We start from the raw sequence: 49,306 nt of genomic DNA, 5'->3' as shown, positions 1-49,306 counted from the left end.
CCTTATCAGCAGATTGATGATACAGGTGCAAGAGTCAATGGTGTCAATTATTATACTCAAATTCTTTGTAATCCTTATTATACTGCTTATTTTACAGTTCCCAATAAAAATAGAGAAAATGTTTTAGACGTGCTTTTATGTGGAAAAGAAAAAACATACTGCTTTACTGATGAAGCATATAATCTGATGAAAACGTTTAATGTTTCCCAAAGTTGGATGGAAAAACTCTCGTCTTTTAAAAACAAAATATTCAGTGACGAAGAAATGCGTCGAAAACTGGATTGTGTTTTCTCACTTAATGGATATAAAACTACTAAGAAGAAAGTCCTTGAAGCCTGTGCAATTGCGGCCTATCATCAAAGTAAAGACATACCTGTGGTTACCACACTTTTAAGTGATGATGCACGTCAGTTCAGGCAAATTGCATATCACCATGCTCTTTGTTGGATTCATGACGGTAGAAACTACAAGAAATTAAGGCCAATAGTTCCGTATCATAAAGAAAAGCTGAAAGCTTTTCTGAACAGTTACTGGAACTTTTATGGTGAGCTTTCTAAGTTTAGAATAAAACCAGATTCAGAGGTAGCGGAGCAATTATCCGTTAAGTTTGATCAGTTGTTTTCTACCAAAACAGGATATGAAAAGCTGGATGAAAGAATCGCTAAGACAAAAGAGAACAAGGAACAGCTGTTAAAGGTTCTGGTCTTGCCAGAGGTTCCGCTGCATAACAATGCAGCGGAACTGGCAGCAAGAGCAAAGGTCAGAAAAAGAGATGTCAGCCTTCAAACTATAACAGAGGAAGGAACAAAGGCAAACGACACATTTATGACGATTGTTCAGACAGCAAAGAAACTGGATGTAAGTGCATATCAGTACATATGTGATAGAGTCAGCAGTATATTTGAGATGCCATCTTTAGCTCAACTAATCAGAGAAAGAAGTTCAGTGAGTGGAAAGTGAGAGATTTCCACTCAATTTGAAGAGGATACCGAATTTTAAATAATCAATAATATAAACATACCTTTTAGAATCTGTTCCTTTACGAATATGTTCTAAATTCAGGTAAAGCTAAATTGTGTATAAAACGAAAAAAGAAAAGAAAAGAAAAAAATTAAAAATGGAGGTTATAATTAGATATTGAGCCCGTTTTTGGAGGCCTGGAAGACAGGCAATAAAAATGAGTCAAAGCAGTAAAATCAACTAAATTTGCTTTGACAATCAAATATTGTACCATGGATTATATAAAGATATCTGTTTGTCTCTTCGAGAGGAACAATTAGCTGGGAAAATCATATACAAGAAAAGAATTACTTAGCGGAATAAATTAATAAAAAATTGTTTAAAGGAATAAAAATTGATAAAATAATCAAAGTTGCGCTGGCGCACCCCGCTGCAAGCAACGGGGTATGTTCGCGCCACCGCTCAAAATTCCGTTAAAGGAAATAATAACCCTAAACAATTTAGTGTGAGCAGAAGTTAGTAATCGAAAATGGAATTGAGAAATTTTATTATTATCAACGGTTACCGGGGAAGTTTCCATCCCCGCAGCAAGCTAGCGGGGTATTCGACTGAAATAAATTAGGTCTATCTAGAAAAGCCTGAATCAATTGCTAAAAAAAACTGTTAGATAAGCAATAGCAAAATAACGCCCGAATTTCCCAAGAAAAACCAGGACCGAAAAGTATCGGAAAGGAAGCTGCATAAGTCCGGCAACCATGGTAATTGCGTCTCCAATACCTGGAACCCAGGTAAAAAGAAGAGTATAAAGACCATATTTTTTAAAGAGCTTCTCGCTTTTCTCAAGCTTCTCAGGAGAAGGAGAAAGAAACTTCTCAAGTACCGGACGCCCTTTTAGCCCGAGATAGTACGTTGTACACGATCCGAGATAATTACCTGAAGTCGCCACCAGAACGACAGCAAAGGGATTAAAGCCCTTATAAATGAGAGCTACTACCAGTGCTTCTGATCCTAGAGGCAAAACCGTGGAAGCCAGAAAGCTAAGGATAAAGAGGTTCAGGTACCCGTAATTGGCAATAAAAGCGCTTAAAGCTTCAAGCATTCTATTCAACAATTGTAGTTCAGTATTTTAAGCTGTCGTCTCGAACATCAAATAAGAGAAAAAAGTGGAGAGCCGGAAATCCTGAACGTAATTTCCAGCTTCTGCCGCAGCACAGGTATTAAAGTTATATTAAACCGACCGGTTTTCAGTTTAAACCCTTACAGCTTAATATAAGCTTTAATACGAAAGTTAAAAATGTTAATTAAGCTTTAGTACGAAAGTCAGAAGCGTTAATTAGTTTATTAGCTTCTTCTCTTCCGCAGAATAACAAACGCTATGGCAAGTATTCCAAGCGTAGCCATCCCACTGAAGAAAGGAGTTTTTTCTGTCACCTCATAATTTTCGCTCAGGCCTCCTACTTCAACAGTATACGTCCCTGGATTATCCTCAGTGTGTGAGAATTCAACTGATTTGTTCTCACCCGGGTTGAGGGTTACATTCTCGGAATCGACCGATTCGTTATTAACCAGCAATTCCACATTGGATTCTCCTGTGACGCTTCCATTGTTCATAGCATTCACACTGATATTTACCGGGGTTCCGGCTTCAACTGAAGCAAGCTGTATCTTGAGGTTTGAGAAAGAGAACTGTGAGGCTTTTTCCGTCACCTCGACATGGGTTTCTCCTTCTTCATAACCGGTCTTTGTGGCGTTTACCACATACGTACCTGGAGTCGTAACCCAATAAGATGTGATACCTTTTTCATCTGTCTGTGCGTCAGTTTTCTGCCCGCCGAAGAAAACATCCGCCCCTGCAACAGGCTTGTTATCCACAGAGTCCGTGACACTTATTTTGATCTGGTCTCCTTCCCGGACAGTTTCGGGAGAAACCGAAACCAGGAGTTTCTGGACACCCTGTGCAAGGACATCCACACGCTTAGTTCCGGAAACGTAACCATCCCGATTCGCAGTTACAGTGAATCTACCTTCCTTACCCGGGGTGAAAGTGAGATTTCCGTTATCTCCGGTAGTACCTATGCTGTCGTTTCCAACAGAAACTTCAACACCGCCGACCGAAACATTTCTAGCAGTTACCAGGATTTCGGTTGGCTTCCCGACTACAAGCGCCTCAGGAATCTCGAGATTCAGTTGATCTCCTGCTTCGGTCTTGACCTCGACAAAAGGATAAAAGCGCAGGACTGAAGCATCGGCAACTTTGAATTTGACATTGCCCATAAGGTCTATGACATCACCCCTTGAAAGGGAGACTGAGTCCTCATTTTTCATTGTGATGCCTGAATCGGAAATCGAAGTTATTTTCATTTCACCGAAAGAATCTCCCCCAGAAATTTCCAGGTAATCATCCGAAATCTGGAAGATTCCCTCCACAAACACTGCATCTGTTTCTGTGGAACGGAAGACCGTACTTACATGGACCGCAATCATAGGAATATTTTCAGCTCCTCCTATATCGGCTTCGTAAATATAGTCCCCACCCTGAGGAACTATTCCCGAGTCAAGAAGCTTTCCATTCCTGTAAAGTTCGAAGAGTACACTTTTCCCGTTAACATCTACCTCGGCTGCCTTAAGGGAGTAGCCGTTCTCCAGGGCTAAAGAAGAACCAGTAAACAGGGACTTTTTGTCATTGTCGTCAATCAAAACTTTTGAAAGGACACTATCCGAAAGCACACTTATGCCTTTTGAGTTGCCAAGAGTGTTTTCAGGATATCCTGCAAAATATTTCTCTGCCATGAAACCGACAACTTCATAACTTCCCCAACCCTCGTGCTCAAATTTGACATTTTTAGGCTTCGTAGAATAAACGAGTGCTTCATCCTCAATTGTTCTGCCATCGAACCCTTCAATGACAAGGCTCTCAGTGGAAATATTTTCGTCGATGTTATAATAGAAACCCTCGAAGTTAAAAGGCGTCCAGACCATAGTATTAAACTTATCATCGTGTACCGTTCCCCTTAATTCGTAGGTTCCGGGCCTGGAGGTTTCAACTATTGGAGCAAAACGAAGTTCATTGGCATCGGCCACGACAAAACTAAGTTTACCCATGATGTCAATAGTGTCACCCTTGCTAAGAGAGATCGAGTCACTATTTCTCATTTTTATGCCTGAACTTGAGGTGGAACTTACCTCCATCTTCCCAAACTTATCTCCATTCTGGATTTTCACATACTGATCCGAGATCTGGAAAATTCCGTCAACGAAAACCGCGTTGGTTTCTGTGCCGCTGAAGATCTGAGCAAAATGGACTGCAATTATGGGTACATCTTCGGTACTCCCGAGGTCGGCTTTGTATACATAGTCGCTATTGGAGGATAGGAAAGCTTCATCGACTACTTTGCCGTCCTTTTCAAGCTGTACCCAGACTGTATTTCCATTAACATCAACCTCAACCATATTAAGGGAGTATCCTTCTTCAAGAACAAGAGCGGAACCCGTGTACATGGATTTCCTGTCATCAGTGTCCATCAGGACTTTTGAAAGCTGCCCACCCGAGATAACGCTAATCTCTTTATTTGCAAAGCTTGAGTTTGCGGTGTACCCTGCAAAGTAGCGCTCTGCCATAAACCCTATAACCTCATAAGAACCCCACTTTCCATACTCAAAATCGGTCTGTATGGGTACTGTTTCGTACTGCAGGTTTTCCTTTTCAATTGTCCGGCTGCCCTTACTGAGCTGGACTGTTAGATTCTCGGAACCTTCTCCGGTATCCAGATCATAATAAAAGCCCGAGTAAGTCTGAGGCGTCCATGTATAGTTAAGGCTCTCATTTGCGTTTTCATCCCATATACGGTTGCCTGTCGAATCTGAAGCCTGGGCAGCTGCACTTAGACACAGTAACCCACATGCCAGAAGTAAGCATAAAATCTTGATATAATTTTTAATCCCCAAATTAAACCTCCTTTATACTGTATTAACCGAGAGCGTTACTTTTAGGCCTCCGAAAAGAAGAATAGGAAAATAGTTTCCTGAACATTCGGAATACACCCAACAGGATACCCCCGCATACCTGAGTAATATCAAACGTATTCAACTATAAGCATTTTCTAATATCTCAGGCATTAAATAAAAATTTTTGGGTATTATGCGAAATATTTTTTACAATTCGGGAATAAAAAAAATAAATATGCCAAAGACGGAATCGGAGGCCTTAAAAACCTTAAAGTTGCTTTCAATCGTCTTTTTAACACTAGAGTAAGTTTCAGGTAGTTACTATCAGGAAGACAATTAGGAAAACTCAGAAAATATTTTTACCACAGCTAGTTTTTACTTAGAGTTACGTTTATATTAGAGGTGACTTTTTATCAGAACCAAAATAATCCAAAAGAGATTTTTTATCAGAACCAAAATGATCCAAAAGAGATTTTTTATCAGAACCAAACCGATCCAAAAGAGGCTTTTTATTCATGTTTAGATAAAGATTTGAAAACAAATTCAAAAACTCTTTTTTCCCTTAAGAGTCAATTTGATATACACAAATTATAAGTTTGAAGAAGCGATTTCTGACACTTATAAGCAAAATCAGCGTAATCGGATTCATAAAATCCATTACGAGATTTATAAGATCCGTTACAAGATTCGTAAGACTCATTCTGCAGAGTAAGACAGAGTAAAAAATATGGAGCCGTCCCTGGCATGGAAACGTATACAGGCATTCCCGAAGAATTAAAGTTTTTAGTCCTTAAGAGAATAAAACCAACTGAACCTGAAAGAGAAAAACTCCTTGTGATCCAGGAAGAGCTCGCCTCGCAAGTTAAAGCCGCAGCAAAAAAACTTGATGTACCAGGCGTGCTTGTAAAAATGGTGGGCTCTGCTGCCAGAGGTACCTGGCTTTCAGGCACTCACGATATTGATATTTTTATAAGCTTTCCTGAAGAAACCTCCAGAAAGGAACTGGAAACCCTGGGTATAGCGGTTGCAAGAGATGTGGCAAAACACGCTGAACATGTCGAAGACCGCCATGCTGAGCACCCTTACCTGAATATTACATACAAAGGTTTTGACGTAGACCTTGTCCCCTGCTTCAGGGTTGCTTCGGCTTCCCAGATCAAATCTGCAGTTGACAGAACACCTTTTCATAACGATTTTGTCAAACCTCGCATAAAAGGGCACGAAGATGAGGTCCTGCTTTTGAAGCAGTTTATGCGCGGCGGTGGAGTCTATGGCTCGGAACTCAAGACCCAGGGTTTTTCAGGTTACCTGACCGAGATCCTGATAATCTACTATGGCTCCTTCGAAAACACTGTATGTGCCGCTTGCACCTGGAAACCAGGTGAGAAAATCGATATAATGCATCATTCGGAAATAGAGCACGAAGAGCCTCTTGTAGTGGTCGACCCAACCGACCCCAGGCGGAATGTGGCAGCTGCTCTTTCCCTTGACAAATTCTGCATGTTTATAGACCACTGCAGGGAATTCCTGAAAACCCCCGAGCTCAGTTTCTTTTTCCCAGCTTCTCTCTTACCCCTGGGGGATACCGAAATCCTGGAAAAGCTTGAAAGCCGAAAAAGTACCCAGCTTGCAATAGTTTTCAAAACTCCGGACGTTGTAGAGGATATCCTCTTTCCACAGCTGTATAAAATGGAGCAGGCAGTTGCTGCCCTTCTGAAAGAATATGATTTTACAGTGATAAAGACCGGCGTATGGTCAGGCAAAACCGAAACTGCAGTTATGCTGGAACTTATATCAGGCGTTCTCCCCAACGTGAAAAAGCACGTTGGCCCTCCGGTTTGGGTTAAAGTACACGCTGAGAAATTTAAGGAAAAATATCAGGTGGCTGCTGGCGTTTTCGGAGGTTATATAGAAAATGGAAAATACATCTTCGAAATCCGGCGCAAGTACCCGATGGCAAAAGGGCTTCTCGAAGACCGGCTCATGACCTGCTCTCTTGGAAAACAAGTTCAGCAGAGCGTTAGCGAAGGCTTTAAGATTATAGAAAATGCCGGGATTTGCAGATTAAAAGATCCGGATTTCAGGATTTATTTGAGGAAATGGATGTAAAAGAAATTCTTATGTGAACAAAGTAGTGACCAATTAACTGATTTTACACAAAGCGGAATTCTTCCGCAAAAATTTTTTGATGGGTTTTTTCAATTGACCAATAATAAGTATGCAGTTGTTTCGCCCATGGTTGTTGCCATATTTTAAATGATCCATTCAAAACATAGCCACATTTGGATAAATAATTACAAATAATATATTGATTCTGGTATATCACTCGAATATTAGTACAGTAAAAGAATTGGCAGAAATAAGCCTACTGTTAAGAAAGGACTTCATCTGAAGTTTTTATTTTATGTGAGCATTATTAATAACATGGCATAGATTTCAAATACTTCATTGCGGTATGACAGATTATTTTGTAGATATAAAGAACCAATAAAATCATCCAAAGAACCAATAAAATCATCCAAAGAACCAATAAAATCATCCAAAGGACCAATAAAATCATCCAAAACAGCCAGAAGTCTATTTTTTATGGAGCGTATCCCAAAACTTGATTTTTAATGTTTAATCTAATGTACTCCGTTTAATGTATTGCGTTGAAGGAGGTAACTGAAGTCCATGTTGACCGAACCTGAACAAATAATCCAACTCGTATCGAGTCTATTAGCGTTAATCCTTTTTGTTATTTCCTATCTTGCATATCGTCGAGAGCGTAGAAAGAAATTTTTTATTTTATCTTCAGCATTTTTTTTCTATTCAACAATGAATTTCCTGGATGCAGCAGATATTTTTTTCCCTCAAGCGGGTGAGTACCCCGAAATTTGGGGAAGTTTACTTAATTTTGTCGTCCTTGCATTGTTTTTCCTTTCTATGATCACAAAAGAGTAGAGTAAAATGGAATTTGAACTCGAGACACGAAGAAAAATTTATGAACAAATAAAAAAATCTCCCGGGATTCACTTCCGGGAACTTGAGCGGAGGCTGCAGATGGTAGTTGGCAACCTGCAGTACCACCTTCAGTGCCTGGAAAAGAAAAATTTGATAAGAGCCTCGAATGATGGAGATTACGTACGTTATTTCGTAAAAGACAGGAGCTTAAGCGAAACCGAAAGAAAAATAATGTCTTTTTTAAGAAGATCAGGTTGCAGGCACATCCTTCTTCAGCTTCTCAATAATCCGGACCTGAATAACAAAGAACTCTCTCAGGTTGTTGGCCTCTCTCCTTCAACTGTTTCCTGGAACCTGAACAAGCTTGTAAAAGCCGGAATAATTGAAAAGGAAAAAAACGGCAGAATAAGTAAATTCACAATCGTTGACCCGCACGCGATTGCAGAGCTCCTTGTATGCTACAAAGAAAGCTTTCTTGATACTCTGGTTGACGGTTTTATCGAAATGTGGGAATTCAAGAACTCTAAATGATTTGATTATTTATCGTTTATTAATATTTGATTATTTACCGTTTGCTGATATTTGATTATTTACCGTTTGCTGATATTTGATTATTTATCATTTGTTGATATTTGACGATTTATCGTTTATTGATATTTGACGATTTATCGTTTATTGATATTTGACGATTTAATCGTTTATTGATATTTGACGATTTGTTGTTTGTTGATATTCAAGTATAATCGAAATACAGCTTCTAGTATTTTTTTCGATAAATTCAGCTTTTTTAAAGAAACTTTCAATATGGCATTAAACGGAATCACAAGTCATGTTACAGGTAACGTGAGGAAAATATCAGTCAGATATTGCTGGAAGATCAAAGTTTTTGGGTTAGGCTTGTTATCTGAGTCCTGATTACCTGGTTTTGAACTCTATTGAGACATCCTGGTTAGTTAATGTGGATGACCTATACACCAGATTCAAAGTATGCTTGCGAGAAAATATTGAATTGTGAGCTCAAATTTCATTAAGATGTCAGCTAAAATATATGTTCTTAAGAATCAACCGGATAAAAACGGACGAAAACTTTTACGCTTAACAAAAGTTAAAATTATTTATCGTGGCGGGAAACATGGAAGAAACTTGGAAAACCCGCCACATTCTCCTATGGAAGAAAGTTCCGCCACATTCTCCTAGGGAGGAAGGTTCGAAATATTTTGCAGTGTTGATCCCGATCATTCACCACAATAACCTTCGGTTTTCAGTCTTCGTTAGACATAATAACGATTCTGGTACATTATTCGAAGATTAGTACAATTGTCGAACATTAGTACAATATTCGAATTATTAATATTCGGTGTTGTTGACAAATTAAATCTTTAAATTACGTCGGAGCTTATTGGAAATTACAAATAACCCACAGATTGATCAAATCTTGAACCAAAAGAGATTTATAAGACACCATTTTATAAAACGCTGTAAACCAATTTTCGGGATGAGGAGAAACGAAACTATCTTCGACAATAGACGTAATAAATAGCTCAGATTGATGAAGAATGGTGAACCCCCTTAAATTATTGATCCCGACAATTCTTCTTACACATAATTGGTCTTAACAAATATGGAGGAAACAACAAAATGAAGAGATTTGTAGCCAGTGCACTGGCGGCTCTCATGCTTCTGACTGTATTTGCATCCGCCGCAATGGCTGATGATAATAATACAACCTCAGCAGCAAGTACAGTTGAGATCCGCGGCCCTGTGTACAATGGCTCAAGTTTAACCGACATCCTTGCAAATACTGCATACGGTAACGGTACAGCTATTACAATGGATGCTAACAAATTTGCAGCATTCTATTACGATATTGACGATAACGTAACAACCGAGTCTCTTTCCATTAAGAACGTTGCCGGTACTTCTGGCAGGACTATAGGAGAGCACGGTTTAGTGTATACAACAACAATCGGAAAAGCCGAATACGAGAACAAAGATGTCGACTGGGGCAACTACAGCGTGATTGGCTTCTTCGCAGACAAGTATATTCCACTGAAGTCCAACGGTGCTGACAAGCTCGCCAAACTCGTTGTTGACAGTGATGACAAGCAAACTCTCAAGACCGGCGACACTCTTGACCTCGGTGATGGATACTCTCTCCAGGCCAAGCAGGTAGACGTTGACGGTGATAAGGTCTGGCTTGAATTCGACAAGGACGGACAGTATGTGGATGACCAGATCGTCTCAACTGACTCTGGCGATCATACATGGACTTGCACAGTTGATGACGTACAGGGCGAAGACGATGTTCCTGTCTTGAAGGTACATGTTAATCAGGTCTTCCAGGGCGCAGTTGACAGCGTTGCACAGATTGATGCTATCTGGCTCATTGACTACGCAAACGCAATAAAGATCGACTCTGACGACGAGTTCGGCAAACTCAACGATGTTTCTATCAACGGTCCGACCATCACCATCAGCAACGATGATACATTCAGCCTGACTAGAGACTCTGATCAGGAAATCGGACAGGGATTATACTTCAAGGTTGCTGACTCCGATGCTCTCAGGTTCTATGCCTATAAGCAGCAAACAACTTCTGGAACCTATGATGTAAGAGGAACCGTTGTTTCCGGCACGCAGCCTTACACCTGGACTCCAGACAACTTTGCTGGATTCTTCTACGACCTGAAGAAAAACGTTGGAACCGAAACTTTGAATGTTTCTGGTGTTGACGGAAGAACTATTCCTGAAAACGGCCTCAAGTACAGCACCACTATAAGCAAGGTTGATTATGATGCCGATGATGCATTCAATGGAACGTACCCTGTTCTCGGTTTCTTTGCACAGAAGTATGTCCCGCTGAAATCTAACGACGCTAGCAAACTCGCCAAGCTCGTTGTTGACAGTGATGACAAGCAAACTCTCAAGACCGGCGACACTCTTGACCTCGGTGACGGATACTCTCTCCAGGCCAAGCAGGTAGATGTTGACGGTGATAAGGTCTGGCTTGAATTCGACAAGGACGGACAGTATGTGGATGACCAGATCGTCTCAACTGACTCTGGCGATCATACATGGACTTGCGAAGTTGACGACGTGCAGGGTGAAGACAATGTTCCTGTCTTGAAGGTACATGTCAATCAGGTCTTCCAGGGCGCAGTTGACAGCATTGCACAGATTGATGCTATCTGGCTCATTGACTACGCAAACGCAATAAAGATCGACTCTGATGATGAATTCGGTAAACTCAACGATGTTTCTATCAACGGTCCGACCATCACCATCAGCAACGATGATACATTCAGCCTGACTAAAGACTCTGATCAGGAAATAGGACAGGGAATGTACTTCAAGGTCGCTGACTCCAGTGAGCTCAGATACTACCCATATGTTCAGCAGACCCTTGGTAATGAAACAACTACAACCACCTCGAGTAACATAACCAGCATCGATAACACAACAAGTATCGATAACACAAGTGTTACTCCAACTCCAGTTGAGAACAGCACTGAAGAAACTCAAGATGTAAATGCGAGCACTCCTACAGAGACCCCGGTTACATCAACTTCAGATACATCAGCTGCTGCAAACAACACCACCGAAACAAAGAACAATACTCCTGGCTTTGAGATTGTTCCGGCAATCTTCGGACTGCTGTCAGTCTTCTACATCGTCAGGAAGAACAGATAAATTATCTGAATGAAGGATTTTCTTAATCCTTCTTTTTTTAATTTTTACTAAAATCCCAATTACTGCTGTACACGGATTTTGCATTTTTAGACACATAAATGTCTCTTGATATTTATGTTGATATCAATGTATGCGCTTAAACTTAAGCACATGCCTGTAAATTTTAGAATCGTGATCTATTAGTTTTATATTTTCATTATGCATATGTGCGCTTATATTTGGGATTAGAAAGTGTAACTTTTCCCACAATTTTCTCCACAATTAATATATAGTTGTTTTATTCTATGGAAAAAACCTAATAAACCGAATAACAGTGAAAGTTATTCCAAAATTATCTCTATCTTCGGATTAATTTATTCAAACACTGAGGCGCACATTAAATGATATCCTCAAATAAACTAGACTTTATGATAATGCTGTCTCTGATATTTTCAGTGCCAGTAGGTTATTATATTTTTGTGCCGGAAACCCTTCGGCCCAAATATTATTATAGAAACCTTGAGTCCTCTGGAATTTTAGATATTTTACCTTATGCAGCTTCGGCGACACTTATCTTTATACTTATGGATTCACAAAGATACATTTCAAATTTCCTGGGTCTCAGTCCCTCTCTTAATTATGATAAATATATGTTGATGCTGGAAGGCACTAAAGTGAGTATTTTCCAGAGCCTGGCCAGTCCAACGCTGACATATTTTTGTGGAGTAGTTTATCTGCTCGGGTTTCCTTTCCTTTTAATCTTTACATTTATACTATTCCTGTTTAGCCAGAATGATGAGACTCTTAAAGAATATGCAATTACTTTTACGCTTATATATTTGATAGCTTACGTTTTTTACATATTTTTCCCGGTAGATGTAACCGGGCATGTGTTGCCAGGTGTGGCCCCTTTGCTATATCAACTGAATCCGGCCATCCTGGGAATAGTAACCATCTGCAGTCCCGGTCTTAATAATTGCTTCCCAAGCCTGCATGCAGCACTTTCGGTAATGGCAACCATGTTTATACTTTTCAAGACAGATCTCAGGCGTTACAAGGTTTTTGCGGTAGGAACAACCATTTTCATTCTTTTTTCAATACTGTATCTTGGTATACACTGGATCACGGATATGATTGGCGGAATTATACTCGCTCTTATTTCTTATCTTGTAGCTACTCGAATTTTTAAAAAGAGGTTCAAAAATGAAAGTACTCATTTTTATATGCGGTGAAGGGTTAGGTCATACAAGCCGCTGTATCGCATTGGGTAGGGAGTTGTTGGCTGCAGGCCACGAAGTTTATTTAGGAGCATATGGTTATTCAAAGGAGTTTATCGAGAGAAAAGGATATAAGACCGTTGAAATACCCCCGGAAATAAAACTTGTAGGTGAGTCCGGTTCCCTGAATCTGAAAAGATCAATTATATCTACCCTGAAAAACGGGAATATTTTTGCAGTTTTTAAGGTTCTGAGCTTATTAAAAGAAAAGAAACCTGATATTGTAGTTTCAGATAGTTATTTTACAGGAATAGTTGCCTCTAAAGTCAGAGGAATTCCTGTTTACCTTATAGTAAATCAGTCAAATATGGAAACTTTCTTTAAAGAAGGAGGCATTGCCCTAAGAACAATGGGCGGAGTAATTAAGCAGTTTTATAACTGCATTTTCAGAAGAGTTGACAGGATAATAATACCGGATTTCCCAATGCCTTATACCGTATGCAGGCTGAATCTTGCTTTTGAAGAAAAGGTTTCCAAAAATTTGTTTTTCAGCGGGCCTCTTACCCTTGAGAAATTTAGTGATGTAAAAGCTGAAGTCTTACAAAAACCCCATGTATTATCTTTAATAGGAGGGTTTGGGTATCGAGAACCCATATTCAGAAAAGTCATCGAAGTTGCGAAACTCGACAAAAATATAAATTACACTCTCCTTTCAGGACCGAATCTAAATCCTGAAATCTTCTCAAACCTTCCGGAAAATGTTACAATTGAGCATTTTATTAATGACCAGTTTCCTTATCTCAAGGCTTCTGATCTTGTGATCGCTCCAGGAGGACATAGCACTATAATGGAAGCTCTTACTTTCGGGGTTCCAGTGCTTTCATTTCCGGATATGAACCATAGTGAGCAGGAAAGTAACGCTACTGTGATAGAGCTTGAAGGTTATGGCAGACGTCTGGATTACAACGCGTCTCCGGAAGAGATCCTTCGGTCGATAAGAGAGCTTTTAAAGAATGAAAAGATCCACCAGAAGGTTGAAACTATGAAAAACTTATCTAAAGACCTCAATGCTACCGCAACATTCAAAGAACTCCTTGAATCAAATAGTAAGATAAGTCAAAAAATATAATTAGGGTATTATAATGATGAACCCCACTTTCCGCAGATGTACACAAAAATGCCACTTATTATCTCAATACGGCAATAAGCTAAAAACTTAAAATCGGATTTGATGAGATAATATGGCAAATCGGCAAATAAATTCTACATCTGTGTACATCTGCGGAATGTAGGATGAACCATTATCAGGTATTGTAATGGACTATTATCAGAGTATTTTAATTGACTATTATTAGGATTGTAATGGACTATTATTAGGATTGTAATGGACTATTATCAGATATTGTAATGGACTATTATCAGAGTATTTTAATTGACTATTATCAGGATTGTAATGGACTATTGCAGTTAATAATTTTGAAGAAGGTTAAATAACGGATAGTGCTTTCATGAAAAATTACACAAAGTGGATAACAAGCTCAATTTTGATCAGTATAATTTCGATAGTTTTTGTTCTTATCTTTACTTTTGATAAGACAACAATTGAAGTTGTTAGGGAGATTCGGCCTGGATACGTAATAGCTGCGCTTTTTATCCACCTGTTTTCTTTCTATATCTGGGGATTGCGCATAAAATCAATGGCATCTGCATTGGGCCATGAAATAGATCTTAAAACTTCTATGGAAATGGTAATTTCCGGAACTTTTGTTGCAGCGCTTACGCCTTCTTCAATAGGAGGAGAACCTTTAAGAATTCATCTCCTTAGACAGAAAAATATGCCGGTTGGACAGGCTACTGCAGTTATTTTAGGAGAACGTGTACTGGACGCTCTACTGATCCTGTTAGCTGTGCCTTTTTCACTGTATTTTCTCCATGGCATATTGTCAGATTCCAGACTGGATACTGTGATTATATTAGGAGAAGTCCTTTCAATAGTTGTTTTTGCCCTCATGATATACGCAACCGTGAAACCTGGCTTTATTAAGTTCACTATAAACTGTCTTATGAGATGGATTGGACGTCTTGGCGGCAAGAAAACAGAACAAAAACTGCATAAATTATCAGAGTCAATTGACAGAGAAATCGACGAATTTCATTCCAGCATAAATATATTTTTGACAGAAGGGCGTAAAGGCCTGTATTATGGGCTGATATTCACAGTCATATACTGGATAGTGGAATTTTCCTCGCTCCCGATAACTCTTATGGGCCTTAATCAGGCTCCTTCGGTACTTATTTCTTTCGCAGTACAGGTTCTGCTCATGATTATTATAGTCATGCCCTTGACTCCGGGTGCAAGTGGCGTGGCTGAACTTGCTGCAATTTCCCTCTTTTCAATCTTTGTACCGGCAAATATCCTCGGAATTACAGTGGCAGCATGGAGAACTTTTACATTTTATACGAACATTATTGCAGGAGGATTTGTGAGTTTTAAGTTGCTTAAAGACACGGATCTGGTTAAGAAGTACTTAAACCAATCCCAAAATGAAGCTTAAACGGAATGAGAAGCATTTGAGGGTTAGAAGTCTATATCGAAAATGGAAAATATGTCTTTGAAATCCGGCGCAGGTATCCGACGGTAAAAGGGTTTTTCGAAGATTGGCTGATGAGCTGCTCCCTTGGAAAACAGGTGCATCAGAGTGTGAATTAGGAATTTGAGATAATTAATAAATTATCCAAAATGCCAAAAACATTGGCTAATAAAGTAAAGGGTTATTTGCTCCTGCATGAAAAAGAAAATATTCTTGAAAAGCTAATTTAAACCCCACTTTCCGCAGATGTACACAAAAGTACCATCAATTATCTCAATGAGGCAGTAAATTAAAAATTAACTCAATATTTAATTGACTATTTTGGGCAATTAGGTAAATAAATTCTACATCTATGTACATCTGCGGAATGTAGGCTAAAACCTCTTTTTGCGATCTTATTTCTAAGCAATTGAAACTGAGACTTTACTTCATTTTATTTCTTCATCCAATCATTCCTTAGTTCCCAAAATTTAAGCGCATATATGTAGTAATGAGAATCTGCGAGGTCAGAAGACCGCGATTTTGAAATTCTGCTACAAATATTATGTGCTTAAACTTAAGCGCATACTCCGATATCAGGAGACACTTATGCGCCTAAAAATGCGGAACTTAGGATCATTATGCTTCCAGCCTGGCCCGTGCGGTCTTGATGGCGCGGTGAAGCCTTTCAGCCAGTAGTTCACGAGACGGTAGTTCTGTTAGATACTCAGCCACATGGATGCCGGAACGGTTCAGCTCCAGCAGCTCGATTTGTTCCTGTTTTTTTCCAGCGCAGAGGATAATTCCAAGAGGCGACTCTTCTCCCTGTTGACGCTCATATTTATCCAGCCAACGCAGGTAAAGCTCCATCTGTCCCTTGTATTCGGCTTTGAAATTTCCAAGCTTCAGGTCAATAGCGATCAGCCGGTTCAGGGATCGATGGTAGAAAAGAAGGTCAAGGTAAAAATCGTCATTATCTATCTGGATATGCCGCTGTCTGGCAACGAAGGCGAATCCGGCACCTAATTCAAGCAAAAAAGATTCCAGTTCACGCAGGATGGCGTCCTCAAGGTCTTTTTCAAGATAACGGTCTATTAGCCCCAAAAAATCGAGAACATATGGATCGCGGAAAACAAACTCAGGTGTCAGCTGATCCTGCCCTCTCAGAGCAGAGAGTTCGTGACGGATCACTTCTTCCGGCTTACGTGAAATCGCGGTGCGCTCATAAAGCATAGAATCGATACGTTCCTGAAGTGTACGCGTGCTCCACCTTTCGATTCTGCACATCTCAGCATAGAACTCGCGTTTGAGAGAATCTTCAATAGGTATGAGTATCTTGAAATGTGTCCAGCTTAATTGTCGCCTCAGTGCAGCGATAATTTCTTCATCCGGAAAAGCTTCTGCGAACTGGATCATCCGGCGCAGATTTTTCTCTTCAAATCCCCGACCAAACTCAGCAGTCAATTCTCTTCCAAGTGAAATGACAATCTCCTGTCCGTATTCCGCCCTCCCCCCTCTAAGGATTTCTTCCTGGATGCGTTTGCCGATATTCCAGTAGAGCATTGTCAACCCGGCATTAACAGCAGTCGCCACCGCCGAACGGGTTTCTTCGATCATCCGGCGGATCTCGCTCACCATCAGGGATTTATTTAAAGCCTGTCCGACCTCCTTCTTGTCTTTACGGTTCATAGCTTTTTTCCTGTTCCCTTATATCTAATCCAGCAGTTATTCTAAAAAGAACTAATAAAAATAAATAATGAAGAGAATTTAATACAGCGATAGAAACCCTTCCATCCTTTTCTGATAATACAAATACTCCTGGGCATACCCGCAGTATTGACCGAAATATTCCCTTCCCCAGTCCCCCATACAACTCATGTTTGTGCAGGTCTCAAAATAGCTGTCATCTATGTGGTAATGCTGGATGATCTGCCTGATGTGGGTATCAACTGGAAAAGCTTCCATTTTTTCAAAAGCGAAAAGAAGCACGCAGTCGGCAACCTTTTCCCCGACTCCGCGAAGCCTCATAAGGCGTTCCCTTGCATATTTGTACTCCAGGCGGATTAGCACGTCAAGGTCCAGCTCGCCTGAAGCAGCTGCCTGAGCTGCGGCTTTTACGTTCTGCGTCCTGAAACCCAGCTTGCATTTATCAAGTTCGGCAAGATCGGCATTTGCAAGTGTTTCAGAGGTAGGGAAACTGAAATAACCTGGCTCGAGTTCCTGCCCGAAAAACTGGCTGAGCAGGAAGATTCTTTTCTGGATTGTAGGAATACTTGAGGCTGTCGAGAGCATGTAAGAAATAAGGCATTCCCAGGGGTCCTGTCTGATCAACCGCAAGCCCCGATATTTGTGGATCGCCCTGTCGATCAACAGGTCCCGGTTTATGCTTTCATAGATTGAAGGCAGGTTGTCGTCCAGGCGGAAATAGCGAGTAAGAAACTCAGGCGAAAGCTTTGAATCGACAATCAGTCGATCCTGGTCCTGCGAAAGCCGGATAACATGATCTCCGACAACGCCTGTCCACCAGTCTCCTTCTTGTCCCCATCTGAAAACCTGCCCGCAGTCGAGTGTATAATTGAGATCAAAAAGTTCGGGTTTAAGCCTGTACGTCCAGCTCAAGCCCCCTGAGAAAAGTCCCTGCAGTTAACGTATCTCCCAACCCGACCGTGGTTATGGGAGATCTGGAAAGCATTGTAGGCAACATGCAGATAATATAATTCTCCCTTAAGATATAAGCTCCCTGCCCGAAAGTTTTTCCATCAAAAGCCTTAACGAAAGCTTCAATCCGTTTCTTTCCAAACGGGCTTTCCTGAAGTTTCGCAGCTTCCTTTTCCACAAATTCCCGCCCTTCAAGCCTGCCTGAAGCTGCATACGCACCTGCACACTTGACTCCGAATCTCAAGGCTTCAAGCTTTTCTCCGACGGCCCTTTGTAAAATTGGATTTTCTGATTCACCCATTTCAAATTCAGAATCCGGAGTCGAATTAAAATCGTTTTTAAACACAGCCAGTACAAATTCCCTGGTATGAATCATTAGCTTCTTAAGCCCATGCCTTGATGCCAGCCTGAAAGCTGCATTGGATATAGCATCTGCCTCCATATGTAGAAGTCCTTCTTCGGGAACTCCGTGTAAGCTATAAAGCATTGAAAGCTCGTCTTCATTCATTCCAAAGCTATCTGAAAGTTTTTCAAACTTCAGAAAGACAGAATTTGCAATTTTTTTACTTGAAAAATGTCCGAATTCCAGGTGAATACGAAGCCTATTGTTTTTGGTTTTCAAGTTTTTTAACTGGGAGAAAGTATCATCAAGAATTGTCTCATAAGTGAGACCGTTACGATAGTTCTCAAGCAGAAGATGAAAACCCGATATAAGGACACCATCAAGCTCGCAGGCGTGTTGGAGGGCATACTGCTCAAACGCAGGATTGACAAAAAGCCTGAGATTCAAGTGATCACAGGTCGCTATGAAGCGATTTTCCCTCGGAACCCGAACCTCGGTTCCGTACAGAGAAAATGTCGCTCCCTCGGAGAAATCAAACACAAAATGTATGGGTTCCTGACTGCTGGAAAAGGCACCTTTATTTTCTTCAGGCTCTTTCCTTTCATTTTCCGTTATCTGCGTAGGAGCTTCCGGAAAGTAGATCGCTTTTTTTGAGAAGAGAGAAAGCTGGGTTTTTGAGGGCACTGCAACATTAGGAATTACTCTGGAAGCGCCTAGCTGGGAAAGAGCATTTGCCATTATTCCTGCGTTTCCGCCCATTCTTATGAGAGATTTCCCGAAATAGCGGGTTTTAAGGAACTCGAAAACGGACTGCTCAAAAACAAGCCACTCGGCTCCATATCCGTTTTTCATACAGTAGGCAAGCCCTGCTACAAAATCCGATTCCGAGAAGATTTTTCCGGGTGGGTTCTTGATTTTATTAAGGATTTCAACCTCTTCGAAGGCTTCCAGCAGTTTCGAAATCTCGATCCCGCTAATTCGGTACACCGAATCTATATTGACATTATATCCGCAAAGTATGTTCATCTAACCAGTTCCTGTATCCGTGGAATAGAGGCGAGTGGAGGCAAAAGGAAGTGGATGGAAGGCAAGTGAATGGAAGGCAAGTGAGTGCAGTTGTAAATGAATGGAAGGCAAGTTTTTCATGCCCGATCTTGCTTCATTCTTGCAAGCATGGCTGCAAAAGCTCCTGCCGAGATCGCATCACCTATTCCGACTGTTGCTTTGGGCTTATCTACCACCTTGGAAGGAATTAAAACCGCATCATGGTCAGGCCCATAGAGATATCCGTACTCGAATTCTTCAGGAGTACAGAGTTTTTTTCCTACACAATAAACCCTGAAGTTCTCAAGGTCTTCTATGCCTTTACTTGAAATCGGGACATCTAACCCTGCTTCTGCGTCCTCAAGGTTCTCAATTTTTCCATTAAGGGCTTTGGCACCGGCCAGGGTTGAGGAAAAGAGCAGAGCGTCCCTGTGTTCTTTAAGTGTAAGAGGATGGCCTTTTGCAAGGATACAAATGTAAAAGCCAAGAGAATGCACATGAACCCTTTCAAGCGACAGGTCCTTTAAAAGCTGAACAGCTCCCTGATAAAGTGAGTTTATTCCGGTCTCCTCTTTTCTTATCACGGAATAAGAAAGCTCTTCATGTCCCAGGACATTCAGGGCATTTGCCACTTCCACGGTATCAAGACCCAGGGAGTGAACATGCTTGGCAACGATTTCGGTCAGTATGGCCTTCCTTATTACCCGGTTCTGAATGGATGTAAGTTCTACATGAATACGGAGTTCAGGGTTTAAAGCCTTGAGTTTCTCAATAACTTCAACGGAATGCGAAACGTAGTCCTTATACGTAGACCCGTCCTCGTACTGCTCTTTTATCATCTGATAACCTGAAAGCATTGCTCCGTCAATCGGAAAGATTGAGTCAAGATGCTCATAGATCTCCCTGTTCATATCCAGGCGTATCCATTTCGGACGGGAGGAGATTATAAGTCTGTTATCTCTTGGGATCTGAAATTTGCTTCCACCACATGTTATTTCCATGCCTCTGGAATATTCAAAAATCCAGTTGACTTTTGATTCGGTTCCGGGTTTGAAGGCCTCTCGTGGGGGTTTAAGTACAACTTTTCCATCTTCTACCTTAGGGTGCACAAGGTTTTCGGAAGCCACAAAGTATTCTGCCTGTTCTTCCGAAAGCCAGGGAACGTACGCAACCACTTTTTTGATCCCAAGGCGGGCAAGAAGATTGGAAATTATTCCTGCCTGACCGCCCATGCGTGCATAGTCAAAACCCAGGTTCTCTTTCAGCCATTCATGAGTATCTGAGGTATGGGTAGGAATTTCAGCGGCTTTGCCCTCTCGCATGGAAATCAATAAGCGAGCCATGAAATCCAGAGGCTCTTTTATTTCTCTCGGATACATCTCAACTCTTGCCTGAATATCATCCTCGTTGAAAAGCCCTATGAGTCTGGACAATTCTTTGTCTGTAAGGTGTTTGATTGCATCTATATTACTATTGTAAGCTACAAACATACCTTCCAGATAAGGAAGGGCCTTTTTGACATTGTAAAAAGCGTCATTGTGGCGCTGTTCCCATTCTTGTATATCCACTTGATAAACCCCCTGGAAATATAGATCTGAACCTGAAACAATTTTCAGTAACTAGGGGAAACCCGGATTTTTCCCGAAGTAATTCTGATTATATTTCGAATTGATCTTGCTTACATTTTTTATTTCCTTCTACCTGTTTTTCAGTCCTATTTTTTATTTTAATCCCGTTTTCCTATTCCCGTAATGCAGTAAATCTTATACTGGTATTCGTAGTGCAGTAAATCTTATACTGTTATTCGTAGTACGGTAAATCTTATACTGTTATTCGTAGTGCGGTAAATCTTATACCGGCATTAAATCTGCTCAATACTGAGCTAGGATACGTTTAAGCATTAAGTTGTATATTCGGCGTTAATCCTGACATAGTCATAGGTCAGGTCGCAACCCCAGGCTGTTGCCTGTTCTTTTCCCAGGTTAAGGTCAAGGGTAATGACAATTTCATCATTTGCCATTATTTTTTTCAAAAGCTCGAGATCCGAAGAACTGGAAATTTCGCCGGAGTTTACAAGTTCAACCTCTTCTCCTCCTCCTGAGAAAGAGAGAGAAAGCCGTTCCTGTTCAAGTTCGGCACCTGAATAGCCTGCAGCAGCTACAACCCTTCCCCAGTTGGGGTCTTTTCCGAAAATTGCAGATTTAACCAGAGGAGAACGTACAATTGACTTTGCAGCAAGTTTAGCGTCTTCATGTGTTTTTGCACCGATTACCCTGGCTTCAATAAGTTTTGTAGCGCCTTCTCCGTCCTTTGCCATTTTCTTTGCAAGCTCGGTGAAAACGTAAATCAGCCCCTCTTCAAAGTCATCCAGACAATCCATACAGGGCTTGATCCCGGACTTGCAGGTGGAAGTGAGAAGTACCATGTCGTTAGTGCTTGTATCCCCGTCCACCACGATCATATTGAAAGTTTTACCCACTGCTACTCTGAGAGCAGCGTCCAGGACATCAGCAGGCACTTTCGCATCGGTATATGCAAAACAGAGCATAGTCCCCATATTCGGCTCGATCATCCCCGAACCTTTGGCAATGGCTCCTATCCTGATCCCGCAGTCCATCTCGATAGCCACTTCTTTTACGACCCTATCCGTGGTCATAATTGCTTTTGTGGCTTCACGGCTGCACTCAGGAGAACTGCCAAGCCCTTTAAGGACTTCAGGAAGACGGTCAGCGATTGAGGAGATGTCAAGCCTCCTGCCAATCACTCCTGTCGAGGCAACTGCAACCGTGTCAGCCTCAAGACCAAGCTTTTGGGCAAGTATGGCTGCCATTTCCATAGCATCCAGAAACCCGTCGTCACCTGTAAAAGCATTAGCGTTTCCGCTATTTGCAATTACAGCCGAAAGACGGTGCTTAGTATCGATTACTCCCTTACTAAGGATAACCGGAGCTGCTGTGACTTTATTTTTTGTGAAAACGCCTGCTGCAGGTCCCTCTGCAAGAATGACAGTCAATCCCGTTTTTCCGGCTTTAATCCCGTTTGCAGATACACCCCTTACTGCACAGATTCCACCTTCGATTTCCTTCATGAAGACTCTCCTTTTTCATCAGAGCTTTGCAAGACCTTCGATAATATCGCCGCGAGTAATGATCCCAACCACGCGGTTATCCGCAGTTACAGGAAGCCTGTTGATCCTGTGCCTTATCATGTGCTCGGATGCTTCTTCAATGGATGCCTCGGAAGAGATTGTGTGCACATCCTTTGTCATGATCTCTTCTATCTTTATGGAACCCACATCAGAAAGCATCTTCTTTGTTTCCTCCCAGCCCAGGAGTTCCCTGATAGGAACCTCTATAACCTCAAAGGGGCTTGGAAGCCAGAGTTCCCCCCTTTCGGGGAGTATCAGCAGTTTTAGCAAGTCCGCTTCACTTATAATTCCCACAAGTTCTTCACCTTCAAGGATAGGTGCTCCACTTACATTATTTTCCTTTAAGACTCTTGCCGCTTCCCGGACTGTATCATCAGGCTTGCAGAAAACAACATTCTGATTCATAACATCTTTTACCTTCATCTGACTATACCCCTTGAGACAAATTATATTCTTTTATTTAATCCGTCACCAGTTATATTTTCTTGCTTTGGTTATGTTTACGGAGCCGCAGCAGGCAGCCAGAGCCCACATGTCTCGTCTAACCCAAACATGAGGTTCATATTCTGAATAGCCTGTCCTGATGCGCCTTTGACCAGGTTATCGATTGCCGAGAGCACGACAACCCTGTTATTTTCCTTATCTGCTTCAAAGCTTATATCACAGAAGTTGGAACCTCTGACTGCAGTTAAGGAAGGAACTCCTGAAGGGAGCCTTATAAACGGCTTATCCCTGTAAAATTCCTCGTAAATTGTCTTTACTTCGTCCGTGGAGAGAGGTTCCTTTGTAAAGAGGTGAGCAGTTGTAAAGATCCCTCTAATAGACGGAATTACGTGAGGAGTGAAATTGATGTTTCTGAGATCTTCGTCAAACCCTGTTAACTCCTGGACAATCTCAGCCCTATGCCTGTGTGCTGTAAGTTTGTACGGGATGATATTTTCCGCCAGGTTTGGATAATGTGAGTTTTGAGTAGGTGAAATCCCAGCTCCTGAGATTCCTGTCTTTGAATCAAAAACCGCAATATCGATAAGTCCAGCTGCTGCAAGCGGGGCTGCTGCAAGGGTTGCGCCTGTAGGAAAACATCCCGTGTTTGCCACGAAATTCTCTTCTTCAACTTCAGGGTGGAGCTCTACAAGCCCGTAAACAGCATTCCTCGGGTCTTTATGCTTTATCCCGTATATTTTCTCAAATTCCGAGGTTTCAAGCCTGTAGTCCGCGCTAAGGTCAACAACCTTAGTATTGCCATCAAGCAGTTCAGGCACATAGTTCATGGAAGATCCGTGAGGTACTGCAAGAAAGACTACATCACAACGCTCCCTGATATTTTCAGAATCCGGATTTTCATACTTCAGGTCGAGAAAGCCTTCAAGATGCCTGTGAGTACTCGTTACAGGTTTCCCTTCAAGGCTTCGGGAAGTTGCCAGCTCCAGCTTGACACTGGGATGGTTGACGAGCAAGCGAAGGAGTTCTCCTCCCGTATATCCCGAAGCTCCTATTATTCCAGCCTTGATCATAAGTGTCACTGCCTGTGTAATACTAATACAAGATAATTAAATTTGTTATTGGAAAAAACAAATATAAAATCTGTTTCTGTAATTGATGTTAGATGATACACTCGATAACTGATATTAGATAATACACTCGATAACTGATATTAGATGGTCTGCTCGAAAAATTTATTTCGGCTGCATAGCTATACCTTTTTTCTCAAACGCAATTTTCAAAGGAGATCTCAACTTCGTAATCAGTATCAATAGAATATCACTTCGTAATCAGTATCAATAGAATATCACTTCGTAATCAGTATCAATAGAATATCACTTCGTAATCAGTATCAATAGAATATCACTTCGTAATCAGTATCAATAGAATATCACTTCGTAATCAGTATCAATAGAATATCACTTCGTAATCAGTATCAGTAAATATTTTTTCATAGCCGGACTGTAAAGTAAATCAGATACGAACTTTCGTAATAGAATAACAAAATGAATTCATTTGTATTCGGTTAAGGATTTTGAGCTGCTGATCTCGATTTCGACGGAAAAACTCAAACCCAAATGTTTAGTGTTTAAATTGAAATCGATATCAGATTCCAGTTTTGCATTTGATGAATAATTTAATAAATTTTATGAAAATCAATGCAATTGATAACGATTTTTCCTTAACCGATGACCAATGAAAATGAATTAGATATTCGCTTTCATATCTGATTGCGAAGTGAACTGTACATATTTTTTTATAAGCAAATATCCAGGAAAATCTACTTTGATAACCTAGAATTTTTCCTGAAAACTTCTACTTGATTCCAAACCTACTGTTAATTACCTACTTTTATAAAGAATCAGAAGTCTATTTTTTCCGGCTCAAGGTATCCGGCTAGAGACCTCTAATCATAAGGAAGTATAAAAGGAACTTCCCACATTATTAGGAAGTTAAATTTTACAGCCTTTAGTTCGTAATTCAACGATTCATATTTTTAATTTTAAATCAGTAAGATTTAAATTTTTTAATATATAAGTATATTCTAAATGGAAATTGCTAAGGCACTTAGCACTGGAAATTGGAAGTTCACAGGTAAATGATTTTATCTTTGGAACCTCTCATATTATAGGAAAATTTGCTATGTATAGCCTCTTAAGTGTCAGGAAGAAAAAATCATGAACAGGAAGAAGACAATCTATCTTGCAGGTCCACTCTTCAGCCATGCGGAACTTGAATATAACTGCAAATTAAAGGATTTGCTGCTCAAGAAGGGCTTTTCGGTTTTTTTACCCCAGGAAGATGCAGAGGATACGATAAATGAACGTGAAAAACAAAATCAAGAGTGTATATTCAATAAATGTGTGGAGGGTCTGGACGGTTCTGATATTGTAGTTGCAGTCCTTGATGGTGTGGATGTAGACTCAGGAACTGCCTGGGAAATAGGCTACGCTTATGCAAAGGAAAAGCCTGTCATTGGGGTTCGAACTGACTTTCGGTCTCTCTCTGACGGGATTGTCAATCTTATGATAGAGATGGCTATAGTCGCCCTTGCGAAGGACGAAGACGAACTGCTGAAAATGATAGAAAAATTCCGGTAACTTAGGGCTGGCTTCTAACTGTTTTTATTCCAATTGTTTCTGTTCCAATTGTTTCTGTTCCAACTGATTCTGTTCCCAAATTTTTTTGATTTTAAATTATTTTTCGTCTCAGTTTTTTTGCCTGGAGTTTCTGTTAACCTGACTACTTTTTCCGTTCACCAGAAACTACTCTTGAAGACAAAATCACGGATAACATATCAGGAAATAAAAGTTGTGTTGGCGCCACCTTACTGCTTATTGGTATGTTTGCGCTACCGTTCCGAACGTGAAGTTAAAAGGAATTATTAACGTTTAGAGTTTCGGTTTGATAACTTGGGAACACGCCCAACTATTATTTTCTTACTAACTATCATTTTCTTACTAACTATCGTTTTCCTTAATTTATTACACTTTTACTATTTGACGGCATACATAAAACGAGCAAGAGAGAGGATCTGGAGTGAAATAGGCGTGACAAAAGATGCAGCAAAAGATGCAGGCTTTGAAAACCTGATGTACAAAAATTTGAAAGCCTGATGTGCAGACTTATTTATATATCTCGAACTTTGAGAAGGGACGAAGAGGATCAAAAGGTGCCAAGAAAAGGAGTTATAAAGCTGACCTTTATATTAATAAAGTGTTAAAACTCTCCTTTTAATTTAAATATGTAATAGTGTCTAAACTGAGATTAATTAGGAAGAAATTCAATTGCAGAAGATATAATCTATAACGATTAATAGGTAAAAAAATTTTAATATAGAATGTCCGACATAATAACTACTGGAGGTTAAAATAGTGACCTTTGTGAACGGATACACTTTTACAAAAGTGAAAACTTCACATGGGCCTGATATGTACGTCTCCAGATATGGGAAACTGGTAAAGATCGTTCCATTCAGTCCACAAGTGAAGTTCTCCGAAAGATATACCAGTGACTTGATCCGCCAAATCGAGTCAATGGAATGAAATAATAGCAAGTCCGACTTTTTTTTGATTCGGACATATTTTATGAAAGTTATTTTTCAGGCCGAAGCCCTTTCGGTCTGGCATTTTTTAGACTATTTTCACTATATATATAACTTGTGTTTTCCTGAATTTTTTTTATACAGTTTTTATACTCAGTGGTTTTCAGAAATTCTCAGGTTTCTTGAGGTTAGAGTATTTGATTTTATGAACGCATTCTTTTAGCTTCATAGGTAAAAGAAGCTCTAATGAACAGAAATGCGGTAAAATGATCTTCAGTTAAGGAAAACCAATAAGTGTTAGAAATTCCAGGGAAACAGCAAGTTGATCCGAAAAATAAATGAAAGTTGATAGAATGGTCCAAAATGTAAAGGAAAGTCGATAAATTGATCCGAAGTTACGAGAAAACCGATCTTGAAGAAATGGTTAGGATCTGGTACGAAGCCTCCGTTATTGCCCATTTCTTTATTCCTGCCTCGTTCTGGGCTTCACAAAAGAGTACAATGAAGGAGAAGTACCTTCCACTCGCCGAAAACTTTATTTTCGAAGAAGAAGGGCAGATCTCAGGATTCATCTCCCTTGTTGGGGAACACGTCTGCGCTCTTTTCATAGCACCTGAAATGCAGGGTCGAGGAATCGGCAGAGCTCTTCTCGAACATGCAAAAACCTTGAAAGGAAAGTTATCCCTCAAAGTTTACAAAGAAAATGAACGTGCTTTTCACTTTTATAAAAAATGTGGGTTTGTGGCAGCTAGCGAGGAAGTTGATGAGTATACAGGTTGCGTACAGATTTTAATGGAATGGGAACAGGTTCGATAAAAAATCGGTATATCATCAGATGAGCATATTCTCCAAAAATTTACATAGTTGTAATGTAATGTCAGATCAAAATATATAAATCAAAGTTGCGCTGGCGCACCCCGCTGCAAGCAACGGGGTATGTTCGCGCCACCGCTCAAAATTCCGTTAAAGGAAATAATAACCCTAAACAATTTAGTGTGAGCAGAAGTTAGTAATCGAAAATGGAATTGAGAAATTTTATTATTATCAACGGTTACCGGGGAAGTTTCCATCCCCGCAGCAAGCTAGCGGGGTATTCGACTGAAATAAATTATATAACTTAAGTCAGTTCCAAGATCCAGTTTAAAACCAATTTTGCTCGAAAATTTTGTAATTTCCCTAAAATTAAAGTTACTTTTCCTAAACAGAAACTATTTTTCGAGTTATTGGGCAGATTTGAGCGAAAAGTATAAATATTGAGATTACTATCTATAAGATAGTAACTTGGGAATAATATCTTTAATACAGAACAATTAAATAAGGACTGTAAGTACTACCCCTCAGTTACTTAATAAATATCTGCGAACAGACCGAAGACGAACCTGTACCGCCTTCAAAAAACGGATTTGTCCCTTTCTCCTAAAGAGTATGGGAGTCTTGAACTCTCATTATCGTGCCTGTAAAAAACGGGTAAGATAAAAACGTACCTCCGTCATTATTTCTTTCCCGTAATTCAGGCTGTTCTCTGGAGAGATGGATAATAACTGTTCTGGACTAAATTTACAGATCAAAACCACTGTAAGACAAATAAAACCCAGGAAAACCGAAAGAGAAGCAATCCTGAAATCCGAAATAGGGAAAGCTTACGATCAAGGAGTCCTGGAATTGAATAAGGAGGAATCTGTATATGAAATTTCCAATAAAAAGAACAGACCGTGATATGTATAGCTGGGACCCATTTGATGAGATAAGAAGGATGCAGAACTATATGGAACATATGTTCAGAGCTTTTCCTGCAACGGAAGGTCGATTCGGAAACGAAGCTTTCTCTCCGCTGACTGATGTTATTGAAGAAGACGAGAAAGTCGTTGTGACAACCGATCTACCTGGAATTGACAAAGAAGATGTTGAACTAAATCTCAGGGATAATGTTCTGGTAATCAGCGCAGGGAAAGGAAAAGAACAAGAGGCTGAAAAAGAAGGTTACCTTAGAAAAGAGCGGTCTTTCATGCGTTACTACCGTGAAATTTCTCTTCCCGACGGCGTAACAGAAGAAGGATCAAGTGCACAGCTCAAAAACGGTGTCTTAACTGTTACGCTACCGAAAACAAAACCTGTAGCTGGGAAGAGAATCGAGATTGAATAAACCGGTATTCAGGGCAATACTCGATACCACAATACTATAAGCCGGATAAACCGGATTTTAACTTGATTTTATCCTGAAAAAATCTCAAGCTCCATAAAACATCTGCGGACAGGCTAAGGAATAGGAATTTGAAAGCTGCAGGCTGCCCGCAGTAAAACAAAACTCAAATACTCTTTTATTTACCTTTCTATTCGAAGCATCCGCTTCCAGACTCGTAAAATCTTGCAAAGACCATGAATTTTCAGAATCTGCAAGAATTTTTTCAGATAAGCTCTAAGTTCACTACGTATAAACATTTCCAATCCAGATGAATTACAGAAAAATGGTAGAATTGTCTGGATAAAAAGTCTAGATAAAATAAGAATAAAATGGCAGGTTTGCCTGCCATTGCTTTTTGCTAGCACAAATATATCTTATAGTATTACTCGGCAATTATTAATTTGGTTGAAATATTTGATTCTTTGCCATTGATTGCAGTTAATATCATAGCGTAACTCTCTGCAGCCTTGTAGGTGTGACCTTGATTCGACTCGGTGCTATTGCATTCTCATTGCCAAAATCTCACACTATTAAGGCTTCGTTGCTGGATTTCACTGGATTTATATGAGAACATATATATAATTAGTTGCAACACTTGACTCTTTTCCATTGGTTACAGTTAATGTCACAGTGTAAAACTCTATAACCTTATTAGTTTTATAGGTATGAGTTGGATTAGATTCGGTAGAGGTAGTTCCATCGCCGAAGTTCCATTTTACTGAGGTTGCATTGCTGGACTTTTCTGTGAACTTAACTGTGAGAGGCGCATGTCCAATCCGAGGGGTTGCTGTAAAACTTGCTTTTGGTGAACCAAGAGGGATTTCAGTAACAGTTATTGTTTTGCTTGCGGTGTCATAACCATCTTTGTTGCCTACGTTCAGAGTAGTAGTAAATGTTCCTGCAGTAGTATAGGTATAGACTGGACTTTTATCGGTAGAGGTAACCCCATCGCCAAAGTTCCATTTCCATTCAGTTGGACTATTAGTAGATGTGTCAGTAAACTTCACAGTAAGAGGAGTTGTTCCTTCGGTCTGATTCACAGTGAAGTTGGCATCTGGTGGTGTTGGTGCACGGTTTACTTTAATGTCCATTGATTTTTTAGCACTTGAACCATCACCATTTGTTGCAGTCAAGGTAACTCTGTATGTTCCCTCACCACTGAACGTATGCTCAGGGTTCTGAACTGTTGATGTTTGACCATCGCCAAAACTCCACTTCCAACTGGTTGGACTGTTTGTAGATGTATCAGTAAACTTCACAGTAAGAGGAGCTGTTCCTACGGTCTGGTTTGCTGTGAAGCTTGCAATCGGTGGAGTTGGTACGCGGTTTACTTTAATATTCATTGAACTTTCATCACTTGAACCGTCACCATTTGTTGCAACCAGGGTGACATTGTATGTTCCTGCACCACTGAATGTATATACCGGATTCTGAACTGTTGATGTATTACCGTCTCCAAAGTTCCATTTCCACCCTGTTGGACGGCGGGCGGATGTGTCAGTGAATTTCACAGTAAGAGGAACTGTTCCTTCTGTCATATTTGCAGCGAAGCTTGCAACCGGTGGCGTCAGTACGGATTTTACGGTGATAATCATTGATCTTATCTCACTGGAACCTTCATCATTTGTTGCAACCAGGGTAACATTGTATGTTCCCTCTTTACTGAATGTGTGTACAGGATTCTGTTCGGTTGAATTAGTCCCATCTCCAAAGTCCCATATCCATTTGTTTGGACTGTTGATGGATGTGTCAATGAACCGCACAGTAAGATTTGCAGTGAAGTTTGCCACAGGAAGAACTGGTACCGATTTCTCGGTAACTTTTATTGTAGCTAACTTTGAACTTGTACCATTTTCATTAGTTGCTGTCAGATTAACGGTAAAAGTTCCTACAGTTGTGAACTCATAAACTGGATCATTTTCTGTGGAATCAATAACGGAGTTATTGTCAAAGTCCCAGCTTACAGAAATTGCATTTTCAGAACTATCATTAAACTGGATAGTTAGAGGCGCTTTACCTTCTGTTTTGTTGGCACTGAAGTTTGCTACAGGAAGTATTATTTCTGATTTTGAGGCATCTCCCGTATTTCCGTACCTGCCTATGTTAATCCTTTTTCCGTTGGGTTCCGGTTCGTTAGAATAGTCCGATAAGGGATATCCTGCGTCAATGCATGGGGAACTTACACCGTCATTTACCCATTCGATCCCGTTCCATCGCCCTGATTTTGATTTTAAATGGTAATCATGGTTATTTCTATCTGCATACTGAGGATCTGACTGTATGTCCCCCAATCCTGCACTTACATTTGAGTAATTACCACCAGAATTATTATAGAAACAATTGTTTTGCAGAACAAAAGAATGTGTATCTTTAAGGAAATTAGACATACCAACTCCATTTCCTTGAGCCAATGATGATTGGATATTTGTTATAATGTTATTTCTCGCTGTGATAACATATCCTGAGCCGCTCAGAGGTGAAGAAGAATACACATTTTTCTGTGCAATGCCTACTCCATAGGTTCCGTCAATCACGTTATTCTCAATAGTGACATTGAATCCATCAGACACTATTCCCCCAATATTACCATTGTTAGTGTTGGTTCCTGTATCATAGATCTGATTATGGTGGACATAGGCATTTGCTGATGAAGGAGAATAAGTTCCGGATCCAAAAATCCAGATTCCAGAAAGCGCAGTCCTGTATATCGTGTTATTATACACTTCAATATTATTCATTTTATAACTGTTTCCTTCCTTCTGGATCTGAATTCCTGCACCTCCATAACCTTCGGATGTGATATTATTGCCGTAGAACCTCACATTGTTTGTATTGTAAGTTCTCAGTCCACTGTTCATTCTGCAGGTTATGTTGTTATTATAGGCTTCCACAACTGAACATTTAATGGTACATAGAACATCATGTCCCAGTGAATATACCTTATTGTCATGGAATTCTATGTTAGAACAGTTGTTAACTCTTAGACCGTCTCCATGGTTATTGGTAAGATACATATTGTATACATCGACGTTCTGACAATTGCTCAAGTGGATAAGGTTGTAATAATCAGTTCCGCTATTAACGTTAGTGTTTTCTTCGCGGTTTCCATCAATTTTGAAGTCCTTAATAGTAATATTCCGGTTTCCTGAACTGTCATTCTGTTGAATCAGGGGTACATTTTTTTTCCAGCCTGCATTATCAGCCAGTTTTATAACAGCATCTGAGTCTCCTTCAAGAGTAGTATTGTTACCGATTAGAAGTGTACTATTAATAACGTATGTAAATGGCCCTTTGAGATAAACAGTCGTATAACCAGGATTTTCGGTTACGTACTTCAGAGCCTGATTAATCTGTTCGTGATCATCTGTTCCATCGCAGTAAAAATCACCACTACTATCTCCTGAAACGTAGACCGTTGGGGGGGTCATACATAAAACAGTAGGGATATTTATCAGTGTAGAAAGGCACACAAGAAAAAAAAGTATTAATATTCGGTTTTTCATTTATCTGTCTCCTTTAGTTGCAAGTAAAAATACTAATGTTGGCTGACTCACTTAGCTAAAAATTACTTGGTGTGTTTGTGGTAAGTTGTAGTCTAATAGTTGTCAGTTCCTGCAGCATTTTATACAGTTTAGTTAAAAGCCTATCCCAATATTCAAAATTTTTTTCTTAAACCCGTATCTTGAATAATCATCAAGATCATGATCGCGAAAATAATTCTGAAAATCTTTAATGGTTAGGAATGAAATAGCTTTTGAGAAACTTGAGTAAAAATCCTTCAGGAACTCTGCCAACAGTATGAAAAAGATACATTTTTAACAATATAAATTTTTTTATCCACTTCAGAGGATGAATAATTAAAGAAGTCTATAGAAGTCTATATAAGTGTGTTTTGAGTTTGAACCAGATAAAAATCAGAAGTTAAAAAATTAGAAGTTAAAAAATTAGAAGTTAAAAAATTAGAAGTTAAAAAATTAGAAATTAAAAAGTCAGAAGTTAAGGCCATGACAAATAATGGCAATCAAAACTTTCGGTCTTACTGCAATTTTTCCTCAATTACCTCGCCACTTGGTTCTTTTTCCTTGAAAATCTGCCCTTCGAAACAGGAAACTTCGGCTCCTTTGAGCCAGGCGTCAGGCGAAAGGCCAGCTTTCAGGCAGGTATGGCCCAGAAACTCGAGAGAATCCATATTATACTCAGGGGCAACCTGAGGAAGCAAGAGTCCCTGACAGTAGCCCTGCTTTACAATGAGCCCATGTTTTCCGATCTCTATGCGTTCAGGAAGTTCTTCTGCAGGAGCATTAATTTTTTCAGGCTGGGTAAGAACTGTTACCTCAACAACTATATCATCCAGTTCATCTTTTCTCACAGAATGAAAACGCGGGTCTCGAGTTGCCGCAGAAATTGCAGAATCCATAATTGCGTCCTCAAGTCTAGAATCCGAAAACGGATGCCCTATACAGCCTCTAAGAAGCCCGCTTTCCGTAAGTGTAACAAATACTCCTCTTTTCTCCCCGAAAACAGGCGAAAGCTCAAAATCAAGTTCCTGAGGTTCTGGAAGCCTTTCTTCCGATAGGAACAATTCGATCGTTTTCCTTGCAAGTTTGACTGCAGCCCTGCCTTCAATATCTGTAAGCATACTTGAACCAACACCTCAACTTTATTTTGAATTATTTCCTGTAACCCTTAACCAGCATTAGATGTCATTATTATCATTACCGCATAACCGTATATGTTACTAGCATTACCATTATCAACTTAAATTCCACCATTACCAGTACCAACTGTAAGTGATCTAGTACTGCGATTCTCAAATAGATTCATAAAACTTAACTTTTGAATTGATCCGAAGATCACGGATTTTTCCAGGAAATAGGGAATCTATTTTGGAATCGAAGCACTAGCATTACCAGTACCAACTGTAAGTGCTACTAGCATACCAGTACTAGCTGCAAGTGCCAGATGTGCATATCTACCCTAAGTTAGTATGATATATTTATGTTAAAGCTAGTTAACAGTATGTTTATCGGAACTGGTAAAGTATACTTCCTGAATATCACTTTTAAGAAGTGGAAGATGAAAAGGATTATTTTAAAAAAGAAAAGCCAGGGAGTTCGGCAAAGGAGAGCTCCCAGAAAGGAACTCCCAATAGAAGCTTATTTTTTACAAATGCTAGAACTTGAAGGAAACAGGACAATCAGATCTTCTTAGCTTCCTCATATCTCTTAGCTGCAGCCTTCAAAGCCTCTACACCAGGAAGCTTTACTCCTGAGAGATAATCAATTAATGCCCCACCGCCTGTACTGATGTGAGAGAAACGGTGTGCAAGCCCAAGATGCTCGACTTCTGCCGAAATATGTCCACCGCCAATAATTGAAAACTCGGACTTAGTAGCAGCTTTTATAATCTCGTGCGTTCCAAGGGCAAAATCAGCAACTTCGGAAACTCCTGCAGGGCCATTTAAAACAACTGTTTTTGCACTTTCGATTTCACTGGTAAAGTTCACAATGGTTTCAAGCCCAATATCGTTTATAGGGAGAGAATCGGAGTTAAGTTCCGAAACAGGTAATTCGACCCGCTTCTTATTATCGTTTAAAGCCACGTCCCTGGGAAGACCAACTTTATCTTTGAATTTCGCAAGTATACCTTTCGCTTTTTCGATCTGGTCTTCATAGCCCTGGGATTTGATAAAGTCCAGGTTTACTTTTCCGATATCTATACCTGATGCTGCAAGCGCCACATTTGCTACTACTCCGGTCAGGAGTACACGGTCAGCCCCTCCGTTTGCAAGTACATTTTCCGCCACCCGGAGCGAGTCATCGACTTTAGCTCCACCGAGCACGAAAATCGTTGGCCTTTCTCCTCCTTTGATCCCCCTATTCAGAGACGTGAGCTCCTTTTCCATAACTCTTCCGGCTCCTGTAGGGAGAACTTCAGTAAATCCGACTACGGAAAGTTGAGATCTGTGGGATACGGCAAAGGCATCGTTAAGGAAGATATCCACAAAAGGTGCCAGTTTTTTAACCGGATAAGTTTTTGCCTGTTCTGATGGAGATCTTTCGAGGCTTTCTTCGGAATAGAACCTTACATTTTCGAGCAGGATGACATCCCCATTTTCCATAGAAGCAATCCTGGTCTTTGCGTAAGTTCCAAAGATATCATCTACATAGAGAACCTGCTTTCCCAGATATTTGGACATCAGGTTAGCATGAGGCTTCATTGTGGTGAAGTCTTTTTTTCCTGGCCTGCTCTGGTGTGCAAGCAAAACAACTTTTGCGTCCTCAAGATCCTTCAAGGTGGCAATATGGCTTCGGATCCGCATATCGTCCAGAATATTACCCTGTGGATCCATAGGGGAGTTCAGGTCAACCCTTACAAGAATTGTCTTTCCGTGCGTGTCAAAATCATCTATTGTAAGAAAGTTTCTAGAAGTCATACCTCAGCGCACCTTTGTGAATGAGATTTTATATATAGAAAATAAAGTTTAATAATAAATTTTCATTGGTCATCGGTTAAGGAAAAATCGTTATCAATTGCATTGATTTTCATAAAATTTATTAAATTATTCATCAAATGCAAAACTGGAATCTGATATCGATTTCAATTTAAACACTAAACATTTGGGTTTGAGTTTTTCCGTCGAAATCGAGATCAGCAGCTCAAAATCCTTAACCGAATACAAATGAATAAATTTTAGAGAATTTTTTATCATCAAATAGTGGTTATGTTTGTCATGGAATTTTTTCCATAAATAAGTTTGTTTGCGTGCAGGTCTCATGAAATGGATTACGAGTTTTATATAAAAGTCAGAATCAAAAACTGGCAACAATTTAAGAATATATCGGATTACAGAAAAAAATACTAAAGGAGGTAGAAGATAACGACATATGAAAAGGATAACCGTATAGATTTTGAAGAGAGAATCAGAATAATGGTGGAAGCCGGATACGAAACTGTTGCAAGGGAGATAATTAAATGCACCCGGTGTCCGCTCCACAAAAGCGCAATCCGAAGAGTCATAGGAAAAGGGTCCTGTAATCCGAAAGTTTTCTTTATAGGAGAAGCTCCCGGGAAAAGCGAAAATGAAACAGGGATTCCATTCTATGGCAGGGCAGGAAAAGAACTGGATAAAATGATCGAGTACATGAGGCTTTCCGAAGAAGACTGGATGGTAACAAATACGGTTAAATGTCACCCGCCCGAAAACCGGAAGCCCAGGACAAACGAGATCGAGTGCTGTAAACCCTTCCTGCTTTCTCAGATAATCCTGCTTAACCCGAAAATCATAATCCTTCTTGGTAATACAGCCGAGAAGTCCTTTTGCCCTGGGAGAAAACTCGAATGGGGAGTCCCTGTGGAACATGAAGGAAGAATGATCCTGAAACTTTACCATCCTGCAGCCCTGATTTACACCTCCTCAAAAAAGGAGATCCAACGTGCTTTCATTGACAAAAATCGTGACCTATGGAGTTGAATGTCCCTGAAGACAGCCATGCCATTGCAAGCAAAGTAACAGAAGTTTACCAGCTATAGAGTTACCGTCATAGAGTTACCGTCATAGAGTTACCGTCATAGAGTTACCGTCATAGAGTTACAAACCATAGAGTTACAAACCATAGAGTTACAAGCCATAGAGTTACAAACCATAGAATTACAAGCCATAAAGTTAGCCACAGAGTTACAAGCTTGAATGTCACCACTTCAGGAATCCGTAGTAAAGCTTTATTACCCGCTTATCTGATCTTTCTAAATTAGAATGATACAGGTCCAAACGGTCTATGAATCGATATATCCATTCACAAATTATAAATATCGAGATTTTTACTTTATTATTGGGGTTTGTGTGGCGGTTAGGAACAAGAATTTGAATAAAAATCGATATCTAATGTCGTAAATTTAAGACTCTGATATCTAGTCTCGTAACGTCTAAGATTCAAATCTTGTGCCGTAACATCTAATATTCAAGTATCTGATGTCGAAACATCTATGTTCCAAAATGAGATCCAAGACGTGGATGCCTTAACACCTTACACCAAATTCCCGGATATACGGATGAAATTTATTATCTTATATAGCTTACCGGGGAAAGACTCTTCGGGAGGGGTAGTATGGCTATGGTGAAAATGTCTCCTGATGTATTTTCGTGTTCTGATGACAAGGGAAACCTGGAAATCCAGATTAATCTGCCTGGAGTAAAGAAAGAGAATATTGAACTAAAGATGGTTGAAGAAGGATTTTTCGTAAGAGCGAAAAGAGAAGAAACCGGAGTCGAATACGCCGGAACTTACGCGTTCTGCTGTGGGGTTGTCTCTCAAAAGGCAGTTGCGAGATACTGCGATGGAAAACTGTTCGTGATAGTGCCCTATAGAGAAAGCTCAGAAACTGTCAATGTTGAAATTCAGTAAAAGATATCCAGGCGTTGGAATTCAGTAAAAGAAACTGTAAACTTGAAATTCGGTAAAAGAAACTGTAAACTTGAAATTCGGTAAAAGAAACTGTAAACTTGAAATTCGGTAAAAGAAACTGTAAACTTGAAATTCGGTAAAAAAAACTGTAAACTTGAAATTCAGTAAAAAGGCAAATAACAAGATCGTATCGATATTAGTATTAGCTACTGCAAATTGAACTTTTAACCTGGAAAGAACACGGTGGAAGGAAAATGCATCCAGTAATCGACTATAAAGAGTGTACCGGGGCTCTTGCTTGCTACGAAGTTTGCCCTGCAGAAGTTTTTGATATTGAAGAAATTGATCGAGTAAAAAGAGCAGTTGTAGCCCGCCCGGAAAATTGCATAGAGTGTTATCAGTGTGTGGAAGCCTGTCCGGAAAATGCTATCGAACTTGTTGAAGATTGAGCTGAGTAATCTCCTGAGAATCCTCCGCAGGGACACCAGAAAAAAGTCATTCTTTTGCTCAGGTTCAAATCTGCCAGGATACCTATCATCTGTGCCCTGAGGAACGATACCGTTTGCTGGTTCATCAAGGTACAGGCAAAAAATGTAAGAAGAAAAAGCAAGGAGATTTCTTGCTTTTTCCTTATTCTCAGTAACCTGTCAGGTGTTTATGGAGCTGGATTTGTCTCTTGGACTTTATCAACAGTACTGGACTCTTCGCTCCCCACAATTTCCTTCACATATATATTTTTCCAGATAGAAGAGGAGTTAGAAGAGGAGTTAGAAGAGATATTCGTCGTGTTGAATTCTACAAGAGAGTTTTCTTTATACTCCCAGTCAATATCTGAAGAAAACTGAATAGACCCTATAATGAGCTGTTCTCCATTGGGGCTCCACTCTCTAAAGATATCATGTCTACCTTTTATTGTAGGCGTTATCTGAGTGAGATTAGAACCGTTAGAATTAACAACGAATAAAGGAGCAGCTACATTTTGACATTTTGAAGGGCCTGGTTCATTTTCAATGATCTTTCCGGTATCAGGATAAAGGGCAGATGTGAACACTATCATATCTCCAGACGGACTTATTGAAAATTGTTTAACCTTTTCAAGAGGGTCACAGAATAAATTCCAGAAATAAGAAGATGTAAGTCCGAAGCTGGTTATAAAGGTCAAATTGGTTCCATCGGTATCGATTGAATACAGCTTATTTTTATCTTCAACGAATAATATTTTCTTTCCATCAGGGAACCATTTAGGTTCACTAGCATTGCCTTCATACAAAAGGCGCTTATTGTTCTCTTTTCCTTCCACGATATAGAGATTATCTTTCTGATTCACCAGAAGAAGTGAACCATTTGGCTGCCAGTATTCTTTTGTCAAGATACGTTGTTCACTACCATCGTAATAAGAAATGTTTCCTTTCAATTCCGAACCGTCAGTATTAGATATATAGGTTTGCAAATTGAAGCTCCCTGGTAAACCCGAAACCAGGATTATTTTTTTTCTGTCAGGACTGAGCGAAAACTTGCAATACTTTTTATTTTTATTCTCGGGCTGGAAAGTCCGAATCAAGTCTCCACTCTCGTTGATAAGATTTACAGTTCCTTCATCTGTAGTAATGAAGATTTTGTCAGAATCATACCAATCGGGCTGTGGATATGTATCTGAAGAAATTTCGCTGGCATTTGTCCCGTTTTTGCTTGCAATGTAGACTTTAGTTGAGTGGTTTTCGGGATTATCCCATTCAAATGTGATTTTACTGGAATCAGGGCTCCACTCAAGATTTCTCTGAAAACCAATATTCCCAATGTTTTCTAATATGTCTGAAATGTCATTATAGTTGGTCCCTACACTCTTCAAATCAGTACCATTGGGATTGCAAATTATGAAACAATTTCCAGAGTTTTTTGGGCCAGCAAATCTTGAGATTTGGAAATACATCTTATCTCCGGATGGAGACCACTCTGCTCCGGGTATAGAATAACTGTTTAATTCTTTTACTCCATAATCGATTTCTCCGAATGTATGGGATTTCGTATCTAATAGATATTGCCTGTGAATATTATTTGAAAAGGAAATCGATTTGGAAGAGGTAACCAGTAAGTATCGTCCATCAGGGCTCCATGCTGTATAACTTACTGAGAATCCTTTTTCTTTCGGAAGAATATCTTCAAACTGTATAACTTTAAACTGTGTATTATTGTTAAGCTGTGTATTGTTAAGCTGTGTGTTGTTAAACTGTGTGTTGTTAAACTGTGTGTTGTTAAACTGCGTATTGTTAAACTGTGTATTGTTAAGCTGCGTATTGTGTGTATCGCTAAGCTGTGTAACACTAGAATTTTGATCTTCTGATACTGAGCCGAATGTTACACTGGCAGAAAGTAATAATAACATCATAATCAATATACTTTTTAACATTAGAACCCCATCCAAGCTTATTTATTTGTAAATTACTTTATGACGAAAATTGCCTGATATTATCTGATTATCCATTTCTTTTCATTTCGTTCAATTTCTTTTGAAAATTAAAGATCAAACCTTCAAATGTTTCAATCACTTCCATTCATACTCGATCCATGTCGAAAGATTCCTCTAAGCAGACTCAGCTTTATTGCTTTTTTTCGATTTCAATTTCACAAAGTAAGATGCTCAGGTCAACAAATAGTCAATATCACGTTAACATCGAGTCAACAAATAGTGCAAAACTTTGTGAGACAGGACATTCATTCTTATTATGTTGTCTGAGCTTGAGATACCCCGTTCCCTTTGACGTGATCTTTTTATTATTTTCAGCAAAAAGTTTGTTTGCTTTTCATTGAGATATATCCCCAAAATTCCTTGCACCATAAGATGGATGATTCCATACTTTTATTAGTGAACTTTGCTGATACCTTTTCGGAATCAGAGGGTGCGGAACAATTAGAAGCCGGAACACTTTCGAAAGTCAGACTACCCGGATCAGCTTCATCCACTCCACCAATGATTTTCTCAAGCGTGAATCCCTCTAGTTTGTCCCCAATATTGAGTGTTCTGGCATTTGCATAGTCAATAAGCCAGATTCCATCGATCCAAACAATACTTTTTTCTGTACCCACGAATAACTGTTTGACGTGAACTTTCATAACAACAGTATCGTTCTCACCCTGAACATTGTCAAGGGCAATATTCCATGTCTTGTTGTCTTCGGAACTTATTGAGATATTTTTTTCCGCAACATGTTGCCCGTTCCTGGTGAGTTCGAGCAAAACAGTTTCATTGACAATATCAATCTTTTTAGCTTCAAGAGCGTATCCATGGCCAAGATCCAGGTTTTCTTTGGGTTCGAGGGTATAAGTTTCGTTACTATCAAGAACGAGCTTAGCAAGCTTGTCAATATTGGACTGCCAGATTGAGCTATTATTTGCAAACAATGGAACATAGTTCTCTTCAAATAACCTAATTAATGGGTACTGTTCATTAGACCAGCTAGAGCATTTATAATTTGTACCGACAATATTACAGGTTACAGAAGAATTATTCATGTCATTTTTGAAAACAAGACCTCTCAGATTAGATTTATCTACTCCGCTCGTGATTTCCTTAAGTGTAAAATCTCCCAATTTGTCCCCAATATTGAGTGTTCTGGCATTTGCATAGTCAATAAGCCAAACTCCGTCGATCCGAACAATATTGTTTTCTACACCTGCAAACAATTGGTTGACATACACTTTCATGACAACAATATTGTTTTCACCCTCAACATTGTCAAGAGTGACATTCCATGTCTTGTTATTTTCCCCGGTATTAACTGAGATATTTTGACTCGCTACAAATTTTCCATCTTTAGTGAATTCTAGCCAGACAGTTTCATTGTCAATATCGATTTTCTTGGCTTCAAGAGCATAACCATTTCCGAGATTTAATTTTTCATTGTTTTTGAAGGTATAAGTTTCATTGCTGTCAAGAACGAGTCTGGCAAGCTTGTTAACATGTAAGTCCCGTATATTTTCGCTATCATTGAACAGCGGAACATATTTGTCTCCAAACAGATCGATTACAGGGTATTGTTCGTCAGACCAGCTCTCGCACTTATAATCCGCATAAACAACATTGTAAGTACTGTTATTACTGCTAGCGGTGTCTGTTGCGCTTGCAGTGCCTGCTGCAAACACAGTTAAGACAACAAGAGCAGCCAGTAAAATTGCTGTATGGTTCTTCATTTGTTATTTTTCCTCCTTATTTTTGCAGATACTTTCTAAACACTTCACATTTCACTTCACTTTCACTTCACTTTTCACTTCACTTTTCACTTCACTTTTCACTTTACTTTTCACTTTACTTTTCACTTTACTTTTCACTTCACATTTCAAATATTGAAAAATCTAGCATAGCCTCGGCTAATAGTTGATCACTGTCGATCAAAAACCTGGAAAATGTAAGAGCTCTTTCCGGACTCCTAAATTTTCGCAATTGTTGCTAGATTAATAAAAACTTCAGTCTTGCAGTCCAGATGGACTGTTTAAGAAGGAGAAGAGGTATTTCCTGTCTCTCCTCTCTTGAGTTTTTCCAGTGACTCCTCTGCAGCAGTCCTTACAAACCCGTACTCATCTGGGTCCGTGCTTATCCGGTTCAAGCCTTCCATTGCTTGTTGTCCTCCCAGTATCCCAAGAGCTCTAACCTCAGAAACTCTGACTTCTTGTTCTCTTTCGGTCTCAAGAGCCTTGAGGAGAGGTTCAACAGCTTTCCGATCTCCAAATTTCCCAAGGCCTTCTGCAGCACTTTTCCTCACTCTATAGCTTTCATCTTCAAGTAAGGAAATCAAAGGTTCAATCGCTCGAGAGTCTCCTATCTCAACCAGAGAATTCACAATATTTTCTCGTACTAACCAATCTTTGTCTGCAAGAGTGGCAATAAGAACGTCTACAGCCTCAGGGTCTCCAATATCTCCCAAAGCCGTAATAGCAGCACTCTGGAGATTTTTGTTCTTTGACTGGAGGAGCCCTTCAAGAGAAGGTATTGCCTCCCTGCTTCCTAACCTTCCAAGAGAGCGAGCAGCTTCTTCCTGTACCTCGGATTTACTATCCCCAAGAGCATTAATCATGAGCTGTTCGCTCATGGCAACCTGTTCAGGCTCTTCAAAAGAACTCAGACTACGAATGGCTTCTTTTCGAACCTCTGGAACCTCATCATTCAGCATTTTAATCAAGAGAGGAACAGCAGCAGGGTCACGGTTAGATTCAAACACAGTTATGGCATTAGTCCGAACTGTGGGGTTACTGTTCCGCAGCTTTTTAGCTACTTTTTCAAATACATCTTCACTTTTAAAGCTGCCAAGCGTATTGGCAGCCGAACATCCGAGTTCTTTATCACCCAACAGATCCAGAAGAGTATCTGTACAAGCCGGATCTCCGATTTCTTCAAGGGCATATATAGCTTGATGGCGTATATCGGGATTACCTTCATGCTGTGTTCTAGCATCATCACGATCCATAACTTCACAAATCGGCTCAGTTGCCCTGGGGTCCTTCAATAACCCAAGCGCAATTACTGTAAAGCGAACTACTTCCACGTCTTCGTCCTTTAATAGTTCAATAAGGGGTTCAACAGCCTTTATGTCTCCAATTTCTCCAAGTGAATAAGCTGCATTCCTACGAACCTCAGGAGAGGGATCATCGAGGATTTCCATCAGAGGTTCCACAGCTTTTTTATCTCTTATTTCTCCAAGGGCAAGAGCAGCATAACTGCGTACCTGCGGATTTTCATCTTTTAAAGCTTCAATAAGTGATGAAACTGCAGGTTCCCCAATATCAATAAGTGCATTAGTCGAAGCTGAAGCAACCTCCTTATCTTTATCCCCTAGACTTCCAACTAATTTCTCTGCTCTGGTTTTAAGAGGATCCTGGCCAAGACACCCAGCACATATACTGGAAAGCAAAACTAAGAGAAGCAAGAGTTTTGCATATCTGCTGCTGCAAAATTGACTTCGCTTTTTCATATGCATCACCTGGTCTCCTCCTTTGGAGGGATTAATAGTTCGGCAAAAGCCACCTGATTCTGCCATTTGGCCGTTACATTAACCTTGAAGCGGTCCTCGCTGCTCCCTATCACCACGTTCTTGACAGGCATGTAAGATTTTCCCGAAGGTTTGCTATGTGCAATTTCCACAATTGCATAGGGATAGTCGGGCCAGGTCCACAGAGGACTTTTATCTTTTTCTCCTGCATCATAAAATTCGGAAGATGTAAGCACCAGTTCTCCGGTTCTCTCGTTTGTTACTGTAAGGTTTGTTGACACGTTCCTCGCATTGCTAAGCCCTTTGTTAATAATATAGCCATAGATCCTGTAAACATCAGAATTGTTTTTGCTTTCCATTTCGTATTCCAGCTTAAGGTGAATTTCTGGAAACGGGATATTTACAGGATACGTTTCTTCATCCAGAAGCCTGCTATTCTGAACGACCCTAACCTTCACAGGGTACTCCCCTGGAAGCTTATACCCAAGCCATACTTTGACCGAATTATTTCCTGGAACAAGCTTTATCGGCTTCTGAAGAGAAGCTGATCCTTCATCCCATGGATTTGTTGAATTATTGGAGATTATCAGCCTTGGTGTTGAGTAACTCACCCCATTTTCATCCACAAAAGCGTTCTCAATCTCAAGCCACACATCCACTGGCTTTAAACCGTTATTTTGAAGCGTTATGTTCAGTTTTCCAAGGTCACCTGCCCCAAAAGGAGAAGCATACATATCAGTAATTTTTACATCGGCCCCATCTCCATAGTACCATGACCCTCCCAGAACCAGAGCCAATAAAACAACTGAAACCGAAATAAGAGCACTTTTCTTCATTTCATTTCACCCCTCAGCCCCACGTTATCTTTAAGCTCATCAGCTATCGAAATGCAGTTTGTAAGCCCATATTTTTTCTTTGTTATTATGCCTCTCTTTTCCAGGTTCATGAGAACTCGAGAAACTTTGGCTTTGGAAAAGTCAAGAGAATTTACGAGTTCATTCTGGAGAATTCTTCCTCCTTTTGCTGCAATCAGTTCAATGGCTTTCCTCTCATCCCCTTCAAGAGCTCGAAGAAGGACATCTGTAGGGTCGATGTTAGCCCTGGGCAAAGTTTCCTCAACAGCAGAATTTTCAAGCTCTAACTCAAAAACTTTCTCAGGAGATTTCTCTGCGATAACGTTGAGAGCCGCTATCTGTGCTGCCTGTCCGGTTACTGAAAGCTCAGAACCCTGAACCCCCAGGTACAGTAGAACCTGAGCTAGCGCCAGACCTCCAAAAAATCCGGAAAAAAGAAGAATATACGCTTCTTTTACGGTATACACATACGGGATATCCACAACCTTGAACGTATCCCCTTCAAGCTGGATTACCACTGGTGAATCCTCAAGGAGGAGATTAATAGCTATAGTGCTCGAAATAAGCAGGATACCCACAGCCAGCATGAGTCTTTTCCGTTCCTGGGCCGTCTTACCACCTCATTTACTACTCCCAGTATGTACGAAACAAATGTTATAATTTTACTATGACCAGGCCCGAAACGTCTCAGAATTCTGCAACCACAGCCATTCGATAGCGAAAAGATTTTTGAGAAGGATTTGGGAAAAACAGAAAATCTACCTGCAACCCTTTTAAAAAAAGGCTTGAGCGAAAACTCCAGTAACGTTTGGGTTTGAAAAACTTATCCCCTAACCCTATAGGCGTGATAAACCGGCGCAACGGTTTCGGGTCAACAGTTTCGGGTCAACGGTTGACCTAGAAAAGTCACAGGTCATTCTTGAGTATTAACCTCAAGTCCACAGAAAGTGCGCCTTTTCCTTTTTCAAAAACCATCATAGGGTTTATCTCAAACTCTTCAATCTCCGGAAAATCGCAAACCAGGCTTGAAACTCTGAGAATTATGTCTACAAGCGCATCAATGTCAGAAGGCTTTTCCCCTCTGATTCCGGCAAGGAGTGGATAGGTTTTAATCCCTGTGATCATATCTCTGGCTTCTCTTTCGTCAAAAGGGGCTATCGCAAACCGGATATCTTTAAGAATTTCTATATATATTCCACCAAGACCGAACATCATCATTGGCCCAAAAGTGGGGTCGTGAACCATTCCTAGAGTTACTTCTTTGCCGCCTGAGAGCATTGGCTGAAGCTGTATACCTTTAAGGGATGCGTCCAGTAATTTCTTTGAGATGTTATCCATTATGTCCTGATAGGCAGCTTTTACTTCAGCAGCATTTCTAAGGGAAAGTTTGATTCCTCCAATATCGGATTTATGAGAAATCTGCGGAGAAACAACCTTCATTACAAGCGGATAACCTATCTCTTCTGCGGCAATTACAGTTTCTTCTACAGTTTTTGCAAATATAGTATTTACTACAGGAATGCCGTAAGCTTTCAGAATGTCAAAAGCTTCAAGGCCCAGTATGTACCGGTTCTTTTCTCTGGCAGTCTCAAAAATCCTGGCTACCAATATCCGATCTGGTTTGGGTGTTTGAGGGAAAAGATCCACCTGTTTCATAATCATATGACAGCTCAAGGACAGTTATTCTTTGGGTATTAATATTATGACAATAAAAACTACAACTCTCGAAGGTAAAAAATTATTTTTCAAAAATCAGAAAAAGTGGTAGAAGAAAAAACAGTGAAAGAAGAACAAAATCAGTGGAAGCAGAAGAACAAAATCAGTGGAAGCAGAAGAACAAAAACAGTGGAAACAGAAGGACAAAAGCAGTAGAAACGGAAGAACAAAAACAGCAGAAATTGAGTTCGTAACAGCAAACCCTACATCAAAGCAAGTTCAACAAAAAAGTACAGCTTAAGCTTTTAATGAGACTAAAAGTTAAAAATAGAAAAAGTAAAGGAGAGTTCCCCTTTACTATCAAACAGGTACCGAACTACGCAGTTTAGTTTCGGTCTCAACAATTTCCTTTGTTTCCCTTGCAATGGCAAGTTCTTCATTGGTTGGGATGACAAAGACCCTTACCTTTGAATCAGGGGTACTGATATCGATTTCCTGGCCTCTGATCTTGTTCTTTTCCTCATCGATTTTTATACCAAGACCATCAAGGCCGGCAAGGATTCTCTTTCTAATGCTTGCGCTGTTTTCTCCGATACCAGCAGTAAAGACCACCGCATCTGCACCATTGAGAGCAGCCAAATACTCACCAATAACCTTCTTAACCTTATATGCAAAAACTTCAAGGGCAAGCTCGGCCCTCTCGTTACCGTGAGATGCTGCCTCATCAAGGTCCCTGAAGTCATTGCTGATCCCGGAAACTCCAAGTACACCGGACTTCTTGTTCATGAGAGTGTCAACTTCTCTGCTTGAGAGGCCTTCTTTATCCATAACGAAGGGAACGACTGCCGGGTCAATGGAACCGCATCTGGTACCCATTGCAACCCCTTCAAGAGGAGTAAAGCCCATGCTTGTATCAACAGATTTTCCGCCTTCCACTGCTGCAATACTTGAACCATTTCCAAGGTGACAGGTGATAACTTTGGTATCTTCTATAGGCTTTCCGAGCATAAGGGCAGCTCTTCCGGCAACGTACTTGTGAGAAGTCCCGTGGAAACCGTATTTTCGTATTGCGTGCTTTTCATACAGATCATATGGCAAAGCATACATGTATGCATATGCAGGCATGGTTTGATGGAATGCAGTGTCGAAAACAATAACCATAGGCGTTCCAGGCATAATTTCTGCACAGGCTGAGATTCCCATCATGTTTGGAGGATTGTGAAGGGGTGCCAGTTCAAAACAATCTTTGATAGCCGTTTCTACACCCTCATCAAACAAAGCAGATGTTGTGAACTTCTCTCCACCGTGTACAACCCTGTGCCCGACCGCGTTGATTTCACCCATATCTTCGATGACACCAAATTCCGGGTCCGTAAGAGCCTTGACAACTTCTTCAAGAGCTACTTTGTGGGTTGGCAAGTCAATCTGCTTTTCCAGCTTCTTGCCATCAAACCTCTTCTGAGTAATGATCGAGTTATCGATTCCAACCCTTTCGCAGAGACCGACTGCAAGAGGGGACTCATTGGTCATATCAATTAATTGATATTTCAGGGATGAGCTTCCTGCGTTTATTACCAATACCTTCATGTCTAAACCCCAATTCATAGATTGCTTTTAATTTACGTTTTATATATACAATAAAATATTTTATATATGAAAGTCAATAAAAAGCTTCCTAAAACGTTCATAAATATAGAAACGTTTGAGATTATTTATTGTCCTGTGCTGCAGCCTGGACGCAGGTAATTGCAACGGCACCGACAATGTCTTCGTCGCTGCATCCTCTGGATAGGTCATTAATTGGCTTGGCAAGTCCCTGAGTTATAGGGCCATAAGCTTCAGCCTTTGCAAGCCTTTGGGCAATCTTATATGCAATGTTTCCAGCGTTGAGGTCGGGGTATATAAAGACATTGGCCTTGCCTGCAACAGGGCTTCCTGGAGCCTTTGAAGCTGCAACTTTGGGAACAATTGCTGCATCTACCTGGAGTTCTCCATCGATTGCGATATCAGGGGCGAGTTCCTGTGCAAGCTTTGTGGCAGCAACTGTCGCCTCGGTCAGTTTGCTGTGTGCGCTTCCCTTGGTGGAGTAAGAAAGCATCGCAACATATGGCGTATCCTGAACCAGCAATTCAAAGGTTTTTGCAGAAATAACAGCAATGTTTGCAACATCTTCCACACTGGGCATTTCGACCATACCCGAGTCAGCAAAGAGGAATGTCCCATCTGACCCGTATTCACAGTCCGGTACGGCAATGATGAAAAAAGCAGATGCTAGAGCTGCACCAGGAGCAGTTTTAACGATCTGGACAGCGGGTCTAAGTGTATCAGAGGAAGAGTGAGCAGCACCTGAGACTACACCGTCGACTTCACCGAGTTTGGCCATCATAACAGCGAAGTAGACGTAATCCTTCATAATCTCGGCTGCGCTTTCGAGTGTAACACCTTTATGTTTTCTCAGCTCGTGGAAAGCCTGAACATATTCGTCTTTTCTCTCATATGTTTCAGGATTTACAATTCTTGCTTTTGAGAGGTCAAGATTTCCAGCAAGGGCCTTGATGTCCTCCTCCTTACCGACAAGGACGACCTTTGCAATACCTCTTTCGAGAATCTTGGCAGCTGCCTGGAGGGTTCTTATATCTTCAGTTTCAGGTAAAGCAATTGTTTTGTCGAGTTTCTTTGCTCTTTCACTGATCTTTTCTAGAAATGTTACCAATCAACCAACCTCCTATATAATTGGAGTAGTTTAAGTTAGCTGGGTCTTAATATATAAATTTACGTAAAATGGATAGAGATATATATAAAAATGAAAAATATATATTTAAAACACCCAGCGCCGTTTTAAGTGCAAGTTTTTATCTTGAGATATTTAATGATCTGGACTAATTTTATATCAGATCCGTAAGACTTAAGACAATATTACTGAATATCAATGATAAATTAATATAAAAGAGTTCCGGAATGATTTCAATGAAGATACTTGGAATTTCAGGTAGCCCTCGAAAAGGTCAGAACTGTGAGAAAATGATTGCAGCTGCTCTCGAAATTGCAAAAGAGAGAGGCTTTGAAACCGATACTGTTTTCCTCTCAAAAGAAAAAATTGCCCCCTGTAAAGTATGCGGAGCTTGCATAGAGAAAGCTTCCTGCGTTATTGAGGACAGTATGGAGGAAGTTTATGAGAAAATGAAAGCTGCAGACGGTATAATTGTTGCATCGCCAGTATATATGGGGAATTATCCTGCCCAGCTTAAAGCCCTGTTTGACAGAAGTGTCCTTCTTCGCCGCAATAACTTTACACTTAAAAACAAAGTTGGAGCAGCTCTTTCAGTTGGAGGTTCAAGAAACGGGGGTCAGGAAAAAACCATTCAGTCAATCCACGATTGGATGCATATTCACGGTATGATTGCAGTTGGCGATAATTCTCATTTCGGTGGAATAACCTTGAACCCGGTAGAAGAGGACTCCATTGGTATGCAGACTGTTTCCGAAACTGCAAAAAAACTCTGTGAGGTTCTGGAACTTATCCAGAATAACAGAGATAAGGATTGAATGAAAAATTGTAAGTAGAAAAGGCTGAGAACAATGAAAAAAGAGATAATTGAAAATAACGAGAAAAGGGAAAGTTGAAAATAACGAGAACAGAGAAAGTTGGATAATCCATTTTTATCCGATTGATGTTTTAAAACACCTGAATGTTAGCATTTCCT

The 49,306-nt window shown here is 40.2% G+C and carries 38 protein-coding genes; 18 read left to right on the top strand and 20 right to left on the bottom strand.

Translation table 11 applies throughout. The annotated features are described in order from the left end of the window. A partial coding sequence (locus ASJ81_RS03930) for an IS66 family transposase (RefSeq protein WP_095643342.1) occupies nt 1-960 on the top strand: 960 nt, incomplete at its 5' end. A gap of 643 nt (nt 961-1,603) precedes the next feature. Here ASJ81_RS03930 and ASJ81_RS03925 read toward each other — a convergent pair. Together ASJ81_RS03925 and ASJ81_RS03920 are read right to left on the bottom strand one after the other, a co-directional pair. Continuing rightward, nucleotides 1,604-2,059, bottom strand: coding sequence for a YqaA family protein (locus tag ASJ81_RS03925; RefSeq protein ID WP_095643341.1), 456 nt, complete (start codon nt 2,057-2,059; stop codon nt 1,604-1,606). A gap of 242 nt (nt 2,060-2,301) precedes the next feature. Continuing rightward, complete coding sequence (locus ASJ81_RS03920) at nt 2,302-4,905, bottom strand: S-layer protein domain-containing protein (RefSeq protein ID WP_095643340.1); 2,604 nt, start codon at nt 4,903-4,905, stop codon at nt 2,302-2,304. A 744-nt stretch (nt 4,906-5,649) separates the two neighbouring features. Between ASJ81_RS03920 and cca the strand changes: the two genes are divergently transcribed. From cca to ASJ81_RS24370, 7 genes are all read left to right on the top strand, one after another. Continuing rightward, the gene (gene cca / locus ASJ81_RS03915) at nt 5,650-7,014 is read left to right on the top strand and encodes a CCA tRNA nucleotidyltransferase (protein WP_095643339.1); all 1,365 of its coding nucleotides are present in this window, start codon (nt 5,650-5,652) and stop codon (nt 7,012-7,014) included. 840 nt (nt 7,015-7,854) lie between these two features. Then, nucleotides 7,855-8,379: a winged helix-turn-helix transcriptional regulator gene (locus tag ASJ81_RS03905; protein WP_095643338.1), complete on the top strand. Its 525-nt coding sequence runs from the start codon at nt 7,855-7,857 to the stop codon at nt 8,377-8,379. Nucleotides 8,380-9,486: 1,107 nt separating this feature from the next. Further along, a complete protein-coding gene (locus tag ASJ81_RS03900; protein WP_095643337.1) occupies nt 9,487-11,538 on the top strand; it encodes an S-layer protein domain-containing protein in 2,052 nt (683 codons plus the stop codon). 380 nt (nt 11,539-11,918) lie between these two features. After that, entirely contained in the window at nt 11,919-12,749 is an 831-nt protein-coding gene (locus ASJ81_RS03895; RefSeq protein ID WP_095643336.1) for a phosphatase PAP2 family protein, read from the top strand. Then, a complete protein-coding gene (locus ASJ81_RS03890) occupies nt 12,721-13,863 on the top strand; it encodes a UDP-N-acetylglucosamine--N-acetylmuramyl-(pentapeptide) pyrophosphoryl-undecaprenol N-acetylglucosamine transferase (RefSeq protein WP_095643335.1) in 1,143 nt (380 codons plus the stop codon). Before ASJ81_RS03895 ends, ASJ81_RS03890 begins: the two co-directional genes overlap by 29 nt. 379 nt (nt 13,864-14,242) lie before the next feature. Next, nucleotides 14,243-15,289, top strand: coding sequence for a lysylphosphatidylglycerol synthase transmembrane domain-containing protein (locus ASJ81_RS03885; RefSeq protein WP_095643334.1), 1,047 nt, complete (start codon nt 14,243-14,245; stop codon nt 15,287-15,289). Nucleotides 15,290-15,324: 35 nt separating this feature from the next. Then, nucleotides 15,325-15,444: a hypothetical protein gene (locus ASJ81_RS24370; RefSeq protein WP_338037351.1), complete on the top strand. Its 120-nt coding sequence runs from the start codon at nt 15,325-15,327 to the stop codon at nt 15,442-15,444. 499 nt (nt 15,445-15,943) lie between these two features. Here ASJ81_RS24370 and ASJ81_RS03880 read toward each other — a convergent pair whose 3' ends face one another. From ASJ81_RS03880 to argC, 7 genes are all read right to left on the bottom strand, one after another. Beyond that, a complete protein-coding gene (locus tag ASJ81_RS03880) occupies nt 15,944-16,993 on the bottom strand; it encodes a PDDEXK nuclease domain-containing protein (protein ID WP_095643333.1) in 1,050 nt (349 codons plus the stop codon). A 78-nt stretch (nt 16,994-17,071) separates the two neighbouring features. Next, nucleotides 17,072-17,923 (bottom strand): DNA-3-methyladenine glycosylase family protein, encoded by an 852-nt coding sequence (locus ASJ81_RS03875; protein ID WP_095643332.1) that lies wholly within the window; start codon nt 17,921-17,923, stop codon nt 17,072-17,074. After that, nucleotides 17,901-19,331 carry an ADP-dependent glucokinase/phosphofructokinase gene (locus ASJ81_RS03870; protein ID WP_095643331.1) on the bottom strand — a complete coding sequence of 477 codons (1,431 nt, stop codon included), beginning with the start codon at nt 19,329-19,331 and terminating at the stop codon, nt 17,901-17,903. Before ASJ81_RS03870 ends, ASJ81_RS03875 begins: the two co-directional genes overlap by 23 nt. 116 nt (nt 19,332-19,447) lie before the next feature. Beyond that, nucleotides 19,448-20,917, bottom strand: a complete 1,470-nt coding sequence (gene pfkC / locus ASJ81_RS03865; RefSeq protein ID WP_095643330.1) for an ADP-specific phosphofructokinase — start codon at nt 20,915-20,917, stop codon at nt 19,448-19,450. 332 nt (nt 20,918-21,249) lie between these two features. Continuing rightward, nucleotides 21,250-22,437: a bifunctional ornithine acetyltransferase/N-acetylglutamate synthase gene (gene argJ / locus ASJ81_RS03860; protein ID WP_095643329.1), complete on the bottom strand. Its 1,188-nt coding sequence runs from the start codon at nt 22,435-22,437 to the stop codon at nt 21,250-21,252. An 18-nt stretch (nt 22,438-22,455) separates the two neighbouring features. Beyond that, nucleotides 22,456-22,920 carry a CBS domain-containing protein gene (locus ASJ81_RS03855; RefSeq protein ID WP_095643328.1) on the bottom strand — a complete coding sequence of 155 codons (465 nt, stop codon included), beginning with the start codon at nt 22,918-22,920 and terminating at the stop codon, nt 22,456-22,458. A gap of 77 nt (nt 22,921-22,997) precedes the next feature. Next, nucleotides 22,998-24,011 carry an N-acetyl-gamma-glutamyl-phosphate reductase gene (gene argC, locus ASJ81_RS03850; RefSeq protein WP_095643327.1) on the bottom strand — a complete coding sequence of 338 codons (1,014 nt, stop codon included), beginning with the start codon at nt 24,009-24,011 and terminating at the stop codon, nt 22,998-23,000. Between the two features lie 1,146 nt (nt 24,012-25,157). Here argC and ASJ81_RS03845 point away from each other — a divergent pair. From ASJ81_RS03845 to ASJ81_RS03830, 5 genes are all read left to right on the top strand, one after another. After that, nucleotides 25,158-25,580: a nucleoside 2-deoxyribosyltransferase gene (locus ASJ81_RS03845; protein ID WP_095643326.1), complete on the top strand. Its 423-nt coding sequence runs from the start codon at nt 25,158-25,160 to the stop codon at nt 25,578-25,580. Nucleotides 25,581-26,354: 774 nt separating this feature from the next. Next, the gene (locus tag ASJ81_RS22565) at nt 26,355-26,525 is read left to right on the top strand and encodes a hypothetical protein (protein ID WP_170943178.1); all 171 of its coding nucleotides are present in this window, start codon (nt 26,355-26,357) and stop codon (nt 26,523-26,525) included. 383 nt (nt 26,526-26,908) lie between these two features. After that, nucleotides 26,909-27,340: an N-acetyltransferase gene (locus ASJ81_RS03840; RefSeq protein WP_095643325.1), complete on the top strand. Its 432-nt coding sequence runs from the start codon at nt 26,909-26,911 to the stop codon at nt 27,338-27,340. 714 nt (nt 27,341-28,054) lie between these two features. Beyond that, nucleotides 28,055-28,240: a hypothetical protein gene (locus ASJ81_RS03835; protein WP_095643324.1), complete on the top strand. Its 186-nt coding sequence runs from the start codon at nt 28,055-28,057 to the stop codon at nt 28,238-28,240. Next, nucleotides 28,209-28,667 carry an Hsp20/alpha crystallin family protein gene (locus ASJ81_RS03830; protein ID WP_095643323.1) on the top strand — a complete coding sequence of 153 codons (459 nt, stop codon included), beginning with the start codon at nt 28,209-28,211 and terminating at the stop codon, nt 28,665-28,667. The genes ASJ81_RS03835 and ASJ81_RS03830 overlap by 32 nt, the downstream gene beginning before the upstream one ends. Before the next feature lie 599 nt (nt 28,668-29,266). Here the strand turns inward: ASJ81_RS03830 and ASJ81_RS23560 are convergent. The 3 genes from ASJ81_RS23560 to ASJ81_RS03810 form a co-directional block, all read right to left on the bottom strand. Further along, on the bottom strand, nt 29,267-32,209 hold the full coding sequence (locus tag ASJ81_RS23560) for a PKD domain-containing protein (RefSeq protein WP_095643322.1): 2,943 nt from the start codon (nt 32,207-32,209) through the stop codon (nt 29,267-29,269). A gap of 533 nt (nt 32,210-32,742) precedes the next feature. After that, nucleotides 32,743-33,345: a TIGR00296 family protein gene (locus tag ASJ81_RS03820; RefSeq protein WP_095643321.1), complete on the bottom strand. Its 603-nt coding sequence runs from the start codon at nt 33,343-33,345 to the stop codon at nt 32,743-32,745. 558 nt (nt 33,346-33,903) lie between these two features. Then, nucleotides 33,904-35,142 (bottom strand): phosphoglycerate kinase, encoded by a 1,239-nt coding sequence (locus ASJ81_RS03810; protein ID WP_095643319.1) that lies wholly within the window; start codon nt 35,140-35,142, stop codon nt 33,904-33,906. 495 nt (nt 35,143-35,637) lie between these two features. Between ASJ81_RS03810 and ASJ81_RS03805 the strand changes: the two genes are divergently transcribed. From ASJ81_RS03805 to ASJ81_RS03795, 3 genes are all read left to right on the top strand, one after another. Further along, complete coding sequence (locus tag ASJ81_RS03805) at nt 35,638-36,180, top strand: uracil-DNA glycosylase (protein ID WP_048108792.1); 543 nt, start codon at nt 35,638-35,640, stop codon at nt 36,178-36,180. Nucleotides 36,181-36,814: 634 nt separating this feature from the next. Next, the gene (locus ASJ81_RS03800) at nt 36,815-37,111 is read left to right on the top strand and encodes an Hsp20/alpha crystallin family protein (RefSeq protein WP_095643318.1); all 297 of its coding nucleotides are present in this window, start codon (nt 36,815-36,817) and stop codon (nt 37,109-37,111) included. Between the two features lie 254 nt (nt 37,112-37,365). Further along, the gene (locus ASJ81_RS03795; RefSeq protein ID WP_095643317.1) at nt 37,366-37,560 is read left to right on the top strand and encodes a 4Fe-4S dicluster domain-containing protein; all 195 of its coding nucleotides are present in this window, start codon (nt 37,366-37,368) and stop codon (nt 37,558-37,560) included. A 206-nt stretch (nt 37,561-37,766) separates the two neighbouring features. Here ASJ81_RS03795 and ASJ81_RS03790 read toward each other — a convergent pair whose 3' ends face one another. From ASJ81_RS03790 to ASJ81_RS03765, 6 genes are all read right to left on the bottom strand, one after another. Beyond that, on the bottom strand, nt 37,767-39,518 hold the full coding sequence (locus ASJ81_RS03790) for a hypothetical protein (protein WP_245859765.1): 1,752 nt from the start codon (nt 39,516-39,518) through the stop codon (nt 37,767-37,769). A 371-nt stretch (nt 39,519-39,889) separates the two neighbouring features. Then, entirely contained in the window at nt 39,890-41,299 is a 1,410-nt protein-coding gene (locus ASJ81_RS03785; RefSeq protein WP_095643315.1) for an S-layer protein domain-containing protein, read from the bottom strand. Nucleotides 41,300-41,598: 299 nt separating this feature from the next. Next, entirely contained in the window at nt 41,599-43,080 is a 1,482-nt protein-coding gene (locus ASJ81_RS03780) for a HEAT repeat domain-containing protein (RefSeq protein WP_095643314.1), read from the bottom strand. Next, nucleotides 43,080-43,928 carry a hypothetical protein gene (locus ASJ81_RS03775; RefSeq protein ID WP_095643313.1) on the bottom strand — a complete coding sequence of 283 codons (849 nt, stop codon included), beginning with the start codon at nt 43,926-43,928 and terminating at the stop codon, nt 43,080-43,082. The genes ASJ81_RS03780 and ASJ81_RS03775 overlap by 1 nt, the downstream gene beginning before the upstream one ends. Next, entirely contained in the window at nt 43,925-44,533 is a 609-nt protein-coding gene (locus ASJ81_RS03770; protein ID WP_095643312.1) for a helix-turn-helix transcriptional regulator, read from the bottom strand. The genes ASJ81_RS03775 and ASJ81_RS03770 overlap by 4 nt, the downstream gene beginning before the upstream one ends. 319 nt (nt 44,534-44,852) lie before the next feature. After that, nucleotides 44,853-45,608 carry an acetate--CoA ligase family protein gene (locus ASJ81_RS03765; RefSeq protein WP_095643311.1) on the bottom strand — a complete coding sequence of 252 codons (756 nt, stop codon included), beginning with the start codon at nt 45,606-45,608 and terminating at the stop codon, nt 44,853-44,855. 160 nt (nt 45,609-45,768) lie between these two features. Here ASJ81_RS03765 and ASJ81_RS24140 point away from each other — a divergent pair, with 160 nt between their 5' ends. Continuing rightward, the gene (locus ASJ81_RS24140; RefSeq protein ID WP_275112527.1) at nt 45,769-45,903 is read left to right on the top strand and encodes a hypothetical protein; all 135 of its coding nucleotides are present in this window, start codon (nt 45,769-45,771) and stop codon (nt 45,901-45,903) included. A 59-nt stretch (nt 45,904-45,962) separates the two neighbouring features. Here the strand turns inward: ASJ81_RS24140 and ASJ81_RS03760 are convergent, their stop codons facing one another. Beyond that, a complete protein-coding gene (locus tag ASJ81_RS03760; protein WP_095643310.1) occupies nt 45,963-47,189 on the bottom strand; it encodes an acetate kinase in 1,227 nt (408 codons plus the stop codon). Nucleotides 47,190-47,310: 121 nt separating this feature from the next. Beyond that, a complete protein-coding gene (gene pta, locus ASJ81_RS03755; RefSeq protein ID WP_095643309.1) occupies nt 47,311-48,315 on the bottom strand; it encodes a phosphate acetyltransferase in 1,005 nt (334 codons plus the stop codon). 254 nt (nt 48,316-48,569) lie between these two features. Here pta and ASJ81_RS03750 point away from each other — a divergent pair, with 254 nt between their 5' ends. Then, on the top strand, nt 48,570-49,148 hold the full coding sequence (locus ASJ81_RS03750) for a flavodoxin family protein (protein ID WP_095643343.1): 579 nt from the start codon (nt 48,570-48,572) through the stop codon (nt 49,146-49,148). Nucleotides 49,149-49,306 lie beyond the last annotated feature (158 nt).

The sequence above is a fragment of the Methanosarcina spelaei genome (assembly GCF_002287235.1).
Classification (GTDB): domain Archaea; phylum Halobacteriota; class Methanosarcinia; order Methanosarcinales; family Methanosarcinaceae; genus Methanosarcina; species Methanosarcina spelaei.
Note: the sequence above shows the minus strand (reverse complement) of the source record. Positions and strands in the feature narration are given on the sequence as shown.

What these genes read in the sequence shown, in the direction of transcription:
- ASJ81_RS03925 (WP_095643341.1), bottom strand. Translation starts at nt 2,059, where the DNA reads ATGCTTGAAGCTTTAAGCGCTTTTATTGCCAATTACGGGTACCTGAAC.
- cca (WP_095643339.1), top strand. Translation starts at nt 5,650, where the DNA reads ATGGAAACGTATACAGGCATTCCCGAAGAATTAAAGTTTTTAGTCCTT.
- ASJ81_RS03905 (WP_095643338.1), top strand. Translation starts at nt 7,855, where the DNA reads ATGGAATTTGAACTCGAGACACGAAGAAAAATTTATGAACAAATAAAA.
- ASJ81_RS03900 (WP_095643337.1), top strand. Translation starts at nt 9,487, where the DNA reads ATGAAGAGATTTGTAGCCAGTGCACTGGCGGCTCTCATGCTTCTGACT.
- ASJ81_RS03895 (WP_095643336.1), top strand. Translation starts at nt 11,919, where the DNA reads ATGATATCCTCAAATAAACTAGACTTTATGATAATGCTGTCTCTGATA.
- ASJ81_RS03890 (WP_095643335.1), top strand. Translation starts at nt 12,721, where the DNA reads ATGAAAGTACTCATTTTTATATGCGGTGAAGGGTTAGGTCATACAAGC.
- ASJ81_RS03885 (WP_095643334.1), top strand. Translation starts at nt 14,243, where the DNA reads ATGAAAAATTACACAAAGTGGATAACAAGCTCAATTTTGATCAGTATA.
- ASJ81_RS03880 (WP_095643333.1), bottom strand. Translation starts at nt 16,993, where the DNA reads ATGAACCGTAAAGACAAGAAGGAGGTCGGACAGGCTTTAAATAAATCC.
- ASJ81_RS03870 (WP_095643331.1), bottom strand. Translation starts at nt 19,331, where the DNA reads ATGAACATACTTTGCGGATATAATGTCAATATAGATTCGGTGTACCGA.
- argJ (WP_095643329.1), bottom strand. Translation starts at nt 22,437, where the DNA reads ATGAAGGAAATCGAAGGTGGAATCTGTGCAGTAAGGGGTGTATCTGCA.
- ASJ81_RS03855 (WP_095643328.1), bottom strand. Translation starts at nt 22,920, where the DNA reads ATGAAGGTAAAAGATGTTATGAATCAGAATGTTGTTTTCTGCAAGCCT.
- argC (WP_095643327.1), bottom strand. Translation starts at nt 24,011, where the DNA reads ATGATCAAGGCTGGAATAATAGGAGCTTCGGGATATACGGGAGGAGAA.
- ASJ81_RS03845 (WP_095643326.1), top strand. Translation starts at nt 25,158, where the DNA reads ATGAACAGGAAGAAGACAATCTATCTTGCAGGTCCACTCTTCAGCCAT.
- ASJ81_RS03835 (WP_095643324.1), top strand. Translation starts at nt 28,055, where the DNA reads ATGGATAATAACTGTTCTGGACTAAATTTACAGATCAAAACCACTGTA.
- ASJ81_RS03830 (WP_095643323.1), top strand. Translation starts at nt 28,209, where the DNA reads ATGAAATTTCCAATAAAAAGAACAGACCGTGATATGTATAGCTGGGAC.
- ASJ81_RS23560 (WP_095643322.1), bottom strand. Translation starts at nt 32,209, where the DNA reads ATGAAAAACCGAATATTAATACTTTTTTTTCTTGTGTGCCTTTCTACA.
- ASJ81_RS03820 (WP_095643321.1), bottom strand. Translation starts at nt 33,345, where the DNA reads ATGCTTACAGATATTGAAGGCAGGGCTGCAGTCAAACTTGCAAGGAAA.
- ASJ81_RS03810 (WP_095643319.1), bottom strand. Translation starts at nt 35,142, where the DNA reads ATGACTTCTAGAAACTTTCTTACAATAGATGATTTTGACACGCACGGA.
- ASJ81_RS03805 (WP_048108792.1), top strand. Translation starts at nt 35,638, where the DNA reads ATGGTGGAAGCCGGATACGAAACTGTTGCAAGGGAGATAATTAAATGC.
- ASJ81_RS03800 (WP_095643318.1), top strand. Translation starts at nt 36,815, where the DNA reads ATGGCTATGGTGAAAATGTCTCCTGATGTATTTTCGTGTTCTGATGAC.
- ASJ81_RS03795 (WP_095643317.1), top strand. Translation starts at nt 37,366, where the DNA reads ATGCATCCAGTAATCGACTATAAAGAGTGTACCGGGGCTCTTGCTTGC.
- ASJ81_RS03790 (WP_245859765.1), bottom strand. Translation starts at nt 39,518, where the DNA reads ATGTTAAAAAGTATATTGATTATGATGTTATTATTACTTTCTGCCAGT.
- ASJ81_RS03785 (WP_095643315.1), bottom strand. Translation starts at nt 41,299, where the DNA reads ATGAAGAACCATACAGCAATTTTACTGGCTGCTCTTGTTGTCTTAACT.
- ASJ81_RS03780 (WP_095643314.1), bottom strand. Translation starts at nt 43,080, where the DNA reads ATGCATATGAAAAAGCGAAGTCAATTTTGCAGCAGCAGATATGCAAAA.
- ASJ81_RS03775 (WP_095643313.1), bottom strand. Translation starts at nt 43,928, where the DNA reads ATGAAGAAAAGTGCTCTTATTTCGGTTTCAGTTGTTTTATTGGCTCTG.
- ASJ81_RS03770 (WP_095643312.1), bottom strand. Translation starts at nt 44,533, where the DNA reads ATGCTGGCTGTGGGTATCCTGCTTATTTCGAGCACTATAGCTATTAAT.
- ASJ81_RS03765 (WP_095643311.1), bottom strand. Translation starts at nt 45,608, where the DNA reads ATGATTATGAAACAGGTGGATCTTTTCCCTCAAACACCCAAACCAGAT.
- ASJ81_RS03760 (WP_095643310.1), bottom strand. Translation starts at nt 47,189, where the DNA reads ATGAAGGTATTGGTAATAAACGCAGGAAGCTCATCCCTGAAATATCAA.
- ASJ81_RS03750 (WP_095643343.1), top strand. Translation starts at nt 48,570, where the DNA reads ATGAAGATACTTGGAATTTCAGGTAGCCCTCGAAAAGGTCAGAACTGT.